Here is a 56,072-nt window from a genome sequence, read left to right as displayed (position 1 = left end):
GGCTGGCGCAGCCGGCGGTTGCGAGCGACAGGAGGGCGGCGGCGGCCGCGAGGGAAGTGGTCTTGTTCATGGTCAGCCCCATCATAAACGTGATAACGTTTATCTGATATCCTTCTTAGACCGACCTGTGAAGTGCTGTGGAGCACACGTCCATAGTGGGATTTTGGGGTTCGCACGGCTGTGCTAAGCGGAGGATCATTCCCCCGGAACAGGGACCTGCCATGAAAGATATCCTCGAACGGCTCGAAGAGCGGCGCGCCCAGGCCCGCCTCGGCGGCGGCGAAAAGCGCATCGAGGCGCAGCACGGCCGCGGCAAGCTGACGGCTCGCGAGCGCATCGAACTCCTGCTCGACAAGGGCTCCTTCGAGGAGTTCGACATGTTCGTCGAGCACCGCTCGAGCGATTTCGGCATGGAGAAGGTCAAGATCCCGGGCGACGGCGTCGTCACGGGCTGGGGCACGGTCAACGGCCGCACGGTCTTCGTCTTCGCCAAGGACTTCACCGTCTTCGGCGGTTCGCTGTCCGAGGCGCACGCCCAGAAGATCATCAAGATCCAGGACATGGCGCTCAAGATGCGCGCGCCCATCGTCGGCCTGTTCGATGCCGGCGGCGCGCGTATCCAGGAAGGCGTCGCGGCGCTCGGCGGTTACGGCGAGGTGTTCAAGCGGAATGTCATCGCCTCCGGCGTCATCCCGCAGATCTCGGTGATCATGGGGCCCTGCGCCGGTGGCGACGTCTATTCGCCGGCCATGACCGATTTCATCTTCATGGTGCGCGACCGCTCCTACATGTTCGTCACCGGGCCCGAGGTGGTGAAGACCGTCACCAACGAGACGGTGACTTCGGAGGAGCTCGGCGGGGCGAAGGTCCACACCAGCAAATCCTCGGTGGCCGATGGCGCCTATGACAACGATGTCGAGGCGCTGCTGCAGGTGCGCCGCCTGATCGACTTCCTGCCGGCGAACAACATGGACGGCGTGCCGGAGATCCCGAGCTTCGACGATCCCAACCGCACCGACGACAGCCTCGACACCTTGATTCCGGACAATCCGAACAAGCCCTACGACATGAAGGAGCTGATTCTGAAGGTCGTGGACGAGGGCGATTTCTTCGAGATCCAGGAAGCTTACGCCAGGAACATCATCACCGGCTTCGGACGCATCGAGGGCCACACGGTGGGCTTCGTCGCCAACCAGCCGATGGTGCTCGCCGGCGTGCTCGACTCGGATGCCTCGCGCAAGGCGGCGCGCTTCGTGCGCTTCTGCGATGCCTTCAACATCCCGATCGTCACCTTCGAGGATGTACCGGGCTTCCTGCCGGGCACGGCGCAGGAATATGGCGGTCTGATCAAGCACGGCGCCAAGCTGCTCTTCGCCTATTCGGAAGCGACCGTACCTCTCGTGACGGTGATCACGCGAAAGGCCTTCGGCGGCGCCTATGACGTGATGGCGTCAAAGCATATCGGCGGCGACATCAATTATGCGTGGCCGACCGCGCAGATCGCGGTGATGGGCGCCAAGGGCGCGGTGGAGATCATCTTCCGGCAAGATATCGGCGATGCGGAGAAAATCGCTGCGCGCACAAAGGAATACGAGGACCGCTTCATGTCGCCCTTCGTGGCGGCCGAGCGCGGATATATCGATGAAGTGATCATGCCGCATTCGACACGCCGGCGGATCGCGCGGGCACTCGCGATGCTGCGGCACAAGGAAACCGAGCGTCCGTGGAAGAAGCACGACAACATTCCGTTGTAACTGATTGAAGAACGGCGAATTACGCCGCCTTAACACCTCCGGAATTCTCGTCGACCGACATGACCGCAGCGTGTGCCCATTCGGGCACGCGCTGCTCTGTCACGCTTGCCTCAGCTTGGCCGATCTGAAATACCGAGCTTAAGCGCCGAATCCGTCTCGAAGAGTTGATGACGATTCTCGGATCTGCCGCCGCTTTCAGGCGTTCTGCCGTCATCCAAAAAACTGCGAGGGTTGGGAATGCACGCCTCGGAAGGCCGCAACACCGTGATCGATTTTTGGCGAGGGCTGGTCCTCGTCATCATTTTCGTGAATCACGTTCCGGGCAACATTCTCGAACATCTGACGCCGCGCAATTACGGCTTTTCCGATGCGGCGGAAGCCTTCGTCTTCATCTCCGGCCTCTCGGTTGCGCTCGTCTATTATCCGAAGCTGCATCAGCGCGGCATCCTCGATATCATCAGGCGGTGCTTCCGGCGTTCGCTCGAACTCTATCGCATGCACCTGATCATGACCGGCGCGGCCGTGGCGCTGTTCTCCGTGGGCTACGTGCTCAGCGACGACATCATGATGATCGAGGCCCATGGCCGCAGCGCGGTGTTCGAGGATACGGCACGCGGCGTGACGGGCGTTCTTCTGCTCGGGCATCAGCTCGGCTATTTCAACATCCTGCCCCTCTACATCGCTCTCATGCTCTGGGCGCCCCTGGCCTTGATCCTGCTGCGCATTCATGTGGCACTGGCGGCTGTGGTCTCCGTAGCGGTTTATCTGCTCGCCCGAGCCGATGTGCTGGCCCTGCCAAGCTGGCCCGAGCCGGGACGGTGGTTCTTCAACCCCTTCGCCTGGCAGCTTCTGTTCACGCTCGGCATTTTTACCGGCGCATTGTTCTCGCAGATGAAGAGCGTCCCTTACTGGCGCCCGGCCTTCATCGGTTCCTTGGCCCTTCTGTTCGCTTCCTTCGTCACGATGATGAACGGGTTCGGCCTGGCGCCGAACCTGCTCTGGGGCGCCTTCAATAATGTCGACCTCGTGAAGAGCGATCTCGGCCTCGGCCGCCTGATCCACTTCCTGGCACTCGCCTATGTGGTGACGCAGATCCGCCTGGGGCATGTCCTGCAGGGGACCACCCTCGGCGCCGAGATGATGCGCCTGGGGCGCTATTCCCTGCCGGTCTTTGCCGCCGGATCCATCCTGAGCGCGCTCGGGGAGGTCACAATGACGCTCGCCGCGGTGAAGTCCTCCGCTAGTCCGCATATCGTCGGTATGGTATTCACGGTGTTCGGTATCCTCGGACTCCTCCTGCTGGCGCGATATCTCGAATGGAAAAAGAAAGGCTCGACCGCTCCCCGATCGGAGCGAGTCGGAAAATCTGGCCTCGTGTCGGTATCGTCCGGGCAACTGCCGCAATAGCATCCATTTTCCTCGTGGGCATTGGCGGGTCTGCGAACGCGCAGGACGCCGTCTGCCACGGGTCCAAGCCGATCTTCTCGTCTCCCGTGAAGCTGGAGGCCATCGCGTCCAAGCTCCGGCGCCATGAACCGGTGCGGATTCTCGCCATCGGTTCCTCTTCGACGGAAGGGATCGGCGCGTCTTCCCCGGCCTTTTCCTATCCGGCCCAGCTCCAGGCCAACCTCATCCAGGCGTGGAAAGGGCCCGTCACAGTCGAGAATGCGGGCAAGGGCGGCGAGACGATCATCGAGACCATCGGGCGCCTCGAAGCGGCCCTGAAGGCCAAGAAGCCGGACCTCGTCATCTGGCAGGTCGGCACGAACGATGCGGTGAAGGGCGGCGACGAAGCCGGTTTCTCGACCCTTCTGCGGCAGGGCATCGATGCGGCGCAGGCGCTCGGCGTCGAGGTCATTCTCGTCGACCAGCAATATTATCCGGCAATCAAGGATTTGGGCCGCTACGAGCGGTTCGTAAGCCTCGTCGGCGCGACCGCCGCTACGGAGCAGGTGCCGGTGTTCTCTCGCTACAAGCTGATGAAAGCCTGGAGCGAGCGCTCGGCGGACATCCTGGGCTCCATGCTGTCGAGCGACGGGTTCCATATGGGCGATCGCGGCTACGATTGCCTGGCGCAGCTCATCGCCGACGGCCTGCACTACCCGATGGCGGTGTCCGAGATCGCACCCGGCATGGCCGCCACGGTTGCCGCACAGCCGTAAGATCGGCCCTTTTCGCACGGACGATAGACAGCCCGGCACGCCATTGCGTTGCGCGGCCTACCCCGATAAGGCGTTGCTCCGAATATTTCTCGGCCTGAAAGCGTCTCTATGACTAGCGTTCAGATGCCTGATCGAGGCCCGCCATGACCATCCCATGCGATCGCTCCTGGGTTGCCGCCGCCATCCAGACCATCGAGGCGGATTTCAACCGTTCCTCGGATACGCATCTTCTGCGGGTGCCGCTCCCGGCGGCGCCCGGCGTCGAGCTCTACCTCAAGGATGAATCGACCCATCCCTCGGGCAGCCTCAAGCACCGGCTGGCGCGGTCGCTCTTTCTCTATGGGCTCTGCAACGGCTGGATCGGATCGGAGACCACCATCGTCGAGGCCTCGAGCGGCTCGACGGCCGTGTCGGAGGCCTATTTCGCCCGGATGCTGGGCTTGCGCTTCATCGCCGTGATGCCGCGCTCGACCTCCGCCGAGAAGATCGCGCAGATCGCCTTCTATGGCGGCGAGAATCATTTCGTGGACAGTCCGGCCGAGATGTATGCCGAGAGCGCTCGGCTCGCCGATGAGTTGGGTGGCCATTACATGGACCAGTTCACCTATGCCGAGAGGGCGACCGACTGGCGCGGCAACAACAACATCGCCGAATCCATCTTCAGCCAGATGACCCGCGAGGAGCATCCGGTGCCGAGCTGGATCGTGGTGGGGGCGGGGACCGGCGGCACTTCGGCGACCCTCGGCCGCTATATCCGCTATCGCCGCCTGCCGACGCGGCTGTGCCTCGCCGACCCGGAGGCCTCGATCTTCCACCGTTATCTGGCGGACCGGAGCGTCTGCAGCGTCTCAGGGCCGCCTTCGGTGGTCGAGGGGATCGGCCGCCCCCGCTGCGAGCCGTCCTTCGTGCCGGAGCTGATCGATCGTGCCTATGCGGTGCCGGACGCGGCGAGCATCGCCGCCGCAAGGGTTCTCTCCCGGCGCATCGGGCGCTCCTGTGGCGGCTCCACGGGCACCAATCTCTGGGCCGTCGCCCAGATCGTCGGCGAGATGGTGAAGAACGGCGAGCAGGGCTCCGTCGTGACGCTGCTCTGCGATTCCGGCGAGCGCTACCGCAGCACGCATTTCGATGATGCGTGGCTTGGCGCGCGCGGCATCGACATCAAGCCGGCGGAAGAGGCGATGGAGCGGTTTTTCGAGACGGGTGTTTTTAAACCCGAGCTGTCGCAAACTTTGCCCTCATCCTGAGGAGCAGACAAAGTCTGCGTCTCGAAGGAGGATCCAGAGCGCACTGGAACCTCCTTCGAGACGGCCGCTCTGCGGCCTCCTCAGGATGAGGTTTGTGTTAGTTGAAGCCGCTTATTTGCGAGACTGCTCAAACCATTTTACGAGAAGCTGCAGATCCGTCTGCGACAGGTTGTGGCCTGTCGGGAGCGTCTCGTGCTGGACCTCGGCACCGGCGGCCGACAGCGATGCTGCGAGACGCTTCGCGTTGTCGGACGGGATGATCGGGTCCATTGCACCCGAAGTCATCAGCACCCGCTTGCCCGTGAGATCCGCCCGCGGCGCGTTCGACAGGGGCACCATCGCCCGGAGCAGCGCGGCGCCGGACAGCGCCTCGGGACGCAGCATCAGCATCGCGGCGGCGATGTTGGCACCGTTGGAGAAGCCGACCGCGACAGGCGCCTCGAGCCCGTAGGCCTTGCGCGCCTCGGCGACGAAGTCGGCAAGCTCGTTCGCGCGGAACTTCACGTCCTCCTCGTCGAACACGCCCTCGGCCAGACGGCGGAAGAAGCGCGGCATGCCGTTCTCCAGGATCTTGCCGCGCGGGGAGAGCAGGGCAGAGCCGGGGGAGATGGTGCGGCCGAGACCCAAGAGATCGTTCTCGTCGCCGCCGGTGCCGTGGAGCAGCAGAAGCGGCGGACGCTTCGGATCCGTGGCAGGCTCAAAGCGGTGGATGAAGGACAGTTCGGTCATGACTTTCTCTTTCTCCCTCTCCCCGGAGCGGGAGAGGGTGGCGAACGGAGTGAGCCGGGAGAGGGGAAGTGATCGAGCGAAGCCCGCCCCTCTCCCGACCTGCTTCGCAGGTCACCCTCTCCGATGGATCTCGGCTGTTGCCGAGATCCACTTCAATAGCGCAAGTCGGGAACACCCGACTTGCGTGGGGAGAGGGTTTTCGGCTAGGCCAACTCAGGCAGGTGCGCCTCGATCTCGCTGCGCCGAGCCTCCAGGAAGGCCGGGAGCTTCAGCGCGGCGCCCAGGCTGTCCTGAGGCTCGTCCGCGGCAAAGCCCGGCTCGTCCGTGGCGATCTCGAAGAGGATGCCGCCCGGCTCCCGGAAATAGACGGACCGGAAGTAGTTGCGGTCCTTCTGCTCCGTGGTCTCGATGCCGTGCTTCTCCGCGAGCTTCTTCACCATCTCGGCCTGATCGGCATCGTCCTTGGCGCGGAAGGCCACGTGATGGACGGAGCCGCCGCCCATGCGTCCTGGCAGGAAGCCGCCGGCGCTGCGGATGTCGACCGTGCCGCCGATGAGAGCATCCGTCTTGTAGCGGATCAAGGATCCCTCGCGAGCCGTCTCACGGAAGCCGAAGACGTCGGTCAGGATCTTAGCCGTGCGCTCGCCGTTCTCGACCAGCAGCGTGACACCCTCCAGGCCGCGGATGGCATGCTCCGACGGGATGTCACCGGCCGTCCAGGCAGGCTCGCTCTCCGCATTCGGCGTGCCCACGAGCGCGAGGGTGGTGCCGTGCGGATCCTTGAAGGTCAGCACGCTCTGCCCGAAGCGCTTCTCCACGTTGCCATGCTCGACGCCCTGCTCGATGAACCGGTGCGTCCAGTAGCCGAGAGAGGCCTCAGGCACCCGGAACGACGTCTCCTGCGTCGAGCCGATGCCGTTTCTTCCGGGTGCGACATGCTCCCACGGGAAGAAGGTCAGGATCGAGCCGGGCTGGCCGAGGCTGTCGCCGAAATAGAGGTGATAGGTGCCGGGATCGTCGAAATTGACGGTCTTCTTGACCAGTCGCAGGCCGAGCACGCGGGTGTAGAAATCAAGGTTGCGGCGGGCGGGGCCTGCGATGGCGGTGACGTGATGGATACCGTGGTGCCGCATGGGAGTGTTCCTTAACGGGCTGACGCGGATTTGCGTCGCTTGGCAGGGAGATATGTACCATTGATGGTCGGTGAAGTGCGGAAAGGGCGACCTTGCGTGATTGCAAAGCCGGCCGCGTCCGCGTCGGCAAAGGCTCGTGATTGCTGAAGAATCTGGAACGGCAAGAATCCAGCAACCAAAGTCTCTCAGCAAGGCTTAACCTCAACGGCGATTCAGCATTTCGCGTTAACGGTTTAGCCCTGGCATCCATGTGAAAGTTCCTTCCAGACAAGCGGACAACCGGCAGTAAGCCAAAGAAAAGCCGGCGGGAGTCAAACGGATGATGAAGGAACAGCTTCGCGATTTCATCGACAGGATCACCGATACGCAGCACGTGTCGGATGATGACGTGGAAACACTTCAGCAGATCATGGATTGCGGCATTACCAGCCGCCTCGAGGTCGAATCCCTCCTGGCGCTCGACCGCGTTGCGAGCGGTACTGAGAGCTGGGGCTGCGTTCTGACGAAGCTCGTCGTCGAATTCGTCGTCTGGAAGCGGCTGCCCCACGGGGTCGTCAGCAACGACGATGCGTTCTGGCTCGCCACCGTTCTGGACGTCAGCGGCCCGTCGCCGAACGCCATGAGCATCGCCTACGCGATCCTCGACGAGGCCGGCCATGTGGACGTGGCGCTGCTCGATTTCATCATGCGCGGCCGTCAGCAGGCGCGGCTGTCCCAGATGGCTGCATAACAACCTGCATATCCCTGAACCCTCATCCTGAGAGGCTGGCTCATCAATCTCTCACCTCATCCTGAGGAGCAGCGAAGCTGCGTCTCGAAGGAGGATCCAGTGATCTCTGGAGACGCCCTCGTCCTTCGAGACGCCGCCTGCGGCGGCCCTCAGGATGAGGGCTTAGGAGCAGGAACCCTTTTCGAGCCAGACTCTCAGGATGAGGGCTGTATGGTGAAGTCCCGACGGACTTAGACGCGCCTAACGCTAATTGCTGAAACAAGCCCCGCTTCCCCAAGGCACCGATGTGCAGTAACGGAGGTGGGGCTTAATTTGTTTGGGTGGAGCGTTCGAGGTTCATGTTCGACAAGATCCTGATTGCGAACCGGGGCGAGATCGCGTGCCGGGTCATCAAGACCGCCCGGCGCATGGGCATCAAGACGGTGGCCGTCTATTCCGATGCCGACCGGGATGCCCTTCACGTGGAGATGGCCGACGAGGCCGTCCATATCGGCCCGGCGGCGGCCGCCCAATCCTATCTCGTGATCGAGAAGATCATCGAGGCCTGCAAGGCCACCGGCGCCCAGGCCGTCCATCCCGGCTACGGCTTCCTGTCCGAGCGCGAGGCCTTCCCGAAGGCGCTGGCCGAGGCCGGCATCGTCTTCATCGGCCCCAATCCTGGCGCCATCGCCGCCATGGGCGACAAGATCGAGTCGAAGAAGGCGGCCGCCGCGGCAAAAGTCTCGACCGTGCCGGGCTATCTCGGCGTGATCGAGGGGCCGGAGCAGGCGGTGACCATTGCCGACGAGATCGGCTATCCGGTGATGATCAAGGCCTCCGCCGGCGGCGGCGGCAAGGGCATGCGCGTCGCGTACTCCGCCGACGAGGTCGCCGAGGGTTTCGCCCGCGCCAAGTCGGAGGCGGCTTCCTCCTTCGGCGACGACCGGGTCTTCGTGGAAAAATTCATCACCGACCCGCGCCACATCGAGATCCAGGTGCTCGGCGACAAGCACGGCAACGTGATCTATCTCGGCGAGCGCGAATGCTCGATCCAGCGCCGCAATCAGAAGGTCATCGAGGAGGCGCCGTCGCCGTTGCTCGACGAGGCCACCCGCAAGCTGATGGGCGAGCAGGCGGTCGCGCTCGCCAAGGCCGTTGCTTACGATTCCGCCGGGACGGTGGAGTTCGTGGCCGGCCAGGACAAGTCGTTCTACTTCCTCGAGATGAACACCCGCCTGCAGGTGGAGCATCCGGTGACCGAGATGATCACCGGTATCGACCTCGTCGAGGAGATGATCCGCGTGGCCGCCGGCGAGAAGCTGCGGATGTCTCAGTCGGATGTGATATTGAACGGCTGGTCGGTGGAAAGCCGCATCTATGCCGAGGATCCGGTACGCAACTTCCTGCCGTCCACGGGGCGCCTCGTCACCTACCGCCCGCCGCAGGAAGGCGCGCAGGACGGCGTCACGGTGCGCAACGACACCGGCGTCTACGAGGGCGGCGAGATCTCGATCTATTACGATCCGATGATCGCCAAGCTGGTCACCCACGCCCCGACCCGCCTGCAGGCCATTCAAGCCCAGGCGACGGCGCTCGACGCCTTCGCCATCGACGGCATCCGGCACAACATCCCGTTCCTCTCCGCCCTGATGCAGCATCCCCGCTGGCAGTCGGGCAAGCTCTCCACCGGCTTCATCGCCGAGGAGTTCCCGCACGGCTTCCATGCGCCGGCACCAGAAGGCGAGGTTGCCCTTCTCATGGCAGCGGTGGGCGCCGCCATCGACCACCTGCTCAACGAGCGCAAGCGCCACATTTCCGGCCAGATGCGCCAGGCTTCGAGCCTGCGCTTCGAGCGCGAGCGCGTGGTGCTGCTGGGCAAGGAGCGTCATGAGGTCGTGATCGAGGACATCGAGGGCGGCTTTGCCGTCGTGATCGGCGGCCAGTCCTGGCCCATCGTCTCGGATTGGCGGCCGGGCGAGCCGGTCTGGACCGGAAGCGTGGGCGGCGAGGAGGTCGCGGTCCAGGTGCGGCCGATCCTCAATGGCGTCGTGCTCGCCCATGCCGGCGCCGCGGCCGAGGTGCGGGTCTATACCCGGCGCGAGGCGGAACTCGCCGCCCTGATGCCGGAGCGGCTTGAGGCGGATACGGGCAAGCAGTTGCTCTGCCCGATGCCGGGACTGGTGAAGGCGATCAGCGTCTCGGTCGGGCAGGACATCAAGGCCGGCGAGCCGCTCTGCATCGTCGAGGCGATGAAGATGGAGAACGTGCTGCGCGCCGAGCGCGACGGCACCATCTCCAAGATCCACGCCAAGGAGGGCGACAGCCTCGCCGTCGATGCGGTGATCATGGAGTTTGCATAAGGCGGTCACATTCGGCGGGCATTCTACTAGATATGAACCTATTGCACGGCGGGTGTTCTTCGATACCAGTCCCACGCCAGGGGGATGACACCTTCCGCCGTCATCCCCAGGCTTGTCCCGGGGACCCACGTCTTCTGCAGCGTGGCGGATCCTCAAGGCGTGGGTGGCCGCAACAAGTGCGGCCATGACGTAGGTGGGTCCGTCTCCGGACGGAGCACAGCGGAGGGGGTGGGAAACTATCAGCGCCTCGCGTGCGGGTGGATCCCCTTCCCGGCCTTACGGCCGCCGGGGATGACACGCTCTCACGTCATGGCCGGTCTTGTGCCGGCCATCCCGATACGGTGAAGCGCCGTGCTTTTCGGGTCGAGATCACCGGCACGAGGCCGGTGATGACGTGGGAGGGAGGCTTGTCCGGCCTTCCCGAATGTAGCCGACCGGCAACGAAGGAAGCACCCAAACCCATGCCTCTCTACTTCGCCTACGGGTCCAACATGGACCAGGCCGCCATGCTCCAGCGCTGTCCTGCCTCGAAGCCGGTCGGCATCGGGCGGCTCATGCGCCACCGTTTCATCATCTTCGAGGAAGGCTACGCCTCCGTTGTGCGCGATCCACAGCGCGTGGTCTGGGGCATGGTCTGGGACCTGGCGCTCGCCGACGTCCCGGCCCTCGACCGCTATGAGAGCCTCTCGACGGGTCTCTACACCAAGGTCGTGCAGCCCGTGGTGACGGAGCAGGGTCCGCGCCGGGCGGTGGTCTATATCGGCCGCAGCGCCAAGCCCGGCACGCCGCTTCCCGGCTACATGGAGGGGGTGGTGGAAGCGGCCGAGCATGCCGGGCTCCCTGCGGACTACATCAAGAGCCTCGGTATCTGGCTGCCCCGGACGCAGGCCTCGGCTCCGGCCGCGCAGACCCCCAAGGTGCGCCCGCTCTGGAACGCGCCTTCGGGAACGTTCCGAAAAAACCGCTGAAAGCTGTCCGGCCTGCCGAGAACCCCCGCCATGCGCGCGCGTTGAGTGAGGACAGATGACCGAGAATCGAACGCTCCACATTCTGATCCATGGCCGCGTCCAGGGGGTGAGCTTCCGCGCCTGGACGCAGCATCAGGCGCAGCTTCATGGGCTGAGCGGCTGGGTCCGCAACCGACGCGATGGCACGGTCGAAGCCGTGCTTTCGGGGCCCGCCAATCTCGTCGATGTCATGCTGAAGGCCTGCCACGAGGGGCCGTCGGGATCGCGCGTCGAACGGGTCGAGGTGATCGCGGGAGTTCGGCCCGAAGACGAGCTTTCGAGCCGGTTTGAGATCCGCGGTACGGCTTAGTCCTTGCCGGGCTCATCGCCATCGATGGGACCGCCTGCCTTCTTCCAGGCGGTGAATCCGCCTTCCATATGGGCGACCGGCTTCAGCCCCATATCCTGCGCCGTTGCGGCGGAGAGCGCGGAACGCCATCCGCCGGCGCAGAAGAACACGAAGGTCTTGTCCTGGGCGAAGACCGGCTTGTGATAGGGGCTTTCCGGATCGATCCAGAATTCCAGCATGCCGCGCGGGCAATGGACGGCACCCGGCAGGCGACCCTCGCGCTCGAGTTCCCGCGGATCGCGCAGATCGACGAACACCACGTCCTCCCGGCCTTGCAGGGCGATGGCATCGGCGACGGGCAGCGTCTCGATCTTGGCATTCGCCTCGTCGAGCAATGTCTTGTAGCCGCGTGTGATCGTCTGAGGCATGAGTGGCCGCTCCGGGTTGAGGCTTTCCACAAACTGGGCATGATGGCTGCGGAGTCAACGGGAGTTCACGGGTGCTCGGCTTCACCAATCTCGATTATGTGGCGCTGGCCTTCTTCCTGATCGCCTGGTTCGGCTACCACGCCGTGCTCGAACTCACGCCTGCTGGCCAGAGAAGCCTGAACAAGATGATGAACAGCTACCGCTATCGCTGGATGGAGCAGATGGTGGTGCGCGAGAACCGGATCGTCGACACCACGATCATGGCCTCGCTCATGAACGGCACCGCCTTCTTCGCCTCGACCTCGCTGATCGCCATCGGCGGCGTGCTGGCGCTGCTGCAATCCACCGACTCGGTGCTTCCCGTCTTTGCCGATCTGCCCTTCGGCGAGCCGCCGACGCGGCTTGCCTGGGACGTGAAGGTCATCGGTCTCGCGGTAATCTTCGTCTATGCCTTCTTCAAGTTCGCCTGGGCTTACAGGCTGTTCAACTACATGGTGATCATCGTCGGCGCGGTTCCCGTCCTGAAGGAGAGCAACCGGGCCGAGGCCCTCGCGGTGGCACGTCAGGCAGGCACCATGAACGCGGTGGCCGGCAAGCATTTCAATCGCGGGCAGCGGGCCTTCTTCTTCTCTTTGGCCTATCTCGGCTGGTTCGTGAGCGCCTATCTCTTCATCGGAGCCACCGCCGGCGTTCTGATCGTCATGTGGAGACGCCAGTTTTTATCCGATGCCCACGATGCAGCTTTGAGTGGAACCGATGTCTAGGAACGCGAATCCCGAGGAACTGGAAACCGCCATGCTCTCGCTTCTGGCGGAGCGCGGACCCGGCAAGACCATCGGCCCGGCGGATGTCGCCCAGGCCATCGGCGGCAACCAGCCGGACGGGTGGGGACCGCTCATGCAGCCGGTCCGCAAGGTCGCCGTGCGCCTGATGAAAGAGGGGCGCATCGCCATTCTGCGAAAAGGCCGCCCGGTCGATCCCGACGATTTTCGCGGCACGTATCGGCTGGCGCTGCCGCCGGAGGCTCCTGAGCCCTCATCCTGAGGGCCGCCGCAGGCGGCGTCTCGAAGGACGAGGGCGTCTCCAGTGCTCTCTGGAACCTCCTTCGAGACGCCTGCTCCGCAGGCTCCTCAGGATGAGGTAAGAGATTTATGAGCCTGGCTTAAGGACCGGGGAAAATCCGCCCCGTGCGGCCCGTCGCGTAATAGCCGATCAGGCCCGCCCATTCCTTCGAGCCGAGATCGAGCCGTCGCAGGCCCTCCGAGATGAAGGCGAACGGGCGATGCGTGTTGCGGCCTCCGCCGGTGCGGAAATCGACCGGGTAGGGCGTGATCGGAAACTCCGCCTTCTCGAAAACGCCGACGGCGCGCGGCATGTGCCAGGCCGAGGTGACGAGAAGCCAGCGCTCCCCTTCGCGTGGCTTTGCCAGTTCTCGCGAATAGGTGGCGTTCTCCGCAGTCGTGCGCGAACGGTCCTCGATCAGGATACGCGCGGAATCGATGCCGACGCTCTTCAGATAGGCCGCGATGATGGGAGCCTCCGCCGCTCCGTCGCCGAAGACCGTGCCGCCGCCACCGGAGATGAGGATGCGGGCGTTCGGGTAGCGGTGCGCGAGCTGGATCGTGTCGAGCACGCGTTCCGCCGATTCATTGGAGACGATCATTCCGCGGGCAGCGGAATCCGCCGCCTCGACGGAGCCGCCGAGCAGGATGATGCCGTCGACGGGCCGGCCGTCGTCACGGAAGGGTGCAAACCGCTCCTCCAGCGGTGTGAGTACATAGCTGGCGATGGGCGACAGGCCGAGGACCATGGTCGTGAGCGTCATGGCGAGGCTCAGGCCGATGCCGAACGGCCTTACGCGCTTGAACAGCGAGATCACGAGGCCGAGCAGGATAAGGCTGACCAGAAGGTTGGAAGGCGTGGCGAAGAACCATGCGACTTTCGAGAGGGTGTAGAACACGGGCCATCCTCATTCATGGCGATTTACGCTTGGACACACCTTCTCACGTCATCACCTCCCCGGACTTGATCCGGGGGTCGGTGCCGGTGATCCCGATCCGATTGGCGCGGCGCTTTTCCTAGTCGAGAACGCCGGCCATGACGTGCCAGGGTGTCATCCCCGGCGGCCGTCGGCCGGGAAGGGGATCCACTCACACGCTCGCTACTGTGGATTCCCTTCCCGTCCGCTACGCTCCGGCCGGGAATGACATTGCGGCTCTCGCGAGGCGCCGCCTCAAACCTTGTTCACCTCCGCCTCGTAGCGGGCCTTGGTCTCGGCGTTGGGCGGGTAGAGGCCGGGGAGAGGGACGCCCTTCTCGACCTCGCGCATGACCCAGAGCTCATAGCGCTCCTGCTCAACGGCGGCCTTGGCGACCTCTTCCACCATGGCGGCGGGGATCACCACGACGCCGTCGCGGTCGGCGACGATCACGTCATCCGGGAAGATCGCGACGCCGCCGCAGCCGATGGGCTCCTGCCAGCCGACGAAGGTGAGGCCGGCGACGGAGGGAGGCGCGGCCACGCCCGCGCACCAGACCGGCAGGTTCGTGCCCTCGACGCCGACCGCATCGCGGATGACGCCGTCGGTGATGAGCGCCGCGACGCCGCGCTTCTTCATGCGGGCCGTGAGGATGTCGCCGAAGATGCCGGCGTCCACGACGCCCATGGAATCGACGACCGCAATGCAGCCTTCCGGCATGTCCTCGATGGCGGCGCGGGTGGAGGTGGGAGAGGCCCAGGATTCCGGTGTCGCCAGATCCTCGCGCGCCGGCACGAAACGCAGGGTGAAGGCGCGGCCGACCATCTTGTCCGTGGCGTTGAAGGCCGGCATCGGCCCCTTCATCCAGCAGCGGCGGACGCCCTTCTTCAACAGCACGGTGGTGATCGTGGCGGTGGAGGCGGCGCGCAGGGCATCGGCGATGGTCTTATCGAGGGTCATGGCAGTTTCCTGATGGTGCGATGTGGCATTCATAACGGCCCGGCCGAATGTGCGCCACCTCGGAGTCCGGCTTGTGAGGAGGGATTACGGATGGGGATGTGAGCGATAGTGTTTGATGGTGAGGCGCGGGTTTACCTCTCCTTGAGGGAGAGGTGATGCCTGCGGCAGCCTCAATCGCGGTCGGGCGCTCCCGGCGGGAAGAAATGGCGGTAGGGCCGGGCCTCGTCCACGGCTCGCGCGAAGGACGGCCTGGCGAGGAGTTTTTGCCGATAACCCCGGACGCGCGCATAAGCTTCGCCGACGGGGTGAACCCAATCGGCATAGAACAGCGAAGGAGCCGCCGCGCAATCGGCGGCGCTGAACGTATCGCCCGCCGCCCATTCGCGCCCCGCGAGCGTCTTGTCGAGCCAAGCATAAGCCCTGTCGAGCATCGCGTTCGCGTCGGCGACGCCGCAAGGGTCGCGGTCCTTCTCCTGGCGGATGTGATCGAAGACGATCTTCTGCATCGGCGTCATGACGTAATTGTCGAAGAACCGATCCATCAGCCGCACCTCGAGTGCCTGTTTCGGATCTTCCGGGATCAGCCTAACAGGCCCCGGATGATAGAGCCCGAGATGCTCGATGATGACGATGGCTTCCATCACCGTGCGGCCGTTGTCGACGAGCACCGGGAAGCGCTTGATGGGCCAGAGCGCTTCCAGCTCGGCGTCGGTCTTCTCCTCGCCGAGCGTGCGATACTCGAACGGGTTGCCGTTCTCGTACAGCGCGGTCAGCACCTTCTGGCAATACGACGAGAAGGGATGGGCATAGAGCTTCAGCGTCATCGGGGCCTCACGGCTGGCAATGAATTCCTCACTGTAACCGCTTCGGCCCGAATGACCATCGTGGGAACGAACCTCCTCAACGTCTGACCCATTCATCAATGGATGGTTCTCTTTGGAATACAGGCGCTATTTCCCTCCCTCCTTGTGGGGGTGGGCTAGGGAGGAGGGTGTGAGCGCCAACCTCTCAGAACGATGCGCCAGCACCCCCCTCTCCAACTCTCCCCCACAAGGGGGAGAGGGCTTAGGGGCCAGCCTCGTTAGGCCGTCTTTGCGAACAGCTCGCGCCCGATCAGCATGCGGCGGATCTCGCTCGTGCCGGCGCCGATCTCGTAGAGCTTGGCATCGCGCAGCAGGCGGCCGGTCGGATAGTCGTTGATGTAGCCGTTGCCGCCCAAAAGCTGGATCGCGTCGAGGGCCATCTTGGTAGCGTTCTCGGCTGCATAGAGGATGGCGCCGGCGGCGTCCTCGCGGGTGGTCTCGCCCCGGTCGCAGGCCTTGGCGACCGCATAGACATAGGCCTTGGCCGCATTCATGGTCACGTACATGTCGGCGACCTTGCCCTGGACGAGCTGAAACTCGCCGATGGCCTGGCCGAACTGCTTGCGCTCGTGGATGTAGGGCAGCACCACGTCCATGCAGGCCTGCATGATGCCGGTGGAGCCGGCGGCCAGCACGGCGCGCTCGTAGTCGAGGCCCGACATGAGCACGTTCACGCCCTTGCCCACTTGGCCGAGCACGTTCTCCTCCGGCACCTCGCAATCGACGAAGACCAGTTCGCAGGTGTCGGAGCCGCGCATGCCGAGCTTGTCGAGCTTCTGGTGGGTCGAGAAACCCTTGAAATCCTTCTCGATCAGGAAGGCGGTCATGCCGCGCGGCCCCGCCTCCGGATCGGTCTTGGCATAGACCACCAGGGTGTCGGCGGTAGGGCCGTTGGTGATCCACATCTTATTGCCGTTGAGCACGTAGCGGTCGCCGCGCTTCTCGGCGCGGGTGCGCATGGAGACCACGTCTGAGCCCGAGCCCGGTTCGGACATGGCGAGTGCGCCGAGATGCTCGCCGGAGATCAGCTTGGGCAGGTAGCGGCGCTTCTGCTCCTCATTGCCGTTGCGGCGGATCTGGTTGACGCAGAGATTCGAATGGGCGCCGTAGGACAGGCCGACAGAGGCGGAGGCGCGGGAGACCTCCTCCATCGCGATCACGTGCTCGAGATAGCCCAGGCCCGTGCCGCCGTATTCCTCCTCGACCGTGATGCCGTGCAGACCGAGCTCGCCCATCTGGGGCCAGAGATCGCGCGGAAACTGGTTGGTGCGGTCGATCTCCTCCGCCCGCGGCGCGATCTTCGCCTGCGCGAAGTCGCGCACGGTCTCGCGGATGGCGTCGGCGGTCTCGCCGAGATCGAAGTTGAAGCCCTTGGCGGCATTCGGCAGCATTGTCGTTGTCCTCCCGACCCCATTCGGCATCCCGCAATCGGGCAGCACGATGGAGCATCTCTATCCGGCTATTTTGGTCAGCATTGCTGTCCTTATCAAGACCGGATCTTTCGGGAAAGAAAATGGGCCGTTTTCCCGAACCAGCAATTGGTCGGAGCGATCAAAAGAAAAGGCTCCCTCACGGCGGGCAAGGGAGCCTGAAATCTCAAAGCCGGCTGACCGGACTTACTCGTCGATGCTCGCGGTCTGCACGGCATCCATGTCGCGGCACACGCCCTGTGCCCTGAGGCGGCCGTGGTCGCGGGGATCGCAGGCGCTCTGGACGAACATGCGCCACTGGTTCTCCGTGCCGTAGAAGGTGTTACGGTCAACGTCGCCCTTCACGCCGGGCACCCGGCCGGTGGTCGTGAACTGCCAGAAGGTCCAGCGCCGGTCGTTGTAGCGCACCTGAGGCTCGGCGGCGGTGCTGCGGATCCAGTAGGGATAGTCGTTGAACTCGCCTTCCAGGATTTCCTTGTGGAAGGTGATGTCGGTGTAGATGATCGGCCGCTTGCCGGTATGGGCCTGCATCTCGCGCAGCATCACGTCGATCATGGCGAGCGCCTGCTCGCGCGGAACCTTTTTGGGGCAGTTCACCGACTGGCCGTTCCACTCCACGTCGAGGACCGGGGGGAGGGCATCGGGATCCTGGGGCACGTTGCGCTTGAACCAGGCGGCCTGCTCATGGGCCGGACGGCACCAGAACACGAAATGGTAGGCGCCGCGCGGAACGCCGGCCTTCTTGGCCTCCCACCAGTTCTCGTGGAACTTGCTGTCGATATGGTCGCCGCCCTCGGTCGCCTTGATGAAGGCGAACTTGGTGCCGGCCTGGCGCATGGCGGCCCAGTCCACATCCCCCTGCCATTTGGAGATGTCCACGCCGTGGATCGGCAGACGGTGGGCGGTCGCGACACCGTCGTGGGGGCGGGCGTCGCCCTTGGTCGGGTAGCGGCTGGCCGAAGGCATGACGGCGCAGGAGGCGAGCCCGAGCGCGATTACGGCGAGCGCACCGAACCGGGCAGCCTGGACGAATGTCTTCAGGCCCGAGCTCTTGGAGCGGCTGGGGGAGCGGCGGCGAGTCTTCATCGGTTCAACTGTATTGGACGCAAAGCGAGACCGCACCAGAGATGCCGGAAGAGCGTTAACAGGCCCTTACGGCCAAGGCGCGGGGCAAGCCTACAGGTGAAACCAGGCCGTTGCGATACCCAAAAAGGTGAAGAAGCCGACGATGTCCGTGATGCTGGTGACGAAGGGGCCGGACGAAACGGCCGGGTCGACTCCGAAGCGGTTGAGGGTGAGGGGCACGAAGATCCCCCCGAGGGCCGCGAAGAAAAGGACTCCGATCAGCGCGAGCCCGATCACGAACCCAAGCTCGATCGACTGGAACCACACGCCCGCGATGGAGCCCATGATGCAGGCGAAGATCAGGCCGTTGAGCAGGCCGACCCCGGCCTCGCGGCGAATGATCCGCCAGGCATTCGTGCGGCCGAGCTCGCGGGTCGCAAGCGCCCGGACGGAGACGGTCATGGTCTGGGTGCCGGCATTGCCGCCCATGGAGGCCACGATGGGCATGAGGATGGCGAGCGCCACCATCTTCTCCAGGGATTCCTCGAACAGGTTGATGACGTTGGCCGCGATGAGCGCCGTGCACATGTTCACGAAGAGCCAGGGGAAGCGACTTCTCTGGGTGTAGAAGACCGTGTCCGACAGCTCTTCGTCGGATTTCACGCCGCCGAGCTGCTTGATGTCGGCATCGGCCTCCTCTTCGAGCACGTCCACGATGTCGTCGACGAGGATGACGCCGACAAGGCGGCCGGCATTGTCCACGACGGCTGCCGAGACGAGATTGTAGCGCTCGAACAGGCGCGCAACCTCGTCCTGCTGCTCGGTCGCCTCCACCCGGTCGGGCTCGGCGTTCATGATGTCCTGGATCGTCACCGGGCGCTTGGAGCGCAGGAGCCGGTCGAGCGGCACCGAACCGAGCAGGTGGGCACCGGGATCGATGACGAAGATCTCGTAGAAAGTCTCCGGCAGGTCCTCGGTCTCGCGCATGAAGTCGATCGTCTGCCCGACCGTCCAGAACGGCGGCACGGCGATGAACTCGGTCTGCATGCGCCGGCCGGCGCTGTCTTCCGGGTAGTCGAGGGAGCGCTGGAGTGCGACGCGCTCGATCGCCGGCAGCTGGTCGAGAACCTCCGCCTTCTCTTCCTCGGGCAAGCTTTCGAGAATGGTGATCGCGTCGTCGGAATCGAGATCGCGCACGCCCTCGGCGACGGTGGCCGTCTCGAGCTCCTCGAGAATCTCCTCGCGGACCGCCTCGTCGACCTCGGTGAGGGCGGCGAAGTCGAAGGATGCGCCGAGAAGCTCGATCAGGCGGGGGCGCTGATCGGGTTCGAGCGCCTCGAGAAGATCGCCGAGTTCGGATTCGTGGAAGTCTTCGACGAGCTTCTGCAGGCGCTCGACCTCCGAGGCCTCGATGGCATCGGCGGCGGCGGCCAGGAATTCCGGATTGAGCTCACCTTCCTCGTCCCGGAACGCCGGGGTCTCGGTTTCAGGCCCATCGGGCGTCGGGAGCGGCGTCTTGTCTTCGACTTCCAGCATCAGCCGTCCTCTGAAGGTGGGGTGCCCGCCTTTTAGGTGCGCATGCGAATGCGCGCAATGCGCCCAAAAGACTTTCCCGGGGAATTGGTTGCGGCCTTTCCGGCGAGGCTGTTTCAGGGGTTTGAGACAGGCACTCGAGTTGCCGGCGACGAGGTCGGATATGGGCAACAAAAAAGGCCCCGTGAAGGGGCCTTTTTCGTCAACTTGTTCAGCACCGCAAGGTGCCGAAAGTTGGTGCGGTCAAGAGGACTCGAACCTCCACGGGTCTCCCCGCTACCACCTCAAGGTAGTGCGTCTACCAATTCCGCCATGACCGCGAACTCGGTTTCAGGACTGGTTTTCCTGAAGAGGTCGCCGCTCTAGCAGATCGATTTGAGCACTGCAACCCCCCGGATGGCGCTTGCAGCGATTGAACGGAGCGAATGCCTCGCTTGCCGCAGAGGGGATAGGCGATAAGCCTCTGTGACGACTATATAAGCCGGACATTCCCGAGGAGCGCGACAATTGTCCGGTGCTTCCCAGACGGGGCAGGGCGTCACCGTCCTGCATTCCGCAAACGCAAGGTGAATCAGTGTCGAACCTGCGAGACAGCTTGGCGGTTCATTTCCAGCCTGAGACCGCATCCGAACCGGTCGAGTGGGCCGTCACGGACGAGCCTGTCGGTTACGAGGAGGCGGTCGCCTTCATGGAGGCCCGCGCCGAGGCCATCGCTGCCGGAGAGGCGCGGGAGCTGGTCTGGCTCGTGGAGCATCCGCCGCTCTACACGGCAGGAACCTCGGCCAAGGAGGCCGATCTCGTCGAGCCCGACCGCTTCCCGGTCCACCGGACGGGCCGGGGAGGGCAATACACCTATCACGGGCCCGGCCAGAGGGTGGCCTATGTGATGCTGGACCTGCACCGTCGCGCACCGGACCTGCGCCGCTACGTGACCGCCCTGGAGGCCTGGATCATCGCCACCCTCGACGGCTTCAACATCCGCGGAGAGCGCCGGGAGGACCGGGTCGGCGTGTGGGTGCGCCGGCCCGACAAAGGCGAGACGACGGAGGACAAGATCGCCGCCATCGGCATCCGGGTCCGGCGCTGGGTGACCTTCCACGGCATCAGCCTGAACGTGGAGCCCGACCTCTCGCACTTCACAGGCATTGTTCCATGCGGCGTGACCGAGCATGGGGTGACGAGCCTGGTCGATCTCGGCATCCCGGTCACCATGCCGGAGGTCGACGCCGTCATGCGACGGAGCTTCGAGGAGATCTTCGGGCCGACGGAGCAGGCAGAGAGACCGTTGCTCTTCAGCCACGGCCCCTAGGTTTTTCACAGCGGATACGGCAAGGCTTCTCCCCAAGCGCGCTTCATGCTCTAAGCTGGGTCAAACGGCTGATTTGTTGGCGGAACCTTCATGCAACGCGTCCTTCTTGCCTCCCTCGTCGCTCTTGCCGCCTCGGCCTGCGCCTACCGGCCAGATCCGGTGGAGCTCGTGAAGATCGTCGATTCGCCGGCGGATGTCCGCGTCTGCACGCGCCTCGGGGAGGTGAGCCCCGTGACGCCGACGACGGCGGGGGCCAACACGCCGGTCAATATCGGCTTCGGCGTCACCCTCGGCCGGTCCACCTTCGGCTACGCCACGCAGGACATGCTGCAGGCGACCGTCGCTCTCGGCGGTACGCATCTCTATCTCCAGCAGGTGTCTCACGACTGGTCGCTCGTGCGCGGCATCGCCTATCGCTGTGGTCCGGGCGTCGTCGATGAAGCGGTCATTCGTGCGAAAGGCTGACACGGCCGCCTGCTGAACCAGTTGCGCGACTTCCCTACTTCTAGGTACTGACGTTCAGGCTATTCCTGCAACTGGCAGGAAGGAGTCCAAACCAGAACCAAGGGAGACCCGCGCCGTGCCCGTCATCGCCACTTCTGCCGATCTGACTTCGGACGCCGCGCGGGGGAACCGCGCCGCCTGGGCCGAGCTTGCTCAGGATCTCCAGGCCAAGCGGCAGGCGGTGGCGGAAGGCGGCCCCGCCAAGGCGCGCGAACGGCATCTTTCCCGCGGCAAGCTTCTGCCGCGCGAGCGCGTGACGCGCCTCCTCGATCCCGGCGCGGCCTTCCTCGAACTTGGCAGCCTCGCCGCCCACGGCATGTACGACGACGCGATCCACGGCGCCGGCATCATCACCGGCATCGGCCGAGTCGAAGGCCGCGAGGTGATGATCGTCTGCAACGATTCGACCATCAAGGGCGGCACCTATTACCCGATGACGGTGAAGAAGCACCTGCGCGCCCAGGAAGTGGCGCGAGAGAACCGTCTGCCGTGCATCTATCTGGTCGATTCCGGCGGCGCGAACCTGCCGCACCAGACCGAGGTGTTTCCAGACCGGGAGCATTTCGGCCGCATCTTCTACAACCAGGCGACCCTCTCCTCGCTCGGCATTCCCCAGATCGCCTGCGTCATGGGCTCGTGCACGGCGGGCGGCGCCTATGTGCCGGCCATGTCCGACGAGACCATCATCGTGCGCCGCCAGGGCACCATCTTCCTCGGCGGCCCGCCCCTGGTGAAGGCGGCGACCGGCGAGGTGGTCTCGGCCGAGGATCTCGGCGGCGCCGACGTGCATGCCCGCCTCTCCGGCGTGGCCGACCACTACGCCACCGACGACGTGCATGCGCTCGCCATCGCGCGCCGCATCGTCGGCACGCTCAACACGCGCAAGCACATCGACATCGACATTTCCGACCCGGTCGAGCCGAAATACGCCATCGACGATCTCGACGCGATCGTCCCGACCGACCTGAAGAAGCAGTACGACATCCGCGAGGTGATCGCGCGCCTCGTCGACGGCTCGGAATTCGACGAGTTCAAGCGGCTCTACGGCACGACGCTGGTAACCGGCTTCGCGCGCATCTGGGGCATGCCGGTCGGCATCATCGGCAATAACGGCATCCTGTTTTCGGAAAGCGCCGTGAAGGGCGCGCATTTCATCGAGCTGTGCTGCCAGCGGCGCATTCCGCTGCTCTTCCTGCAAAACATCTCGGGCTTCATGGTCGGCCGGCAATACGAGGCCGGCGGCATCGCCAAGGACGGCGCGAAGCTCGTCACCGCGGTCGCCTGTGCGCAGGTGCCGAAGATCACGCTGCTCGTCGGCGGCTCCTTCGGCGCTGGCAATTACGGCATGTGCGGCCGCGCCTATTCCCCGCGCTTCCTGTTCACCTGGCCGAACTCGCGCATCTCGGTGATGGGCGGCGAGCAGGCGGCGAGCGTTCTCGCGACCGTGAGGCGCGACAACATCGAGGCCGAGGGCAAGGCCTGGAGCGCGGAGGAAGAGGAGGCGTTCAAGGCGCCGATCCGCGACCGCTACGAGGCGGAGGGCTCGCCCTATCACGCCACCGCGCGCCTGTGGGACGACGGCATCATCCTGCCCTCGGAGACCCGCCGCGTGCTGGCGCTCGCCTTCTCCGCGGCGCTCAACGCGCCCGTGCCGGAGACCAAGTTCGGCGTGTTCAGGATGTAGGGGTGCCCGACCCGTTTAGGGCGTCGTCTTGCGGCGCGACCCCGCGGCGCCGCTCGCCTTCTGCCGCTCCATGCTTTCGTTGAGCTCTCCCAGCGCCTCGGCTTCCTGGACGAGCTTGTTCACCTCGCTCATCATGCGCTGCACCTTCTGCCCCTGGATGCGCGCCTGCTCCTCGTACATCGCCTTGGTCGCGTACATCGCCGAGCCGCTGCGGTCGAGCGAGGCGGCATGATTGGCCATCGTCGCCGTCAGGCTGTGCTGCGCCTGGGTCTGCTGCACATCGAGAATGGCCGCCATGGCGCCCGATCCGGGCAGGGCCTGAGAAGCGGGAGCTTCGGGCGCTGCCGTCTGGTTGCAGGCGGCAAGGAAAGGCATGATGAGGAAGGGGAGAAGGCGCTGAAATGCCATTGGCGGATTCCTGAAAAGCCCCATTTACCATAGCCTCTTCCCCTAGGATCCTCTCTGAACAGAGGGGTTTTGGTCGTGCTGTCGATGGATGAAACCGAGATCGAGGCCGCGCGGCGCGCCTATGCTGCCGACATCGCGCGCATGGCCGAGGTCGAGGACCCACGAATCGGGCAGGCATTCGCCGCGGTTCCGCGCGAGGCCTTTCTGCCGCCGCCGCCCTGGACGGTGATCCGCATGGGGGCCGGGACGCGGACAAGCGACGTTGCGAGCCTCTACGACAACGTGCTTGTCGCCATCGCGCCCGAGCGCGGCATCAACAACGGCGAGCCGTCCCTTCACGCCATGTGGATGGATGCGGTCCACCCGCAGCCGGGCGAGACCGTGATCCATGTGGGGGCGGGGACCGGCTATTACACGGCGATCCTCGCGCGCCTCGTCGGGCCGGGCGGCCGCATCGAAGCGTTCGAGTACGAATCCGATCTCGCCGCGCAGGCGGTCGCCAACCTGCAGGATTATCCGAACGTGACGGTCCATTCCGCCTCCGCCTTCGGGCGGGTGCTGCCGAAGGCGGATGTGGTCTACGTGAATGCGGGCGTGCTCGCGCCGGATGTGGAATGGCTCCGCGCGCTCAATCCCGGCGGGAGGCTGATCTTCCCCTGGCAGCCGCACAAGGGCTGGGGACCGGCGACGCTGGTGACTCGTGAAACACAGGGCTTCAGCGCCCGCCCGCTGATGACGGTCGGCTTCATCTCGTGCAGCGGCACGAGCGAAAGGATCTCGGTGAGACACCTGCCGACCGAGGCGGATCTCGCGGCGGTGCGATCCATCTGGATCCGCAGCGAGCGTGCGCCCGGTGCGAGCGCCGTCGCGGTTTATAAAGATGTCTGGTTCTCGTCGGAGGAGTTGGATTGAGACGACTGAGGCCGACTGGTCGCCGGTCATGTTTCTTCGCTCAAATGGTGGGTTCCTATCGCCGCCCCGAACAGGAATCCCGTCCCAAAAATGTTGCACCAGAGCAACACCCTCAAAGCTTCAACATCCTGCCGTGTTCGGCCCAAGCTCCGCCGCGATCCCGCCATAAACCAAGCGCTAAACCTTAAGCAGGCTAAAGTGCTTCTAAACCAAGACGTTACGGCATGGTGCCGGGGCTGGAATCCCGGTTAAGGCTGTTCGCCGATCCTCCCTAAGGATCGTTGCATCGGTGGTGTAGCACGTGGCAGATCACGGGAGTTCCAAAGGGCTTGGATTCCCCGTGAGAACCGGGTGGATAAAGAGTGCGGACCATGGATGCGCGGGTGATCGACAAGTCGAGGCTGCCGAGCCGTCACGTGACGGTGGGGCCGGCTCGCGCGCCGCATCGCTCCTACCTCTACGCCATGGGTCTGACCAAGGAGCAGATCGCCCAGCCGCTGGTGGGCGTCGCCACCTGCTGGAACGAGGCCGCTCCCTGCAATATCTCCCTCATGCGGCAAGCCCAGGCCGTGAAGAAGGGCGTCGCGGCGGCCAGCGGCACGCCGCGCGAATTCTGCACCATCACGGTGACCGACGGCATCGCCATGGGCCATCAGGGCATGAAGGCGTCGCTCCCGTCGCGCGAGGTGATCGCCGATTCGGTCGAGCTGACCATGCGCGGCCATTCCTACGACGCGCTCGTCGGCATGGCCGGCTGTGACAAGTCCCTGCCTGGCATGATGATGGCGATGGTGCGCCTCAACGTGCCGTCGATCTTCATCTATGGCGGCTCGATCCTGCCCGGCTCCTTCCGCGGCCGGCAGGTGACGGTTCAGGATCTCTTCGAGGCGGTCGGCAAGTATTCCGTCGGCGAGATGTCGGACGAGGATCTGACCGAGCTCGAGCAGGTGGCCTGCCCCTCCGCCGGCGCCTGCGGCGCGCAGTTCACAGCCAACACCATGGCGACCGTCTCCGAGGCCATGGGTCTTGCGCTGCCGTATTCGGCCGGCGCGCCCGCACCGTATGAGATCCGCGACAGGTTCTGCGCCGCCGCCGGCGAGCAGATCATGGACCTGATCGCCAAGAACATCCGCCCGCGCGATATCGTGACCCGTAAGGCCCTCGAGAATGCGGCGACCGTCGTCGCGGCCTCCGGCGGCTCGACCAATGCGGCCCTGCATCTTCCGGCCATCGCCCATGAGGCGGGCATCAAGTTCGACCTGTTCGATGTCGCCGAAATCTTCAAGCGCACGCCCTATATCGCGGATCTCAAGCCTGGCGGACGCTATGTCGCCAAGGATCTGTTCGAGGTCGGCGGCATTCCGCTGCTCATGAAGACCCTGCTCGATCACGGTTTCATGCACGGTGATTGCATGACCGTGACCGGCCGCACCATGGCCGAGAACCTCGCTTCCGTGAAATGGAACGACGACCAGGACGTGGTCTATCCGGCGAATGCGCCGATCACGCCCACCGGCGGCGTTGTGGGGCTCAAAGGCAATCTCGCGCCCGAGGGCGCCATCGTGAAGGTCGCCGGCATGGCAGCCGACAAGCAGATCTTCCGTGGTCCCGCGCGCTGCTTCGACGGCGAGGAGGCCTGCTTCGAGGCGGTCTCGACGCGCCAGTACAAGGAAGGCGAGGTTCTCGTGATCCGCTACGAGGGGCCGCGCGGCGGTCCCGGCATGCGCGAGATGCTCTCCACCACGGCGGCGCTCTACGGCCAGGGGATGGGCGACAAGGTCGCGCTCATCACCGACGGCCGTTTCTCGGGCGCGACCCGCGGCTTCTGCATCGGCCATGTGGGGCCGGAGGCGGCGGTGGGCGGGCCCATCGGCCTTCTCAAGGACGGCGACATCATCGCGATCGATGCGATCAAGGGCAGCATCGACGTGGAACTCTCGGACGAGGAACTGGCGAAGCGCCGCGCGGAGTGGAAGCCGCGCGAGACGAGCGCCACCTCGGGCTATCTCTGGAAATACGCGCAAACAGTGGGTCCGGCGCGGGACGGGGCAATCACCCATCCCGGCGGAGCCGCAGAAAAAGAAACCTATGCGGACGTTTAATCTCCTTGCAGCCACATTGTGGGTGGCTACCCTCGGTGCCGGCGCGGCCTATGCGCTCGATGCTGCGCCGCGTCCGCAGCCGCTCACGCCCGCTCTGTCGCCGGCGCTCGCGCCGGCCACCAAGTATGGTTCGGTGCGCGATGCGCTGCGCAGCGGCATGCGCGACTACAATGCCGGCGACAAGGTCGGTGCCGTGCAGGCGCTGGAATATGCGGCAGGGCAGGGGCACCAGCTCGCCCTGTGGAAGCTCGGGCGCATGTATGCCGACGGCGACGGGGTCGAGCATGACGACCTGAAGGCGTTCGAGTATTTCTCGAGGCTCGCCGACCAGCATGCGGACGAGAGCCCGGATTCGCCGAACGCAGCCGTCGTCTCCAGCGCCTTCGTGGCGCTCGGCGGCTATTTCCTGGATGGCATCAAGGACACTTATGTCATGGCCAATCCGGAACGCGCCGTGGAGATGTTCAGCTACGCGGCGAGCTATTTCAGCGACTCGAATGCGCAGTACAACCTCGCCCGTCTCTATCTCGAAGGCACCGGCGTGCGGAAGGATCCGCGCCATGCGGCCCGCTGGTTCAACCTTGCGGCGGAGAAGGGGCATACGGCCTCGCAGGCGCTCCTCGGCCATCTGCTCATGACCGGGCAGGGCGTTCCGCGGCAGCGCGCCAAGGGTCTCATGTGGCTGACGCTCGCCCGCGAGGCCTCGACCGACGGCGCCAAGGACCGGTGGATCGTGTCGCTCTACGACGACGCTTTCGCTGCAGCCGACGAGGGCGACCGCAAGCTCGCTCTTGCCCTGCTCGAGCAGTACATCCAGTCGCGCCGGTAAAGCTGGCGGCTGACGCCATCACCGTCATGGCCGGGCTCGTCCCGGCCATTTTGCGTTTTGGATTCCCGCCCACGTCATCACCGGCCTTGTGCCGGTGATCCCGATTAAGAAAAGCGCGGCGCTTCACAGGATCGAGATGGCCGGGACAAGCCCGGCCATGACGTTCAGCGTTTAGCCAAGGCAGCGTGTAGGGTCAGAGAGCAATCAATCGATATCCAGATCCACCATCACCGGCACGTGGTCGGACGGCTTGTCCCAGCCGCGCACGTCCTTCCTGATCGACGTCGTCCGCAGCTTGTCCTGCGCCTGGGGCGAGAGCAGCAGGTGGTCGATGCGGATGCCGTTGTTGCGCTGGAAGGCGCCGGCCTGATAATCCCAGAACGAATAGAGGCCGGGCTGGTCGTTGCAGGCGCGCACCGCGTCGACAAAGCCGAGATTGAGCAGTTCCCGGAACCTGCCGCGGCTCTGCGGCTGGAACAGGGCGTCGTTCACCCAGGCGGCCGGGTCCATGGCGTCCATGGGCTCGGGGATGACGTTGTAGTCGCCGCAGAGAACGAGCGGTTCCTCCAGCAGGAGCAGGCCGCGCGCATGGGCGCGCAGACGGTCCATCCAGGCGAGCTTGTAGTCGAATTTCGGGGTCGCGATGGGGTTGCCGTTCGGCAGGTAGATCGAGGCGACCCGCACGGCGCCGGTCTCGGTCGAGATGACACCCTCGAGATAGCGGGCCTGCTCGTCGCCGTCGTCGCCCGGCAGGCCGCGACGCACATCCTCCAGCGGACGCTTGGACAGGATGGCGACGCCGTTATAGGCCTTCTGGCCATGGGTCACGACGTTGTAGCCGAGAGCCTCCACCTCCGCGCGCGGAAAGGCCTCGTCGATGCATTTGAGTTCCTGCAGGCAGACCACGTCCGGATCGGCGCTCTTCACGAAGGTGGCGAGGTGGTCCAGCCTCTGCTTGATGGAATTTACGTTCCAAGTCACGATCCGCATGGGGATAGTCTCGCTTTTTCAGTCCCGTTGTTTCATCGGATTTTCGTCTTCGGCTGGCAAGCTGGAACTCGTCATCATCCCCATGGTCGCCCACGATGCCCGAATCCTGGCTCATCCATTTCTTGAAGAAGAGGCCGTTGCATGCCCATCATTGATATCCACGGCTATGCCATCGTCTCCGACAATGATTGCATCGCCGACGAGGCCGGGCGGACGCCGGACGTTCTGCGCAACGATGCCGACTGGGCCTACTTTCAGAGCGAGCTCAACAGGTCGGCCCTAACTGTTCTCGGGCGCCTGGGGCATGAGGCCCATCCGAACCCGAAAGGGCGTCTGCGGATGATCCTGTCCTCGTCCGCAACAGGGCTCGAGCGTCGCGCTGATGGCTGGTGGTGGAACCCCGAGGCGTTGCCCTGGGGCGAGGCCATTGCCGCAGTGCTGCCGGAGGGCGGGCGGGTTGCCGTACCGGGCGGAAGGCGCGTCTTCGATCTCTTCCTCGGTATCGGATACGACGCGTTTCACCTAACCCGCGCAGAGGGAGTCGTTGTTCCCAATGGCGTAACCGTCTTCTCAGCCTGCCGGGAAGGATTGAGCGCCGAAGCCATGCTGTCGGAGCGTGGCCTTACGCCTGGCGACCGACGGATCCTCGATCCCGCCGGCCCCGTGAGCCTGGCAATTTGGCGGCAGGGAGGTCGAAACTCTTGAGTTTGCTTGACGTTGACGTTCGACAGCGATCCGAAAGGAGGAGCCCATGCGTCATCTCACCATTCCCACTGCGCTGCTCGCCGGCTGTCTGATCGCCGGCGCCGCCTGGGCGCAGGGATCCTCCGGGGGATCCAGTGGCGGCTCATCCAGTTCTGCAAGCCCGTCCAGCAGCACGACGGCCGCGCCCAGCGGCAGTTCTCAGTCCGGCAGCTCGACGTTCCGGCCGCCCATGCAGGGAAGTACTGATCCGGGCAACCGGGCGAGCCGCGTCGGCGGAACCGCAGGCAATACGCCGGCCGGGAATGCCGGCACGGCGGGCACGATTCCGCCGCCCGGCACGGAAGGCAGCAGCGGCGGCCCCACGACCACGGGGACCACGGCCGATGGACGCTTACAGCGGGGCGAGCGCTCGACGGTCAACCCCAGCTCTCGCGAGGAGAAACTCCTCGAAGAGGCCGACAAGAGAGTTCGGCGTGGAATCTGTCAGGGCTGCTGAGACTAAAGCATCGGACCCAAAAGTGGACTTGCACTTTTGGGATCAATCCGATGCTTTCTCCTTGAATGAGAGCATCGGTCGAGACGGACCCTCCGGGTCCGTCCGATGCTCTAGGCCGCCTCTTCGAGGCCCGGATAATCCGTATAGCCCTCGGTGCCGCCGCCATAGAAGGTGGCGCGGTCCGGTTCGTTGAGCGGCGCGTTGAGGCGGAAGCGCTCCACAAGGTCCGGATTGGCGAGGAAGAGGCGTCCGAAGGCCACGAGATCTGCACGCCCGCTCGCCACGGCCTCGGCCGCCATCTCGCGGCTGTAGCCGTTATTGGCGATGTAGGCGCCGCGGAAGGATTTGCGCAGGCCGTCATAATCGACGCTCACCGCATTGCGGTCGCCCTGGGTCGCGCCCTCGATCATGTGGATATAGCCGAGGCCCAGATTGTCGAGTTTTTCGACGACGTAGGAGAACAGGGCCTGCGGATCCGAATCCGCGGCATCGTTGACCTTTGCCGGCGACAGGCGGATGCCGACCCGGCCCTTGTCCCAGACCTTCAGCACGGCCTCGGCCGCTTCGATGGTCAGGCGGGCGCGGTTCTCGATGGAGCCGCCATAGGCGTCGGTGCGGTGGTTCGAGCCGTCCTTCATGAACTGGTCGAGCAGGTAGCCGTTGGCCGCATGGATCTCGACGCCGTCGAAGCCGGCTTCCTTGGCGTTGCGGGCTGCATTCTCGTAGTCGCGCAGGATGCCGGGAATTTCCGAGATATCGAGGGCGCGAGGCTCCGACACCTCTGCGAAGCCTTCCTCGAGGAAGGTCTTGGTCTGGGCGCGAAGCGGCGAGGGGCCGACAGGCGAACCGCCGTCGGGCTGCAGCGAGGTATGGGATACGCGACCCACGTGCCAGAGCTGAATGAAGATCCGCCCGCCGGCCTTGTGAACCGCATCGGTCACCTTGCGCCAATGCGCCACCTGCTCCGGCGTGTAGATGCCGGGTGTGCGCAGGTAGCCCTGGCCCTGGTGGGAGATTTGCGAACCTTCCGAGATCAGCAGGCCGGCGCTGGCGCGCTGGGAATAATAGGTTGCGGTGATGTCGCGAGCCACGTCGCCCTTGGCAGCCCGGTTGCGGGTTAGGGGAGCCATGACCAGGCGGTTCGGCAGGGTCAGATCACCCAGAGTGAAGGGCTGGAACAATGCATTGGCATCGGCGCTCATGATAAAACCTCGTTTTCCTGTGAAATCTTATAAAGCACAGGTTGGTACGAGATAATAAGCGGGCCCTCCGATGCAACGGAGGGCTGCCATGCAAAATTTCGATGCCTCAGGAATAGGCGCTGGCCTTGTCGAGCTCGGCGATATCGGCGGCGTCGAGATGCACTGCCGTCGCTTTCACGAGTTCGCGCACCTGATCCACCGATGTGGCGCTGGCAATCGGAGCCGTGAGTCCCGGGCGTGCCATCAGCCAGGCCAGGGCAACCTGCGCCGGCGTGGCGCCTTTCCTCCCGGCGACGGAGTCCAGAGCGGCAAGAATTCGCCGGCCCCTGTCGTCGAGATAGGCGGCCATGCGCCCGCCGCGAACGCTCTTGCCGAAATCGGCTTCCGAGCGGTACTTGCCGGTGAGAAAGCCGCTGGCGAGGCCATAATAGGGAATGACGCCGACTTCTTCCTGCCGGCAGAGCGGCTCGAGTTCCGCTTCGTATTCGGCCCTGTCGTGGAGATTGTATTTCGGCTGCAGGCTTTCATAGCGCGGCAGGCCGAGTTCGGTGCTGATCTCCAACGCCTCCTTCAGGCGCGCGGCGGTGAAGTTCGATGCGCCGATCGCCCGCACCTTGCCGTCCCGGATCAGTTCTTCATAGGCACCGAGCGTCTCCTGCTGCGGCGTTTCGAGATCGTCCCGGTGGGATTGATAGAGATCGATGTGATCCGTCTGCAGGCGCTGCAGCGAAGCCTCGACGGCGGAGCGGATGTAGCTCTTCGCCAGACCCTTCCGATCCGGCGCCATCTCGGATCCGACCTTGGTGGCGATGACGAGCTTGTCGCGATTGCCGCGAGCCTTCATCCACTTGCCGATGATCGTTTCCGACTCGCCGCCTTTGTGACCGGGCACCCAGGTGGAATAGACATCCGCCGTATCGATGAAATTGAGGCCCGCGTCCACATAGGCATCGAGCACCTTGAACGAGGTTGCCTCGTCTGCCGTCCAGCCGAACACATTGCCGCCGAGGCATAGTGGGGAAACCATCAGGTCGGAGCGACCAAGTCTGCGCTTTTCCATCATCATATCCCTGTTCACCGGCGGATTTGCGGACAGGGAAACTAGCGCATTGTTCGCAAAAGTGGACTCGGTTCCTTCACGGCAATCGTTCACGTATGCGACGTCCGGTCCAAGCCGTTGGACCGGACGTCGTGTCGTTGCTTACGCCGCAGCGCTCAATGTGATGCCGCGCGCCTCCGCGAAGGCGAACAATTCGGATTCGCTGTCGAGGCGATGGCGCTGGTCGATGGTCCAGCCTGTCTCGTCGCGCACGACGATGTAGCCCCGCGCCTGAAGGCGGGAGACCACGGACTGAAGGCCGTTGGTCTCGGTCCGGGTCACGCCGCGCTCGGCGATGAAGCGCTCGATGGCGCTTTGTGCAGCCTGCGCGAGGTCGATCGCATCCGCCCGGTTCGCCGGCTTGGCCTTCGCCTTTGCCTGAGCCATGATACGCGCGGGATCCCGCCGGACCGACTTCCAGCCGCCGCGACCCGAGGTCTGGCCGGAAGCGGCTTCCGGTTCCGTCGGACGTGCGGGAGCAGGGGCGTTGGTGACGACGATCTTCGGGGCTGCCGGCGCCGCAGGTGCTGGAGCGGGACGCGCAGGCGCGGCCTGCGAAACGCCCTGAACCGCCGGTAGCACGGCCTTTTTCTCGACGAGCCTGGGCTTCTCGGCAACGATGCGCGGCTCCGCGGCTTTCGGTCTCTCGATCGGTCTCTCGATCGGCTTGGCGACGATCCGCGCTTTGTCTTCGCGAGCCTTCTCTTCGCGCGCCAGGCGCGCCGCCTCTGCGGCTTTCCGCTTCGCCTCGGCCTCGGCTTTCCTCGCCTCCGCTTCCTGGCGTTTCGTCTCCGCTTCCGCAGCCTTTGCCTCTGACTCACGCCGCGCAGCCGCTTCGGCCGCGCGTTTGACGCGGACGACGAGGCGCTGATCGATACGCGCCTTCTCAGCAATGGCCGCACGGGCCGCGCGGATCATGCCCGCTTCCGATTCGGCGACGAGATTCTTCAGCTGTTCGGTAAAGAGCGCCTCCAGAGCCTTAAGCGCGTCGTCGAGGGTCGCGTGAGGATTGATCGGCTGTGCCGGAGCGGCCTTCGGAACTGCTGGCACAGCGTGACTTGTCGAGGGCCGAGGTGTCGGCGGCACGCGGGTTGCGGACATCGCCTGCAGGGGCTTGTCGGATTGCGGCCTCACCGTCTTGGGGCGGCTCGTCTCCGCTGCGGTGATCTTCGCCAGCTTGGAGAGATCACGCACGCCGATCAGGCCGAGATCCTGCATCTTCCAGCGGATCTGGGTGACGGTTCTTCCGAGTTCCGCGGCAATGCGCTTGTCCGTCATCGGCGGATCGGCCGAGACGAGTTCGCGCAGGCGCGCAACGCTGGTCTCATCCCAGGACTGATGCGGCTGGACAAGGGTGCCGATCAACCGCGCCCTGGCATAGGTGGCGGGCACCGGGCGGCCCAGCTTCGCGGCCGTTACCGGAACTGGAACCTTGGCTTCCCGGTCGCGGCGCAGGATCTCGAGTTCTTCTTCAGTCCAGACCCTGTTCATCGCAGGGCTTCTCCTTTTCTCAGCGAGGCTGGGATCCGGCGAACCTGCATTGCAGACGAAGAGCGTATGCAAACGGAGAGGAAAATCGCCGGTCCCTGCCGGCGACGGGTGAACCCTAGGCCGGCATGGAACTGTTAGGCACCCGAGGGTGGGCGCCGGTTCTGACGGGGCTTGCCGCCGGAGCCCAGAGGGTTGGTCTGGGATCGGGCTGCAACTCATGGTCATGCATGAGACGAGCCTCCCTCGCGAAGCGGGCGCTTCGCAAGACGGGTCGTTGCGGTCGCTTGATGTCGAGCGGCAGGGGCATGACGAAGGGTTCAAAACGGTGACGAAGCGGAGATGTAGTCGGCTTCGGAGCAAATCTCAATCCGGGAAACGTGTCGCAGGGGAAGTTTCCTCAGCGATGGCGGGACCCTTGAAAAACAACACTTTCAGCGGCGGGTTCGGGCGGCCCGTAATGATTGATTAACCATGAAAGCGCATGCTCGATCCTGTGAGTCCAGGCAGGTCACGCGCACGGCCGACAGGGGGAGGTTCATGACCGACAGCACCATTGCACAGAAGATCAACGACAGAATCGAAGCGGTCAAAAAGGTCGTGAATCTCATCGCTCAGGCGGGCAGGGGGGACGACCTGCACGATCTGCGCGTGCTCCTCATCAACACCATGAGTCTGCTCAAGCGCGATCCTGGCATCGAGGCGGCGGTCGACGACCTCTACGCATCCGCAGCGGCGCTGGTTCAGGATGCCTCGACCGGCATTCCGCCATCCGCCCGTTCCCTCCGCCTTCTCCTCTCGGCCTCGGACCGCTTCTCCGCACGCCTTTCGACCGCAGCGGACCGGATCACCCCGGAGCCCGAGATGCGCCTCAAAGGATTGGAAGCGGCCTATGCGGTTCAGCTGGAGCGCTTTTCCATGAAGGCGGACCTGGATCCCGTCGGTCAGGTTGCCTGAGCCGCACGACCGGCCTCTTCATTCGCTCCCTCCCTCGTCGACAAGCTCTCGCTGCAAATGGCATCGGGAGCTTTTTCTTTTGGGGAGTCCGGATTCCCGCAATCTTGGCTTGGACAGGCGGGCTCCCGGCGATCGCGGGGCCATGAACGCCGAGTGATCTTGCCGGCGGCGTAAAACGGGAGCCGTGATTGTTCACCCAGCTGCCCCGCGCACTATTCACATTCGTCTGGACGCCCAAGGCAACGCAGTTGACCAGGACGGCAAAGCCAATTATCGATATTGATAATCTATCAGGTGCGCCATGAATATCGTTCCGATCAAGCGCCCACGCGAGTTGGTCTATGAGACCGTCAAGCGGCGCATCATGATGAATGAGCTGAAGCCGGGCAGCTCTCTGACCGAGCTCGGGCTCGCCCGCGAGATCGGATGCAGCCAGGGCACGATCCGGGAAGCTCTCCTTCGCCTCCAGGAGGACGGCCTCGTGACGCGAGCCGGACATCGGGGCACCACGGTCACGCGCCTCGATCAGGAGGAGGCCGAGGAGACTCTGGCGATCCGACGCCGCATCGAGGTTCGCGGCGCGCTCAAATCGACCAGGAACGTCACCGACGAAGTGCTCGCGGAGCTTCGCCGCCTCATCGCTCAGATGGAGGAGGCTGCCCATCAGGATGACGCCTTCGCGTTGATCGAGTTCGACATGGCCTTCCACCTGACCATGTTCAAACTCTCCGGTCTCGAGGCGCTCGAGCAGATCCTCACCCGCTGCACGATTCACACCCACCGGTCGAAGATTTGGGCGCCAAGCCACAAACGGCCGCTTCTCGAGACGGCCCGCAGGCATAACGTTCTGCTCGAACGCCTCGAAGCGGGCGACGCCAAGGGGCTGGCCCAGGCCATCGGCCTGCATATCGATACGATCGTCACGGAGGATTCATGACCCCGTTCGTGGACCCGCAAATGCAGGCCATCCTGGATCGGATTCGGGCAGGGCCGCAGACCGACTTCAAGACGATGCCGATCGCGGAGGCGCGCCGGCAATCGGATGCGGCAACCATTCCATGGAGCGAGGGCGCGCCTGCGATGATGGTGCGGAACCTGACCGTCGATGCAGGTTCGCATGAGATGAGAGCGCGTCTCTACCTGCCTGTCGAAGGGCCCATCGTATCTCCGATCCTCTACGTTCATGGCGGCGGCTGGACCTTCGGATCAATCGATACGCACGATGGCACGATGCGCAATCTCGCCGAGGCCGCGCAGCGTCCCGTGCTCGGCATCGACTACCGCCTGGCGCCGGAGCATCCCTTTCCGGCGCCTCTCGATGATGTTCTGGCGTCCATCGCATTCGTCGAGTCGGGAGGCCTCGGCACTCCAATCCCCGCGCACAGCATCGCCATCGCGGGCGATTCCGCAGGAGCCAACCTCGCTCTCGCGGCGTTGCTGGCGCGCCGCGACCGGGGATTGCCCCAACTGGCATCGGCCGCTCTCTTCTATGGCTGCTACGCGCCGGATTTCACGACCGCGAGCCACGCGGAGTTCGGCGGCGGAGCCTATCTCCTCACCAGCGTGAACATGCGCTGGTACTGGAGCAACTTCCTCGGGCGAGAGGGCGACGGCACAACGTCTCTCGCCGTGCCCGTGAGAAGCGACTTGAGCGGATTGCCGCCGCTCTACCTGTCGGCAGCCGGCCTCGATCCGCTTCGCGACGACACGCTTCAGCTTGCCGAAAAGCTTGCCGCCGCCGGCGTTTCCTTCCGCTGCGATCACGTTCCCGGCGTGGTCCACGGCTGTCTGCGCATGACCCGGGAACTCGATGCCGCCCGCGCAATGATCGTGGCGGGAGCCGACTTCATCGTCTCACAACCGAATGAAAAAAACCTGGGAGGAACACAATCATGGAGCGCCGCGAATTCCTGAAGCTTTCCGCTGCCGCCGCCCTGGCGGCGCCGCTTGCACGCCCTGCCATCGCACAGACGCCGACCACCGTGCGCTGGTGGTACCATTTCGATAATCCGCAGAACTCGCCCGCGGCGCTCGTCGCGAAGTTCGAGCAGGAGAATCCCGGCATCAAGATCCAGGCAGAGGCCATTCCGTGGGGTGGCGGCAACGACTATCAGACCCGCCTGTTCGCCGCACTGGTCGCGGGCAACGGCCCCGATGCCGCGATGGTGCGCCTGTCCTGGGCTGCGCGCTTCGCAGCGATGAAGGCCCTCGAACCGCTCGATGCGATGATCAACGGATGGGCCGGGCGCAGCGACATTTCGGACAACGTCTGGAAGATCAACAAGGGCGCCGACGGCAAGCAGTACTACCTGCCGCTGCAATATGTCGTGATCTATCTCTATTACCGTCAGGATCTGTTCCAGCAGGCAGGACTTCAGCCGCCGAAGACCTTCGATGAGTTTCTGGCCGCCGCCAAGGCATTGACGAAGGGCGATGTGGCCGGTTTCGGCATGCGCGGCGGCGCCGGCGGCTTCGACAATTGGGGGCCATTCGTCCTTGGCGGCGGAGCGAGCTTCGAGAAGGGCGGCATGGTCAGCGAGAAGGCCCTTGCGGCGAACCGCTGGTATGTCGGCCTCGCGCGAGAGGCGAAGGTGACGCCGGCATCCGCACCGACCGACAGCTTCCGCCAGATCGTCGATGCCTTCAAGGCGGGCCGGACGGCGATGATCATGCACCACGTCGGTTCCTCCAACGAGATCGTCGGGGCGCTCGGCGACAAGGTATCGGCGGTTCCGGTTCCCCGCGCGGCGGATGGTCAGGGCTGGACCTATTTCGGCGACGAATCCAACGCGGTGTTCTCCGCCAGCAAGGCGAAGGAGGCGGCGTTCAAATGGATCGCGTTCCTGTCGACGGCGGAGAACAACAATGAGCTGAACAAGCTCACGGGGCAATTGCCCATCACCACGTCGGGAGCGGCGCAGTGGACAGGGCATCCCAAGCGCTTCGTCGAGGCGAGTTCCGCTTCGCTGCCGATCGCCCGGTCGCTGCCGGATCACCCCAAGACCCCGGACTTCATCGCGCGCATCTGGCCGACCAACATGCAGAGAGCTCTGAACGGAGAAATCTCGCCGGACGACATGATGAAGGCCATCGAGCAGCACTTCAACGGCTGAACCACATCGGGATCCGCAGATGCGGTCGCAATCGGGCGGTGGCACGCCACCGCCCCCAAACCGGAAGCTCTTCTTGACCACGGCAGCCTATCATCGCCCGTCCCGATGGACCCCGTTCTGGTTCCTGGCTCCCGCGCTGGCGATCAAGGCGGCGGTTGTCGTCGTGCCGGCAGCCCAGACGATCTGGCTCAGCCTGCAGGATTACCTGCTCTACGAACCGGATGCAGCGACCTTCGTCGGCCTGGGAAACTTTCGGGCGATCCTCCGGGACGAGGTGTTCTGGATCTCCCTCGGGCACTCGGCCGTCTGGATCATCGGCGTCGTCGGGCTGCAGTTCCTGCTCGGCCTCGTCGCCGCTCTCCTGCTCAATCAGAGCTTCTGGTGGCGCGGCGCGGCACGCGCCCTTGTCGTGGTGCCCTGGGCCCTGCCGAGCGTCATCATCGGATTGATGTGGACATGGATGTACGACTTCAATGTCGGCGTCCTGAACGACATGCTCGTCCGTATCGGCATCATCGACGCGCCGATCGCCTGGCTCGCACGCCCCGACCTCGCGCTCGCGGCCATCATGGCGGCCCTGATCTGGCAGGGCTTTCCTTTCTTCGCCATCACGATTCTGGCAGGGCTGCAGACGATTCCCTCCGAGCTCTACGAAGCCGCGGAGATCGACGGCGCCAATCGGCGCCAGATGCTCTGGCACATCACGCTCCCGAGCATTGCCGACGTGATCGCGACGGCGCTGCTGCTGCGGACCATCTGGGTGGCGAATTCCCTCGACGTCATTCTGGTCATGACGGGCGGCGGTCCGGGCTATGCCACGCATACCCTCCCGCTCTACGCTTTCGTGCGCGCCTATAACAGCATGGAATTCGGCTACGCTGCCGCGCTCGCGCTGGTCCTCACGCTCCTGCTGCTGACCGTCGTCTGGCTCTATGTCCGGCGCGCTTCACGGGATCTCGACCGATGAAGGACCGTCGATCCGCCACGAGACGATTCTTCGAAGTCGAGCTTCCGGTGCTCGCCATCCTGGCCTTCGCTCTCGCCCCCTATGTCTGGATGGTTCTGACCTCCATCAAGCCGCAGGCGGAGCTTTCGCTCTGGCCGGTCCGCTATCTTCCGGAGAATGCCACTCTCGACCATTACCGTGAGCTGATCAGCCGAACCACCTTCGCCGGAAATCTGCTCAACAGCCTGATCATCGCGACCGGCGCCGCCGCGCTCGGGCTCGGCGTATCGATCCCGGCAGCCTATGCGTTCTCGCGCTTCCGGTTTCGCGCACGGCGCATGTTGATGACCGGCTTTCTGGTCATCAACATGTTCCCGATCGTCCTCCTCATCATCCCGCTCTTCATTCTCATGAAGAATCTCGGCCTCCTCGACACGTTCCTCGGCGTGATCCTCGGCCATTCCACCTTCGCGATTCCCTTCGCGATCTGGATGCTGACGAGCTATTTCAACGCGATCCCGAAGGACCTCGACGAAGCGGCGATGATCGACGGGGCGTCGCGTCAGGAGGCGATCCGCCTGATCGTTCTGCCTCTCGTCATGCCGGGCGTGGTCACGGCGGGCATCTACATCTTCATCACATCCTGGAACGAGTATCTGTTCGCGATGATGCTGTCCGGGCAGGCCGTGCGCACCGTGACGGTCGCGCTGCAGCTGTTCATCGGTGAGTTCACGATCCAGTGGGGCCTGCTGACGGCCGGCGGAACCCTGATCGCGCTTCCCGTGACGATCCTCTTCCTCCTTGTGCAACGAAGGCTCGTGAGCGGCCTCACGGCCGGTGCGGTGAAATCATGAAAAGCAAGAATCCGATCGGTGTCATCTCCATGTTCTACGCGCGCCCCTTCACGCGCGAGCATTTCTCGACATTCGCGCGCATGAAGGCAGCCGGCGCGGATGTGGTGGAGCTCCTCGTTCCGGAGCCCGGAGAGCTGGACCTTGGAGAGACGCGACGCGCTGCGGAGGATGCCGGCCTCGCCATCGTGCTTGCCGCGCGCGTGAACCTGACACGGGATCTCGCGAGCGCGAGCCCGGAGGCTCATCGTGCCGGCATCGCCTATCTGGAGAGCTGCGTCGACATTGCTTCGGCGCTGGGAGCCCGCATCGTCGGCGGGCCGCTCTATGGCGCACCGCTCGTCTTCGCGGGACGCGCGCCGTCACCGGTGGATCCCGACGAACGCAGACGCCGGATCGACGCCGTGGTCTCCGGCCTGGAGAAAGCGGCCGCGCGAGCCGTGGAATCAGGCGTCGTTCTCGGCCTGGAAGCGTTGAACCGGTTCGAGACCGACATCGCCAACACCGCCGCACACGCGATCGAGATCGTCGATCGCGTCGGGTCGGAGGGCCTCGGCGTCATGCTCGATACCTTCCACATGAACATGGAGGAGTTCGATCTTCCCGGCGCGATCCGCAAGACGGGAAAGCGGCTCGTTCATTTCCAGGCCAACGAGAACAACCGCGGTTTCGTCGGCTCCGGGCATATCGACTGGCCCGGTATCGCCCGCGCGCTTCATGACGTGGGATACGAGGGACCGATCGTCCTGGAGCCCTTCCGGCGCGATGATGAGGCGGCGGGCGTCACCCTGGCCCAGTGGCGGGCTCCGACGCGCGACGAGGATCCGGAACTGGCGGCGAGCATCGCCTACCTCAAGGCCGCCCTCGCTTTCGCTGGGAGCGTCCAATGACAACAGTGAGAATCGCCTGGATCGGCTGCGGAACGCATGCCAACGAAATGCTGTTGCCGCAGCTCATGCGGCACGATGTGACGCTGGCCGCTCTCTGCGACTCGGACGCGGACCGGCTTGCCCGCACGGCGGCGCGGTTCGGCATCCCTCCGGAGAGGACGACCCGCGACTGGCGCGAGATCCTCAACCGGAATGACATCGACGCGCTCGGACTGGCGATCGGCCCGCAGGGGCATTTCGAAATCGGAATGGCCGCCATCGAACGGCGCCTTCCCGTCTTCATGGAAAAGCCACCCGCTCCGACTGCGCTTCAGGCCCGGCAACTCGCTGAAGCATCGAAGCGCAAGGGCGTGCCCGTGGTGGTCGGGTTCATGAAACGCTATTCGACGGCCAACCGGATCGCGTCGAACATCGTTTTGTCGCCCGAGTTCGGCGAACGCGCCAGCTTCCTCGGGCAGTACATGACGGCGCCGACCTACTTCACGAAGGATCCGGATTATAGCGGCTTCTATCTGCACCACTGCGTCCATTATTTCGATCTCGTTCCCTACCTGATGGGCGATGTCGAGTCGGTGGCGGCCCGACGCCATGAGTTGGCACCGGGCAAACTCCTTCTCCATGTTGATTTCCGCTTCGTCGGCGGCGCCATCGGAACCCTCGTCGTGGGCACGCATCAGTCCCGCGGCACACCCATGGAATGGTGGCAGGTCATGGGCGATCATCGCCGGGTCGAGGTCAGGAACGTCCACGAGGTCCGCTATTACCGCGCGCCGCCGTTCAAGGTCTCCGACCGCAACGCGACGCTGGCAGATGGCGTCGACACCTTGGTTTGGGAACCGAACCTGACTGCGGCGGCGAACGAAGATCACAAAGGTTACCATGCTCTGCTGGGCGATTTCGTTCGCGCGACCCGTGAGCCGCTCGAGGTTCCCACGATTGCCGAGGGAGCCCGCGCCATGGAACTGCTCGAGCAGGCCATCGGCGGGACGGCGGCTGACGTCCGCTAGCACGATGCGCTAGCGGCCGAGCACGAGATTCGGCAGCCATGTGGTCAGCGGGGGCCAGAGCGTGATTGCGATCAGCACGGCCAGCAGCGGCAGGAGCCAGGGGACGATGGCCCGCGACATCGCCTCGAAGCTGATATTCGCGACTTTCGAGGTCACGAAGAGCACAACTCCCACCGGCGGCGTGATCGTGCCGATCATCAGGTTGAGCACGAAGATCAGCCCGAACTGGATCGGATCGATCCCGAACTGTGCCGCCGCCGGCGTCAGGATCGGAATCAGGATCAGCATTGCCGCCAGCGCCTCCATGAAGCAGCCGACGAAGAGCAGCAGCAGGTTGACGATCAGGAGGTAGATCATCGGCGAGCCGGCAATGTCGACGAGCCAGGGACCGACAAGCTGCGGGATGCGCGAGATCGACAGGCACCAGCCCAAAGCGGCGGCCGTCATCACCAGCGCAAGAACCACACCAGTCGTTTCCACCGTCTGCACGACGAGTTCGGGGAGGTCGTTGAGCGAGAAGCTGCGATAGACGAATAGGCCCAGTACCAGCGCATAGGCGGTCGCGACGGCCGCGGCCTCGGTGGGAGTGAAGATCCCGCCCATCATGCCGCCGAACAGAATGACCGGGGTCATGAGCGCCCAATGCGCTTCCTTGTAGGCTACCCAGAGCTGCGCGAATCCGGGGAAGGGATGGCGCGGGAGATCCCTTTTCTTTGAGATGTAGACCACCATTGCCATCAGCGCGCCGGCCATCAGCAGACCGGGAATGACGCCGGCGAGAAACAGCCCGCCGATCGAGACGTCGGCCGAGACGCCGTAGATCACCATCGGCAGGGATGGGGGGATGATAGGACCGATCGTCGCCGATGCGGCGGTGATGGCGGCAGCCGTCTCCGCGTCGTAGCCTTCGTCCCGCATCGCCTTGATCTCAAGCGTGCCGACACCTCCGGCATCGGCCACCGCGGAACCGGACATGCCGGCGAAGATCACACTGGCGAGAATGTTGGCGTGGCATAGTCCGCCGCGCAGGAAACCGACGCAGGCCGTGGCGAAGGCAAAGATCCGGTCGGTAATGCCCGCCGAGTTCATGATGTTGCCCATCAAGATGAACAGCGGCGCTGCCAGCAAGGGGAAGGAATAAGCGGATTGCGCGATCTTTTGCGGAACGATGCCCAGAGGAAAGCCGCCGAAATAGGCGAAGGCGATGGCTGCCAGTCCCATCGAGACGAAGAGCGGCACACCGAGCAGCAGCGCAGCGAACCAAACCGGCAGGATCTGCAGCATCAGCGTGCTCATAGGGGCTGTGCTCCCGGTTCAGGCGCGGCGACGCGCCGTCCGGCTAGCGCCAGCGCGGCATCGCCAATCGCCTGCAGGATCAGGGCGAGCGCTGCCAGCGGCATGACGACATAGAGCGCGGCGGTCGTGATCGGCAGCGCGATCGATTCGACATCCCATGTCCGGTCGATCAGCCCGAAGGAATAGCGCAGCAGGACTATGGCGAAGAGCACGACCAGGCCCTGCGTCAGCAATTCGAGCGCGAGGCCGAGCGGCGCGGGCAGCTTGTCGGCAAAGACGGTGATGCGGATATGCGAGCGCCGCCGGCTTGCGATGATCCAGCCGACGAACGCAGTCCAGACGAGCAGGTATTGCGCCAGCTCGTCGCTCCAGGCGACCGGCGCGTTGAGCTGGCGCGAGACCACTCCGACGAGCACGGTCGCGAGCAGCGTCAGCAGCAGCACGACAGCGCTCCAGCGCAGAAGTCTGTCGGCAGTGGAGAGGAAGTAACTCATCGACCAGGGGTCCTTTGCGATGGCGGTGCTTGCTCGTCACGCCGCCCCAGGCGAAGCCGAATGCCGGAATCCATCGAGGGACATTTTTGACAATGGATTCCGGCGCTTCGTCGCTTGGACGATCGGCGGCGGAGACTTAAAGGGCGGCCAGCGCGTCCCAGGTGCCCTTGCCCCACTTGCCCTCGAATTGCTTCGGCACGGTGTCGAGCACAGGCTTGCGGAAGGAATCCATGTCGGGCTCGGTCACGCTCATGCCGGCGGCCTTGAGCGTCGCGACGAGGCCCGCTTCCTGGTTCGCCAATTCCTGATCCTGCCAGGCGACGCCATCCGCGATCGCTGCCTCGACGATGGCGCGATCGGCATCGTTGAGGGTTTTCCAGAAGTCGGTATTTACGATGATCAGGCGGGGCGTAATGATGTGCCCGGTCAGGATCAGATGCTTCTGCACCTCTTGCAGCTTCGCGCTGTGGATGGTCGGCAGCGGGTTCTCCTGCCCGTCGACGGCGCCTTGGCTCAGGGCCAGGTAGAGTTCATTGAAGTTCACCGGCGTCGCCTTGGCACCCCAAGCCTCGACCATGGCGCGGAACGTGTCGACCGGAGGCACGCGCAGCTTGAGCCCGGTAACGTCGGCGGCGCTCTTCACTGCCTTGGTGCCGGTGGTGAGGTGGCGCTTGCCGTAATAGGTTACGGCGGCCATGCGCATGCCGCGTTTCTTCTCGAGTTCGGCGTTCATCTGCGCGAAGACCGGAGCTTTGGCGACCTTCGCCATGTGAGCGGCATCGCGCCAGAGATAGGGCGCCTCGACCACGGAAAGCTGCGGCAGGAAGGAGCTGAGCGCCGCGGCGCCGTCCGTCGTCATGGTCAGGGCGCCGGAGGCAACCGACTCCATCATGTCCTTGCCGGAACCGAGCTGGCCGGCCGGGAAAGATTGAATATCGATACGGCCGGAGGTCTTTTCCTTCACCTGCTTGGCGATGCGATCGACCATCTGCACCTGCGGGTGCGTGGTCGGCAGCATCTCGCCCCACCGCAGGACCGTCGCCTGCGCACGCAGGACGCTCGGCATGGATATCGCAGCGCCGGCGACGGCGGATCCCAGAACGAAGGCGCGTTTCGTCAGTGTGCTCATCTTCGCTTCCTCCCAATGCGGCCGATTTCGGCTCCTTCACACGGTTCGCGTGGGTAATTCCGGGCGCGATCTCGGCGCCACGGCCCGAAGGCGTGCACGGCCGATCCGCAAGTCCCACTTCTGTGACACCGTTCTCGCGATCGGCCTCGCAAGTCTGCGTGAGAGGCCGAAAGGGCAGGGCAGGGAAAATGGCGGAACTTACCTAGCTGATAACTGACATGTTAGCGATAGGTTGGGAAAACGGCAAGGCAGCCAGTTGCTCAAGTGCGAGTGCCGTTGGCAGGTGAGTCGAGAGGATTTTGCAGGCTTGAACAACAGAAAGCCCCCTGGCGATTAGCTTGGCATCCCCAGGAGTAAGGATACGCCCTCGCTGTTCATTATCCATGATCAAACGATTCAAGGCTGATCTTCTGTTTTTCAGCCTTGAATCAAAATTCGATCGGGGCGGCAATCTCTCAAGTCCCCTGAGCGACCAAGGGCCTCAGAGCATTTTTCGGCGAAATGGATCCATTTCGCCGTCAAAGTACTAAGCTCTAGGTTCCGGAGCCACCGATGCAGGTTGTCGCGTTCTGCGGAGTGCAGACATCGAGACCGGTATAAGTCGGATCCTTCGGCGCAGGTTTACCGTCCTTCATGTCCTTCAGGAACAGCATGGTCTTGTAGCCCATTTCGAATGGGCGCTGACCGACCTGCCCCTTGGAGAGTCCTGCCTTCATGAGGTCCATCTGAACCGGGAGCGTATCGGCGACGATCAGCGCGAGCGAGCCGTTGTCGATGCGGTCCTTGTACTTTTCGGCAACCCTGCGATAGGCCTGCGGAATGAATTGCGGGAAGCCGCCCGTCGGGATGAAGGCATCGAGTTGCGGGTTCTTGCCGAGGATGTCCTCCATCTGCTGCACGGCGCGCGGGAAGTCGTCATCCGTGTAGAGCGGACAGCCGTCGATCTCGCGCCAGCCGTTCTGACCCGTCAACTTCGTGCCGGGCGCCGCGCTCGACTTCGCTCCGGACAGCGTATCCCGGATCCCCTGCATGCGCTCGTTGTGGTTCGCCGCGGCTGCGCCGCCGGACTGGATGCAAATCGTTCCGCCCTGCGGCTTCATCTGCTGGGCGAGCTTCGCGAGGTTCACACCGATGTCGTAATTGTAGGTGCCGACATAGGCCGTGCGGAGGGCCTTGTCCTTGTCGAGAAGATCGGAGTCCCAGGTCAGCACCGGGATACCGGCCTTTTTCGCGCCTTCAAGGGCTCTTGCCATCGCCGCCGCATTCGACGGGGAGACCGCGATGCCGTCGACCTTCTTGGCAATCAGGTCGTTCACCACCTGAACCTGCTCATCGCCGCCGCCATGTTCGCCGGGCCCGATATACATGCACTCGATCGCGCCGTTCGATTCCTTCTCGGCCTTCTTGCAGCCGTCACGGGCCTGATCGAAGAACGGATTGTTCATGTTCTTGGGCACGAGCGCAAAGGTGTATTTCTTTCCCTGCGCCTGAGCACCGGCGCCCAGCGCAAGGAGAGCGGCGGCCGCCACGCCTAAGGTCAGAATCCTCATTGGTGTCCTCCTGTGGTTATGATCGCCCGGCTTTGTGCTCAAGCCGAACGTTTGCCGCGGATCCGCTGGAGCAGAACCGCCAACACGATGAAGAGGCCGACAAAAGCGCCCTGCCAATTGGCATCGACGCCTGCCATGAGAAGTGAATTGCGAATGACTTCGATCAGCGCCGCGCCAATGACGGCGCCGTAAGCGCCTCCCTGGCCGCCCATGAGATCGGCCCCACCGATCACGGTCGATGCGATGACGCGCAATTCATAGCCTTGTCCAAGGGCATTGATTGCCGAACCCTGCCAGCCGACGATCAGGACGGATGCGAGGGCCGCCGTGAGCCCGGACACGATGTAGGCCTGCAGCTTCACGCGCCGGACCGGAACGCCGGTCAGGCGGGCGGCATTCTCATTGCTGCCGATGGCGTAGAGATAGTTGCCCCAGGCGGTGAAGTTGAAGATGAATCCGAAGACGAGCGCCAGGATGGCCAACACCCAGACGGGATTGGCGATGCCCAGGGTCGAGTCGCCTCCGATGGCGTTGAACGTATCTCCCCATGGCCCGAAATTATAGATCATCTTGTTCTCGGACAGGACGATCGCGAAAGATCTCGCGGCCGAGAGCATGCCCAGCGTGACGACGAAGGCCGGAAGCCCGACATAGGCGACGAGAAATCCGTTCACCGCACCTGCGGCCGCGCCCGTGAGAAGTCCTGCCAGGATCGCAAGGGTCCAGTGATGCTCGGCCTGGAGGATCAGGCCGCAAACGACGCCCACGAGACCCATCAAGGAGCCGACGGACAGGTCGATGCCTCCAGTGAGGATCACGGCCGTCATGCCGACGGCCATGATGCCGATGAAGGCGAAATTGCGCGTGATGTTGTAGAAGTTGTCGGACGTGGCAAAAGCATGGGGCTGATCCCACGTCATGACGGCGCAGATGATGATGAGCGCGATCGTGACCCAGAAGGGCTGGCTTGCGAGCAGCCTTTGACCAAGGCTCCGTTCCTTGAGGCCCGTGATATCCTCGATCGCGACGCTGCTCTGGAGGGGGCGAGTGGGAACGGTCGTCATCTTTCCTCGGGGGTTATACGGCGTGAATGGCTCCCGTGATGAGGCCGGTGACCTCTTCAGGAGAGGTTTTGTCGACAGGCTTGTCCGCGACCTTTGTGCCTCTGCGCATGACGACGACACGGTCGCAGACGGAGAACACGTCAGGCATGCGATGGCTGATCAGCATCACGGCGATGCCTTTGTCCCTCAGCCGCCGAATGAGATCGAGCACCTCGGCGACCTGCCTTACGCTGATCGCCGCTGTCGGCTCGTCCATGAGCACGATGCGCGCGTCCGACAGGCGCGTGCGTGCGATGGCCACGGCCTGACGCTGTCCGCCCGACATCTGCTTGACCAGATCGCGGGGGCGCGTCTCCGATTTCAGCTCCTGGAAGAGTCCAGCGACGCGGGCATACATGGCCGGGTAGTCGAGGATCTTGAGCGGTCCGATCCGGCGTTTCAGTTCCCGACCGAGGAAAACGTTGGCGGCGGCTGTAAGATTGTCGCACAGGGCGAGGTCCTGATACACGACCTCGATGCCCTCGGCACGGGCATCGACCGGCTTGTGGAAGTGCTTGACCTGACCCTGTATCCGGATCTCGCCCTCGGAAGGGCGGAAGTTCCCGGCAATAACCCGCACGAGAGTGGATTTGCCGGCGCCGTTGTCGCCCATTAGGCCAACCACCTCGCCGGCTTCGACGGAGAGATCGATGCCTTTCAATGCCTCGATGGCACCGAAATGCTTGGCAATACCCTGAAGCTCGAGGAGCGCCATGCATCCTCCCTCGATCGGTTCTCAACGCGAACCGGGCTGCCTTCTCGGCATCTCTTCGGCGGAGGATTACAGTTCTGTTGGGAACGGTAAAGCCCTTTCGTCAGCGGGCTAAGGCACGACAGGATATAGCTTAGTTCTCTAATACTTAATTCCCAGAAATTTCGGCCAAGACGCTTCCATTGCGACGGGCGCGGAGAGTGCTCCTAGCGTGCCTGCGGAACCGAGGGCCGCTCCGAACGGTGCATCAGCCCAGAGAAGGATCATCGGCCCGTCGGCACCGCCATGGGTGCCGACGGGCCGATGCGACGCGGCGTGGGAGGCTTTGCCGGATATCGGTCAGACCCAACCGCCATCGACGACATATTGCTGATTGGTGCAGGCCGAGGCCTCCTCGGAGGCAAGGAAGACCGTAAACCTTGCGATCTCGTCCGGGGCGAGCTTCCGCTTCAGGCACTGACGCTGCATCAATTCCCGCTCGCTTTCCGGCGTCATCCACTTTTCGATCTGGCGTGGCGTCATGATCCAGCCCGGCGCAATGGCGTTCACGCGAATATTGTGGGGACCGTAGTCGCGGGCAAGCGAGCGGGTGAGCCCAAGGACAGCGGATTTGGCCGCCGTGTAAACAGCCATGCCGCCCTGGCCCGCCATCCAGGAGACCGATCCAAAATTGATGATGGAGCCGCTGTTCGCGGCCTGCATGTCCGGGAGGACGGCCTGGGCAGCGAAGAACTGATGCTTAAGGTTTACGGCAATCCGGTCGTCCCAGTATTCGGGCGTAACCTCCGGCGTTGGGTGGCGATCATCGTGAGCGGCATTGTTGATGAGGATCTGAATAGGGCCCAGCCTGTTCCTGATCCGGCCGATCGCGGCGCGCAGGGCTTCGATATCGGTCAGGTCGGCATATTCGAAATGCGCGTCGAGGCCTCGACCCGTCAGTTCACGGACGAGCCGCTCCGATGCGTCACGGGCAATATCGATGAAGGCGACCCTGCATTTCTGCTCGGCGAAGCGGCGAACGATCGCTTCGCCGATGCCGGAGCCGCCGCCGGTGACAAGGACTACCTTTCCCTTCAAGTCGGTAAATATCGCAGCCATCCGATCCTCCCGCTTTTTCGGCCCACAGTGATGCGCCCCGCCATGCGCTTTGTCGAGACCAAGACCTATGAGCTGCAGAGCATGCTCATGCTGACCAACCTCATCCCGCGACCACCATAGGCAGGGACGTGCAACGCTGCCTCTTCACCCGCAGGTCCTACTGGCGATACCATCAGCACGCCTGTCTGGGTCACTTGAGGGCGGCGACGATGCCTCTGGAAGAGACAGCTATGTACTCGCACTTGAGGACGCCAAGAGCAGCTGCCGTTGCCGGCATCGCCTTTTCCGTCCTGCTGGTGATCATTTTCTGGGTCTTCCGGAGTGCGGTTCCGGCCGATCCGTTGGACTCCGGCGCTTGGCTGGCGGAAGAGTCCGGGCGCGTGGCGTTGGCGCTGAACCTTATTCCCTTTGCGGGGATCGCTTTCCTTTGGTTCATCGGCGTGCTGCGTGACCGTCTCGGTCCGAAGGAGGATCGCTTCTTTGCGACCGTGTTTCTGGGAAGCGGGCTTTTATTCCTGGCGACTCTGTTCGCTGCGGCGACAATCGTCGGCGCGTTGCTGCTCATTGCTCCCTCTACCGAGATGACGGGAACGAATGCCCCTCCGACGTTCCGCTTCGGACGCGCGGTCGCCTACATCCTGTTCAACGTCTACGCAATCAAGATGGCCGGCGTATTCATGGTCTCGACATCCACTGTCGTGATCTATACCGGGATCGCTCCCCGATGGATGGCCGGGATCGGCTATGCCCTGGCAGCGCTCGTGCTGCTCGGCAGCTTCTACATAAGCTGGAGTATCATGGTTCTGCCGACCTGGGTGTTGTTGATCAGCGTGCATATCCTGATCGATAACTTGCGCCGGCCGGACAGGAGTCTCCATCAGCCATAGAGCCTCCGTTGCAGCATCTTGAGGCGCGGAGGATCGGGACTGCGTTTCCATGCGGGCACGATGGAGCGTCCATTCACTCAACCTCCGAAAAGTGTTTCCCGCGCGGGTCCGATCCTGCTGCAACCCTGCAGATGGCTGCTTTGAGCGGGGGGCCCGACTGGCGATTCTCAGGCGCGGCGGCTAGGATGCTTGAGGTGCTGATCCGCTGTCTGCAACTGCAAAGCATGCGTCTCAAACAGTCAAGCAACTGGGAACAAGCATCCGTAATCTTGTCGCAAGCTGGTCAGGGCATGGGAGCATTTGTACCGGATGCAGTGCTCTGCTGCTTATGGCATGATCTGATCCTACGGACGCTCCCGCCGGAGCGTCCGCCGACATAACGTGGTCGTGAGGTCCGGGCAACGGTTTCGGGGAAACGTGATGTCCACCCATACTGTCTACGAGCGCACAGCGGACAGCAGAACCCTTCGGCTCCTCGCAAGCGAGAAGCGGGTCTTGGGCCTGGTCGCCGCCGGCGTACCGATCGCGAACGTTCTTGAGGAACTGGTGCTCGCGGTCGAGGCCGAGGCCAACGGCGAAATGCTTGGGTCCATCCTTCTGCTCGACGAGGGTGGACGGCACCTGCTGCATGGGGCGGCTCCGAACCTACCGGCCGCCTACAACACCGCGATCCACGGAGTGGAAGTTGGCGAGGCCGTCGGATCGTGCGGGACGGCAGCACACCGGGGAGAGCCGGTATTCGTGACCGACATCGCGACCGACCCGCTGTGGAACTCCGTTGTAGAACTGCCGCTGGCACACGGCTTGCGTGCTTGCTGGTCGATCCCGATCAGGGGAGCGGACGGACGGCTGCTCGGGACCTTCGGTAATTACTACCGCGAACCGCGGAGCCCAACGGTCGAAGATCTCGAGGTGATCGCCCAGGTCACCCATACGGCCGCTCTCGTCATCGAGCGCCATTTGTCCGATCAGGCCTTGCGCGAGAGCGAGAACCGGTTCCGCACGCTCATCGAGCTCAGCCCGCAGGTGGTCTGGTTCTGTGGCGCCGACGGTCAAGTGACCTACTGCAATCCGTTCTGGCATGAATTCTCCGGCCTTACGCTCGAGGAGACGCAGGGCGGTGGCTGGGCGAGTATCATTCATCCGGATCACCGGAACGGCATCGTCGCCCGGTGGCAGCGCGCGCTCGGCTCGCTGACGGCTTTCGAGGTCGAGATTCCCTTCCGGAGGGCCGGCGGTGGAGACTACCGGTGGTTCGTCGTCCGCACGAGCCCTGTCCATAACGCGAACGGCGAGGTCGGCCAGTGGATTGGCATCGCCTTCGACATCCACGAACGCAAGCGGGCCGAGGAAGCGCGCGAGCTGCTGGCCCGCGAGCTATTCCACCGTATCAAGAATGTCTTCACGGTCGTCGGTGGCCTGGCATCATTGACGGCTCGCCGACACCCGGCGGCCGCACCATACGCCAGGGAACTCCAGCAGCGCATCGGCGCTCTTGCCAGCGCTCACGATCATGCCAGTCCGCAAGGCCCCGCAGGACCGGGCCATCATACCTTCCACGACCTCGTGAACAAGCTGCTGGCCCCCTACGCGGGGGGGATCCGTGACCGCTTTGACATCTCCGGGGATGATGCGCTGATCGGCAGCAATGCCGCTACGGCGCTTGCTCTCATCATCCATGAGCAGGCCACCAATGCCGTGAAATATGGTGCCCTCTCGACTGACATCGGCCGTATTCGCATCCAGGGCCGGCGCTCCGACGGCAGCTATTGGATCACCTGGAGCGAGAGTGGCGGGCCGACCGTTTCAGGGCCACCGCAGCGGCTGGGATTCGGCAGCGTGATGGCGATGCGCAGCTCGAACGATCAGCTCGGTGGCGGAATCGAACACGAATGGGCGCCTGAGGGGCTTGTCATTCGATTGACGGTTCCGCTCGCGAACCTCGCACGCTGAACAAGCAATTCGTGGCAATATGCAAGGCGCTGGACCAACCTTTGACTATCTCGCGCTTCGCCGCACAGGTGTCCCGATTTGCCAAGCACGCGTCCTGAAGTGTCAAGCAGGTCAGTTAGGGTTGAGGTTTCTTACTCATGTAGGATTCGGACATGGCGGCTGCACCTGCACGGCCGGCTGGTCCGAGCGGGAGGCGGTACCAGGAACCTGCTAAAGTATACGCGTTAGTAAATTCCGTTGCTTTCCAAGTGAGCACGAATGATGCGATCAGAACCACTGGAAGCGGGTCGGAAAAAACGTGAGGCGCTCACGTTCTTCATCCTTGCCGTCCTGATCTGGCCCTTCATCGCGGTTGGCGTTGTCGCGGGCTGGGGATTTGTCGTCTGGATGTACTACATGTTCACCGGACCGCCCGGTCCGGTTTGAGGGATCGCCGATGGACGAGGCCCCGGATCTCAAGCGGCGCAGCTTCCTGCTCGGCAGATTCAGGGACGCAACCCCGCCAGCCGGACCTCCGGTGGCCGCGATAGGCCCCTCCTGTTTCGCCCTCCGTGGCATCGCCTGCATGAGTTGCCGGGACACCTGTTCGACCGGTGCAGTGCGCTTTGAACTCGCCCTCGGCGGCGCGCGTCCACGGATCGCGACCGATGCCTGCACCGGCTGCGGTGATTGCATCCAGGGCTGTCCCGCCGGCGCCATCCGAATCTCCGCGCCGGAGGCCGTGGCATGACCGCCGAATGTCATATCTCCAGCCTGGTCGTGCATAGCCGCCCGGAACGCGTTGCGTCGATTATCGAAGGCCTCGGACTGATCGACGGGGCCGAGGTTCACGGTGGCGCGGACACCGGCAAGCTGATCGTCACCCTCGAGACCGCCACCGAGAGTCAGGTCATCGAGAGGATCAACGCCATACAGCTTTTGGACGGCGTCCTCGCGGCGACCCTCGTCTTCCACCATTTCGAGCCTGTTCAAGAGCGGGAGTAGATCCATGGACCTTACGCGCCGCACCCTTCTCAAGACACAGGCAGCCGCGGCCGCAGCCGCCGCCGCGAACGTGACACTCCCGGCCGGCGCCCAGAACATCCTGACCGGGGAGGACCTTCATCTCCAGTGGTCAAAGGCGCCATGCCGCTTCTGCGGCACCGGCTGCGGCGTCATGGTCGGGGTCAAGGACGGAAAGGTTGTCGCCACCCACGGCGACATGCAGGCGGAGGTCAATCGCGGCCTCAACTGCGTCAAGGGCTATTTCCTGTCGAAGATCATGTACGGCAATGACCGGCTCACGCAGCCGCTCATGCGCATGAAGAACGGCCAGTTCGCGAAGGACGGTGATTTTCAGCCGGTCTCGTGGGACCAGGCCTTCGACGAGATGGCCCGTCAGTTCAAGCGCGTGCTGAAGGAGAAGGGACCGGAAGCCGTGGGCATGTTCGGCTCAGGGCAATGGACGATCTGGGAGGGCTATGCGGCGTCCAAGCTGATGCGCGCCGGATTCCGCACCAACAACCTCGACCCCAATGCCCGCCACTGCATGGCATCGGCCGCCGTCACCTTCATCCGCACCTTCGGCATGGACGAGCCGATGGGATGCTATGACGATTTCGAAAATGCCGATGCCTTCGTGCTGTGGGGCTCGAACATGGCCGAGATGCATCCGATCTTGTGGACTCGGGTGACCGACCGCCGCCTCAGTCATCCCCATGTGAGGATCGCGACGCTCTCCACTTACGAGCACCGTACGACCGATCTGTCCGACATGGCCTTGATTTTCAAGCCGAACTCGGATCTCGCGATCATGAACTACATCGCGAACTACATCATCCAGATCGGTGCGGTGAACCGGGAGTTCGTCGAAAAGCATTGCAACTTCCGGCTGGCGAATACCGACATCGGCTACGGCCTGCGGCCGGAGAACGTGCTGGAGCAGCGGGCGCAGCATGCCAACGATGCCCAGGTGTCGAGCCCATCGAGCTTCGAGGACTATGCGAAGCTCATGAGCCAGTACACAGTGGAGAAGGCCTCTGAGCTGTCGGGCATACCCAAGGAAAGGCTGGAGACACTCGCGAGGCTTTATGCCGACCCGAAGGTCAAGGTGATGTCGCTCTGGACCATGGGTTTCAACCAGCACGTCCGGGGCGTCTGGGCCAACCACATGGTCTATAATCTGCACCTGCTCACGGGAAAGATCGCCGAGCCGGGCAACTCTCCCTTCTCGTTGACCGGACAACCATCGGCCTGTGGCACGGCGCGGGAGGTCGGCACCTTCAGCCACCGCCTGCCCGCCGACATGGTGGTCAACAATCCCGAGCACCGCAAGCACGCGGAGGAGATCTGGAAGCTGCCGCATGGCGTGCTGCCGGAAAAGATCGGCTATCACGCCGTACAGCAGGACAGGATGCTCAAGGACGGTAAGCTCAACGCCTACTGGATCATGTGCAACAACAATCTCCAGACGGCACCGAACACCAACAACGAGACCTATCCCGGCTATCGCAACCCGGCGAATTTCGTGGTGGTGTCGGACGCCTACCCGACGGTGACCGCCATGGCGGCGGACCTGATCCTGCCGGCGGCGATGTGGGTGGAAAAGGAGGGCGCCTACGGCAATGCGGAGCGGCGCACTCATTTCTGGCATCAACTCGTCAATGCCCCGGGCGATGCTCGTTCCGATCTCTGGCAGTTGATGGAGTTCTCGAAGCGCTTCACCACCGACGAGGTCTGGCCCGCGGCGATACTCGATGCCAATCAGGGCCATAAGGGCAAGACCCTCTTCGAGGTCCTCTTCGGCAACGGTGAAGTCAACAAGTTCCCCCTGACCGGGATCGATCCGGCCTACGAGAACCGTGAGGCAACGGCCTTCGGCTTCTACGTCCAGAAGGGCCTCTTCGAGGAGTATGCCAGCTTCGGCCGCGGCCATGGGCACGATCTCGCACCCTTCGACACCTATCACGAGGTGAGGGGGTTGCGGTGGCCGGTCGTCAATGGCCAGGAGACCCGCTGGCGTTATCGCGAGGGTTACGATCCCTACGTCGAGAAGGGGGCTGGCCTCCAGTTCTACGGTAACCCGGACAAGAAGGCCAACATCATGGGGGCTCCTTACGAGCCGCCGGCCGAGTCCCCGGACGCCGAATACGATCTCTGGCTCGTGACGGGCCGCGTCCTCGAGCATTGGCATTCCGGATCCATGACCCTGCGCGTTCCGGAACTCTACAAGGCTTTTCCGGGTGCCGTCCTGTTCATGCACCCGGACGACGCCGCCAGGCGTCATCTCCGTCGGGGGCAGGAGGTCAGGGTGGTTTCGCGTCGCGGCGAGATCCGCAGCCGGGTCGAGACGCGCGGCCGGAACCGCGTGCCGCAGGGCCTGGTCTTCGTTCCCTTCTTCGATGCCAGCCAGCTCATCAACAAGGTCACGCTGGACGCGACCGATCCGATCTCGAAGCAGACGGATTTCAAGAAATGCGCTGTCAAGGTCTTCGCGGCCTCTGTTGCGGATGCGGGGGACGTGCAATGAGGCGGAGCATATTCGCGGCCTTGATCAGCCTCGGCCCGTGCCTGGCAGCCGGAGTCATATTCGCGCAGGATGCCCCGCGTCTTCGCGGGCCTGAGCCGTTCACGAAGGAAACCCCGGCTCCGCCGATGTCGCGGCCGGTCACGGACGACGTGCGCGTGATGCGCAATTACCCGGATCAGCCGCCCGTGATCCCGCACGCGATCGACGGCTATGCGATGGACCTGAATGCGAACAAGTGCATGTCGTGCCATGCACGCAAGTTCACTGAGCAGAGCCAGGCCCCGATGATCAGCGTGACGCACTATCAGGACCGGGCCGGCAACACCCTCGGCGGCCTGTCCCCGCGGCGCTATGTCTGCGTCTCCTGCCACGTATCGCAGACGAACGCGAAGCCCCTGGTCGAGAACGTGTTCACCGACATGGATGCCATGACCGAGCCGGAGCGGCAGCCCGAGCGAGGGAGGCGCTGATGGCGGCCGGGATCTCACGCGCCTGGGGCTGGTTCCGGGGAAACCCTTGGGTCAGGACGGCTCTGAGCCCGCCGACCTATCTCAGCCTCGCCTTCCTCACGCTCGGCGGCTTCCTGGCCGGTGTCATCTTCTGGGGTGGGTTCAACACCGCCCTCGAATATACCAATACGGAGAAGTTCTGCACCGGTTGCCACGAGATGCAGGCCAACGTCTTCGAGGAGCTGAAGGGAACCATCCACTACACGAACAGGTCAGGCGTGCGCGCCCACTGTCCCGACTGCCATGTTCCCCATGAATGGACCAACAAGATTGCCCGCAAGATGCAGGCGTCGAAGGAGGTCTGGGGCCACATCTTCGGCTCCATCGACACGCGCGACAAGTTCCTGGCCATGCGCAAGCATCTGGCGGAGCGGGAGTGGGAGCGCATGAAGGCGAACGACTCGCTCGAATGCCGCAACTGCCACAGCTCGGAGTCGATGGACCTGACGAAGCAGAACCCCCGTGCCGCATCCGCGCACGAGCGCTTCCTGTTCTCGGGCGAGAGAACCTGCATCGATTGTCACAAGGGCATCGCACACCGCCTGCCCGACATGTCGGGCGTTCCGGGATGGCAGTAAGGTGATGAACCTCCAGGACAGCAGGCGTGCAGACAGCAGAAAGCCCTCCGTGGTTTTCACCGTCGGAGGGCTTTTGTGTTTTGTGTTGGTTGCGGGGACAGGATTTGAACCTGTGA

General features: G+C 64.0%; 55 protein-coding genes, 1 tRNA gene and 1 pseudogene (1 of these 57 running past the window's edge). 34 read left to right on the top strand and 23 right to left on the bottom strand.

What is annotated here, in order from left to right; genetic code table 11:
• On the bottom strand, positions 1-70 hold the start of the coding sequence (locus tag JKL46_RS07655) for a hypothetical protein (RefSeq protein ID WP_201831519.1). It extends 308 nt beyond the left edge of the window; the window shows 70 of its 378 coding nt (coding positions 1-70); it begins with the start codon at positions 68-70; its stop codon lies off the left edge, out of view.
• A 151-nt stretch (positions 71-221) separates the two neighbouring features.
• On the opposite strand from JKL46_RS07655, the gene JKL46_RS07650 reads away from it, so the two are divergent.
• The 4 genes from JKL46_RS07650 (at position 222) to JKL46_RS07635 (ending at position 5,163) form a co-directional block, all read left to right on the top strand.
• Complete coding sequence (locus JKL46_RS07650) at positions 222-1,754, top strand: acyl-CoA carboxylase subunit beta (RefSeq protein WP_201831517.1); 1,533 nt, start codon at positions 222-224, stop codon at positions 1,752-1,754.
• Positions 1,755-1,991: 237 nt separating this feature from the next.
• Positions 1,992-3,161 carry an OpgC family protein gene (locus JKL46_RS07645; protein WP_201831515.1) on the top strand — a complete coding sequence of 390 codons (1,170 nt, stop codon included), beginning with the start codon at positions 1,992-1,994 and terminating at the stop codon, positions 3,159-3,161.
• A 14-nt stretch (positions 3,162-3,175) separates the two neighbouring features.
• Positions 3,176-3,916: a GDSL-type esterase/lipase family protein gene (locus JKL46_RS07640; RefSeq protein WP_201831513.1), complete on the top strand. Its 741-nt coding sequence runs from the start codon at positions 3,176-3,178 to the stop codon at positions 3,914-3,916.
• A gap of 143 nt (positions 3,917-4,059) precedes the next feature.
• On the top strand, positions 4,060-5,163 hold the full coding sequence (locus JKL46_RS07635; protein WP_201831511.1) for a PLP-dependent cysteine synthase family protein: 1,104 nt from the start codon (positions 4,060-4,062) through the stop codon (positions 5,161-5,163).
• A 111-nt stretch (positions 5,164-5,274) separates the two neighbouring features.
• Here JKL46_RS07635 and JKL46_RS07630 read toward each other — a convergent pair whose 3' ends face one another.
• A complete protein-coding gene (locus tag JKL46_RS07630) occupies positions 5,275-5,892 on the bottom strand; it encodes an alpha/beta hydrolase (RefSeq protein ID WP_201831507.1) in 618 nt (205 codons plus the stop codon).
• A 203-nt stretch (positions 5,893-6,095) separates the two neighbouring features.
• A complete protein-coding gene (locus JKL46_RS07625; protein ID WP_201831505.1) occupies positions 6,096-7,025 on the bottom strand; it encodes a ring-cleaving dioxygenase in 930 nt (309 codons plus the stop codon).
• Between the two features lie 319 nt (positions 7,026-7,344).
• Here JKL46_RS07625 and JKL46_RS07620 point away from each other — a divergent pair, with 319 nt between their 5' ends.
• The 4 genes and pseudogenes from JKL46_RS07620 (at position 7,345) to JKL46_RS07605 (ending at position 11,411) form a co-directional block, all read left to right on the top strand.
• Complete coding sequence (locus JKL46_RS07620) at positions 7,345-7,755, top strand: hypothetical protein (protein ID WP_201831503.1); 411 nt, start codon at positions 7,345-7,347, stop codon at positions 7,753-7,755.
• A gap of 338 nt (positions 7,756-8,093) precedes the next feature.
• On the top strand, positions 8,094-10,094 hold the full coding sequence (locus JKL46_RS07615; RefSeq protein ID WP_201831501.1) for an acetyl-CoA carboxylase biotin carboxylase subunit: 2,001 nt from the start codon (positions 8,094-8,096) through the stop codon (positions 10,092-10,094).
• A 461-nt stretch (positions 10,095-10,555) separates the two neighbouring features.
• A pseudogene (locus tag JKL46_RS07610) lies at positions 10,556-10,969 on the top strand (gamma-glutamylcyclotransferase family protein); the annotation flags it as partial.
• A 148-nt stretch (positions 10,970-11,117) separates the two neighbouring features.
• Positions 11,118-11,411 (top strand): acylphosphatase, encoded by a 294-nt coding sequence (locus JKL46_RS07605; RefSeq protein WP_201831497.1) that lies wholly within the window; start codon positions 11,118-11,120, stop codon positions 11,409-11,411.
• Here JKL46_RS07605 and JKL46_RS07600 read toward each other — a convergent pair.
• Positions 11,408-11,818: a rhodanese-like domain-containing protein gene (locus tag JKL46_RS07600; protein WP_201831495.1), complete on the bottom strand. Its 411-nt coding sequence runs from the start codon at positions 11,816-11,818 to the stop codon at positions 11,408-11,410. The two genes, JKL46_RS07605 and JKL46_RS07600, sit on opposite strands and share 4 nt — an antisense overlap.
• A 71-nt stretch (positions 11,819-11,889) precedes the next feature.
• Between JKL46_RS07600 and JKL46_RS07595 the strand changes: the two genes are divergently transcribed.
• On the top strand, positions 11,890-12,582 hold the full coding sequence (locus JKL46_RS07595) for a DUF599 family protein (RefSeq protein ID WP_201831494.1): 693 nt from the start codon (positions 11,890-11,892) through the stop codon (positions 12,580-12,582).
• Positions 12,575-12,862 carry a DUF3253 domain-containing protein gene (locus tag JKL46_RS07590; protein WP_201831493.1) on the top strand — a complete coding sequence of 96 codons (288 nt, stop codon included), beginning with the start codon at positions 12,575-12,577 and terminating at the stop codon, positions 12,860-12,862. Before JKL46_RS07595 ends, JKL46_RS07590 begins: the two co-directional genes overlap by 8 nt.
• Positions 12,863-12,980: 118 nt before the next feature.
• Here the strand turns inward: JKL46_RS07590 and JKL46_RS07585 are convergent, their stop codons facing one another.
• From JKL46_RS07585 to JKL46_RS07555, 7 genes are all read right to left on the bottom strand, one after another.
• Entirely contained in the window at positions 12,981-13,778 is a 798-nt protein-coding gene (locus JKL46_RS07585) for an ElyC/SanA/YdcF family protein (protein ID WP_201831492.1), read from the bottom strand.
• Between the two features lie 273 nt (positions 13,779-14,051).
• On the bottom strand, positions 14,052-14,756 hold the full coding sequence (locus JKL46_RS07580; protein WP_201831491.1) for a ribonuclease activity regulator RraA: 705 nt from the start codon (positions 14,754-14,756) through the stop codon (positions 14,052-14,054).
• A 170-nt stretch (positions 14,757-14,926) separates the two neighbouring features.
• Positions 14,927-15,580, bottom strand: a complete 654-nt coding sequence (locus JKL46_RS07575) for a glutathione S-transferase family protein (RefSeq protein WP_201831490.1) — start codon at positions 15,578-15,580, stop codon at positions 14,927-14,929.
• A gap of 257 nt (positions 15,581-15,837) precedes the next feature.
• Positions 15,838-17,010 carry an isovaleryl-CoA dehydrogenase gene (locus tag JKL46_RS07570; protein WP_201831489.1) on the bottom strand — a complete coding sequence of 391 codons (1,173 nt, stop codon included), beginning with the start codon at positions 17,008-17,010 and terminating at the stop codon, positions 15,838-15,840.
• A 225-nt stretch (positions 17,011-17,235) separates the two neighbouring features.
• The gene (locus tag JKL46_RS07565; protein ID WP_201831486.1) at positions 17,236-18,135 is read right to left on the bottom strand and encodes a glycoside hydrolase family 25 protein; all 900 of its coding nucleotides are present in this window, start codon (positions 18,133-18,135) and stop codon (positions 17,236-17,238) included.
• Between the two features lie 90 nt (positions 18,136-18,225).
• Complete coding sequence (mgtE, locus tag JKL46_RS07560) at positions 18,226-19,650, bottom strand: magnesium transporter (RefSeq protein WP_201831484.1); 1,425 nt, start codon at positions 19,648-19,650, stop codon at positions 18,226-18,228.
• 232 nt (positions 19,651-19,882) lie between these two features.
• A tRNA-Leu gene (locus JKL46_RS07555) sits at positions 19,883-19,967 on the bottom strand.
• A 263-nt stretch (positions 19,968-20,230) separates the two neighbouring features.
• On the opposite strand from JKL46_RS07555, the gene lipB reads away from it, so the two are divergent.
• From lipB to JKL46_RS07540, 3 genes are all read left to right on the top strand, one after another.
• Positions 20,231-20,956: a lipoyl(octanoyl) transferase LipB gene (gene lipB, locus JKL46_RS07550; RefSeq protein ID WP_210381303.1), complete on the top strand. Its 726-nt coding sequence runs from the start codon at positions 20,231-20,233 to the stop codon at positions 20,954-20,956.
• 90 nt (positions 20,957-21,046) lie between these two features.
• Positions 21,047-21,421, top strand: coding sequence for a hypothetical protein (locus JKL46_RS07545; protein ID WP_201831480.1), 375 nt, complete (start codon positions 21,047-21,049; stop codon positions 21,419-21,421).
• Between the two features lie 115 nt (positions 21,422-21,536).
• Positions 21,537-23,144, top strand: coding sequence for a carboxyl transferase domain-containing protein (locus tag JKL46_RS07540; protein ID WP_201831478.1), 1,608 nt, complete (start codon positions 21,537-21,539; stop codon positions 23,142-23,144).
• Between the two features lie 15 nt (positions 23,145-23,159).
• Here the strand turns inward: JKL46_RS07540 and JKL46_RS07535 are convergent, their stop codons facing one another.
• Entirely contained in the window at positions 23,160-23,552 is a 393-nt protein-coding gene (locus JKL46_RS07535; protein ID WP_201831476.1) for a hypothetical protein, read from the bottom strand.
• An 84-nt stretch (positions 23,553-23,636) separates the two neighbouring features.
• On the opposite strand from JKL46_RS07535, the gene JKL46_RS07530 reads away from it, so the two are divergent.
• The 3 genes from JKL46_RS07530 to JKL46_RS07520 all read left to right on the top strand — a co-directional run bounded on the left by JKL46_RS07530 (position 23,637) and on the right by JKL46_RS07520 (position 27,395).
• On the top strand, positions 23,637-24,464 hold the full coding sequence (locus JKL46_RS07530) for a protein-L-isoaspartate O-methyltransferase family protein (protein WP_201831790.1): 828 nt from the start codon (positions 23,637-23,639) through the stop codon (positions 24,462-24,464).
• A gap of 371 nt (positions 24,465-24,835) precedes the next feature.
• Positions 24,836-26,566 carry a dihydroxy-acid dehydratase gene (gene ilvD, locus JKL46_RS07525; RefSeq protein ID WP_201831474.1) on the top strand — a complete coding sequence of 577 codons (1,731 nt, stop codon included), beginning with the start codon at positions 24,836-24,838 and terminating at the stop codon, positions 26,564-26,566.
• The gene (locus tag JKL46_RS07520) at positions 26,553-27,395 is read left to right on the top strand and encodes a tetratricopeptide repeat protein (RefSeq protein ID WP_201831472.1); all 843 of its coding nucleotides are present in this window, start codon (positions 26,553-26,555) and stop codon (positions 27,393-27,395) included. The genes ilvD and JKL46_RS07520 overlap by 14 nt, the downstream gene beginning before the upstream one ends.
• 204 nt (positions 27,396-27,599) lie before the next feature.
• On the opposite strand, the gene xth is transcribed toward JKL46_RS07520, so the two are convergent.
• Complete coding sequence (xth, locus tag JKL46_RS07515; RefSeq protein WP_201831470.1) at positions 27,600-28,385, bottom strand: exodeoxyribonuclease III; 786 nt, start codon at positions 28,383-28,385, stop codon at positions 27,600-27,602.
• A 141-nt stretch (positions 28,386-28,526) separates the two neighbouring features.
• On the opposite strand from xth, the gene JKL46_RS07510 reads away from it, so the two are divergent.
• A complete protein-coding gene (locus JKL46_RS07510; protein ID WP_201831468.1) occupies positions 28,527-29,090 on the top strand; it encodes a dihydrofolate reductase family protein in 564 nt (187 codons plus the stop codon).
• Between the two features lie 46 nt (positions 29,091-29,136).
• Positions 29,137-29,586 carry a hypothetical protein gene (locus tag JKL46_RS07505; protein ID WP_201831466.1) on the top strand — a complete coding sequence of 150 codons (450 nt, stop codon included), beginning with the start codon at positions 29,137-29,139 and terminating at the stop codon, positions 29,584-29,586.
• A 110-nt stretch (positions 29,587-29,696) separates the two neighbouring features.
• On the opposite strand, the gene JKL46_RS07500 is transcribed toward JKL46_RS07505, so the two are convergent.
• The 3 genes from JKL46_RS07500 to JKL46_RS07490 form a co-directional block, all read right to left on the bottom strand.
• Positions 29,697-30,788 carry an alkene reductase gene (locus tag JKL46_RS07500; RefSeq protein ID WP_201831465.1) on the bottom strand — a complete coding sequence of 364 codons (1,092 nt, stop codon included), beginning with the start codon at positions 30,786-30,788 and terminating at the stop codon, positions 29,697-29,699.
• A gap of 106 nt (positions 30,789-30,894) precedes the next feature.
• A complete protein-coding gene (locus tag JKL46_RS07495) occupies positions 30,895-31,848 on the bottom strand; it encodes an aldo/keto reductase (RefSeq protein ID WP_201831464.1) in 954 nt (317 codons plus the stop codon).
• Positions 31,849-31,989: 141 nt separating this feature from the next.
• A complete protein-coding gene (locus JKL46_RS07490; protein ID WP_201831463.1) occupies positions 31,990-33,378 on the bottom strand; it encodes a hypothetical protein in 1,389 nt (462 codons plus the stop codon).
• 537 nt (positions 33,379-33,915) lie between these two features.
• Between JKL46_RS07490 and JKL46_RS07485 the strand changes: the two genes are divergently transcribed.
• From JKL46_RS07485 to JKL46_RS07450, 8 genes are all read left to right on the top strand, one after another.
• Positions 33,916-34,332, top strand: coding sequence for a hypothetical protein (locus JKL46_RS07485; RefSeq protein ID WP_201831462.1), 417 nt, complete (start codon positions 33,916-33,918; stop codon positions 34,330-34,332).
• A 301-nt stretch (positions 34,333-34,633) separates the two neighbouring features.
• Complete coding sequence (locus JKL46_RS07480) at positions 34,634-35,269, top strand: GntR family transcriptional regulator (RefSeq protein ID WP_201831461.1); 636 nt, start codon at positions 34,634-34,636, stop codon at positions 35,267-35,269.
• On the top strand, positions 35,266-36,246 hold the full coding sequence (locus JKL46_RS07475) for an alpha/beta hydrolase (protein WP_201831460.1): 981 nt from the start codon (positions 35,266-35,268) through the stop codon (positions 36,244-36,246). The genes JKL46_RS07480 and JKL46_RS07475 overlap by 4 nt, the downstream gene beginning before the upstream one ends.
• On the top strand, positions 36,225-37,445 hold the full coding sequence (locus JKL46_RS07470; protein ID WP_201831458.1) for an ABC transporter substrate-binding protein: 1,221 nt from the start codon (positions 36,225-36,227) through the stop codon (positions 37,443-37,445). The genes JKL46_RS07475 and JKL46_RS07470 overlap by 22 nt, the downstream gene beginning before the upstream one ends.
• Positions 37,446-37,518: 73 nt before the next feature.
• A complete protein-coding gene (locus JKL46_RS07465; RefSeq protein WP_246529199.1) occupies positions 37,519-38,412 on the top strand; it encodes a carbohydrate ABC transporter permease in 894 nt (297 codons plus the stop codon).
• Complete coding sequence (locus JKL46_RS07460; protein WP_201831456.1) at positions 38,409-39,245, top strand: carbohydrate ABC transporter permease; 837 nt, start codon at positions 38,409-38,411, stop codon at positions 39,243-39,245. The genes JKL46_RS07465 and JKL46_RS07460 overlap by 4 nt, the downstream gene beginning before the upstream one ends.
• Positions 39,242-40,132 (top strand): sugar phosphate isomerase/epimerase family protein, encoded by an 891-nt coding sequence (locus JKL46_RS07455; RefSeq protein WP_201831455.1) that lies wholly within the window; start codon positions 39,242-39,244, stop codon positions 40,130-40,132. The genes JKL46_RS07460 and JKL46_RS07455 overlap by 4 nt, the downstream gene beginning before the upstream one ends.
• Positions 40,129-41,139: a Gfo/Idh/MocA family protein gene (locus JKL46_RS07450; RefSeq protein WP_201831454.1), complete on the top strand. Its 1,011-nt coding sequence runs from the start codon at positions 40,129-40,131 to the stop codon at positions 41,137-41,139. The genes JKL46_RS07455 and JKL46_RS07450 overlap by 4 nt, the downstream gene beginning before the upstream one ends.
• 9 nt (positions 41,140-41,148) lie before the next feature.
• Here JKL46_RS07450 and JKL46_RS07445 read toward each other — a convergent pair whose 3' ends face one another.
• The 7 genes from JKL46_RS07445 to JKL46_RS07410 form a co-directional block, all read right to left on the bottom strand.
• Entirely contained in the window at positions 41,149-42,435 is a 1,287-nt protein-coding gene (locus JKL46_RS07445) for a TRAP transporter large permease (RefSeq protein WP_201831453.1), read from the bottom strand.
• A complete protein-coding gene (locus JKL46_RS07440) occupies positions 42,432-42,929 on the bottom strand; it encodes a TRAP transporter small permease (protein ID WP_201831452.1) in 498 nt (165 codons plus the stop codon). The genes JKL46_RS07445 and JKL46_RS07440 overlap by 4 nt, the downstream gene beginning before the upstream one ends.
• Before the next feature lie 136 nt (positions 42,930-43,065).
• Complete coding sequence (locus JKL46_RS07435; RefSeq protein WP_201831448.1) at positions 43,066-44,058, bottom strand: sialic acid TRAP transporter substrate-binding protein SiaP; 993 nt, start codon at positions 44,056-44,058, stop codon at positions 43,066-43,068.
• 533 nt (positions 44,059-44,591) lie between these two features.
• Positions 44,592-45,608, bottom strand: coding sequence for a sugar-binding protein (locus JKL46_RS07425; RefSeq protein ID WP_201831446.1), 1,017 nt, complete (start codon positions 45,606-45,608; stop codon positions 44,592-44,594).
• Between the two features lie 38 nt (positions 45,609-45,646).
• A complete protein-coding gene (locus JKL46_RS07420) occupies positions 45,647-46,672 on the bottom strand; it encodes an ABC transporter permease (RefSeq protein ID WP_201831444.1) in 1,026 nt (341 codons plus the stop codon).
• A 13-nt stretch (positions 46,673-46,685) separates the two neighbouring features.
• Positions 46,686-47,426, bottom strand: a complete 741-nt coding sequence (locus JKL46_RS07415) for an ATP-binding cassette domain-containing protein (RefSeq protein WP_201831442.1) — start codon at positions 47,424-47,426, stop codon at positions 46,686-46,688.
• Between the two features lie 336 nt (positions 47,427-47,762).
• On the bottom strand, positions 47,763-48,521 hold the full coding sequence (locus tag JKL46_RS07410) for an SDR family NAD(P)-dependent oxidoreductase (RefSeq protein WP_201831441.1): 759 nt from the start codon (positions 48,519-48,521) through the stop codon (positions 47,763-47,765).
• Positions 48,522-48,751: 230 nt separating this feature from the next.
• Here JKL46_RS07410 and JKL46_RS07405 point away from each other — a divergent pair, with 230 nt between their 5' ends.
• From JKL46_RS07405 to JKL46_RS07370, 8 genes are all read left to right on the top strand, one after another.
• A complete protein-coding gene (locus JKL46_RS07405) occupies positions 48,752-49,408 on the top strand; it encodes a hypothetical protein (RefSeq protein WP_246529198.1) in 657 nt (218 codons plus the stop codon).
• A 420-nt stretch (positions 49,409-49,828) separates the two neighbouring features.
• Positions 49,829-51,361, top strand: a complete 1,533-nt coding sequence (locus tag JKL46_RS07400; protein WP_201831439.1) for a sensor histidine kinase — start codon at positions 49,829-49,831, stop codon at positions 51,359-51,361.
• A gap of 258 nt (positions 51,362-51,619) precedes the next feature.
• A complete protein-coding gene (locus tag JKL46_RS07395; protein ID WP_425493240.1) occupies positions 51,620-51,787 on the top strand; it encodes a periplasmic nitrate reductase, NapE protein in 168 nt (55 codons plus the stop codon).
• 10 nt (positions 51,788-51,797) lie between these two features.
• The gene (locus tag JKL46_RS36555) at positions 51,798-52,091 is read left to right on the top strand and encodes a 4Fe-4S dicluster domain-containing protein (RefSeq protein ID WP_201831438.1); all 294 of its coding nucleotides are present in this window, start codon (positions 51,798-51,800) and stop codon (positions 52,089-52,091) included.
• Entirely contained in the window at positions 52,088-52,345 is a 258-nt protein-coding gene (locus JKL46_RS07385; RefSeq protein WP_201831437.1) for a chaperone NapD, read from the top strand. Before JKL46_RS36555 ends, JKL46_RS07385 begins: the two co-directional genes overlap by 4 nt.
• Positions 52,346-52,349: 4 nt before the next feature.
• Positions 52,350-54,869: a periplasmic nitrate reductase subunit alpha gene (napA, locus tag JKL46_RS07380; RefSeq protein WP_201831436.1), complete on the top strand. Its 2,520-nt coding sequence runs from the start codon at positions 52,350-52,352 to the stop codon at positions 54,867-54,869.
• Entirely contained in the window at positions 54,866-55,339 is a 474-nt protein-coding gene (locus JKL46_RS07375; RefSeq protein WP_201831428.1) for a nitrate reductase cytochrome c-type subunit, read from the top strand. The genes napA and JKL46_RS07375 overlap by 4 nt, the downstream gene beginning before the upstream one ends.
• Positions 55,339-55,956, top strand: coding sequence for a NapC/NirT family cytochrome c (locus tag JKL46_RS07370; RefSeq protein ID WP_201831425.1), 618 nt, complete (start codon positions 55,339-55,341; stop codon positions 55,954-55,956). Before JKL46_RS07375 ends, JKL46_RS07370 begins: the two co-directional genes overlap by 1 nt.
• Positions 55,957-56,072 lie beyond the last annotated feature (116 nt).

This window comes from Microvirga zambiensis WSM3693, from assembly GCF_016735695.1.
Taxonomy (GTDB): Bacteria; Pseudomonadota; Alphaproteobacteria; order Rhizobiales; family Beijerinckiaceae; genus Microvirga; species Microvirga zambiensis.
This window is presented reverse-complemented; position numbering and strand designations above follow the sequence as displayed.

Bases quoted from the DNA above. Each gene is read 5' to 3' on its own strand.
- JKL46_RS07405 (WP_246529198.1), top strand. From the start codon at position 48,752: ATGTACTCGCACTTGAGGACGCCAAGAGCAGCTGCCGTTGCCGGCATC.
- JKL46_RS07510 (WP_201831468.1), top strand. From the start codon at position 28,527: ATGCCCATCATTGATATCCACGGCTATGCCATCGTCTCCGACAATGAT.
- JKL46_RS07650 (WP_201831517.1), top strand. From the start codon at position 222: ATGAAAGATATCCTCGAACGGCTCGAAGAGCGGCGCGCCCAGGCCCGC.
- JKL46_RS07570 (WP_201831489.1), bottom strand. From the start codon at position 17,010: ATGCTGCCGAATGCCGCCAAGGGCTTCAACTTCGATCTCGGCGAGACC.
- JKL46_RS07535 (WP_201831476.1), bottom strand. From the start codon at position 23,552: ATGGCATTTCAGCGCCTTCTCCCCTTCCTCATCATGCCTTTCCTTGCC.
- JKL46_RS07505 (WP_201831466.1), top strand. From the start codon at position 29,137: ATGCGTCATCTCACCATTCCCACTGCGCTGCTCGCCGGCTGTCTGATC.
- JKL46_RS07500 (WP_201831465.1), bottom strand. From the start codon at position 30,788: ATGAGCGCCGATGCCAATGCATTGTTCCAGCCCTTCACTCTGGGTGAT.
- JKL46_RS07590 (WP_201831493.1), top strand. From the start codon at position 12,575: ATGTCTAGGAACGCGAATCCCGAGGAACTGGAAACCGCCATGCTCTCG.
- JKL46_RS07545 (WP_201831480.1), top strand. From the start codon at position 21,047: ATGCAACGCGTCCTTCTTGCCTCCCTCGTCGCTCTTGCCGCCTCGGCC.
- JKL46_RS07450 (WP_201831454.1), top strand. From the start codon at position 40,129: ATGACAACAGTGAGAATCGCCTGGATCGGCTGCGGAACGCATGCCAAC.
- JKL46_RS07455 (WP_201831455.1), top strand. From the start codon at position 39,242: ATGAAAAGCAAGAATCCGATCGGTGTCATCTCCATGTTCTACGCGCGC.
- JKL46_RS07580 (WP_201831491.1), bottom strand. From the start codon at position 14,756: ATGACCCTCGATAAGACCATCGCCGATGCCCTGCGCGCCGCCTCCACC.
- JKL46_RS07480 (WP_201831461.1), top strand. From the start codon at position 34,634: ATGAATATCGTTCCGATCAAGCGCCCACGCGAGTTGGTCTATGAGACC.
- JKL46_RS07385 (WP_201831437.1), top strand. From the start codon at position 52,088: ATGACCGCCGAATGTCATATCTCCAGCCTGGTCGTGCATAGCCGCCCG.
- JKL46_RS07370 (WP_201831425.1), top strand. From the start codon at position 55,339: ATGGCGGCCGGGATCTCACGCGCCTGGGGCTGGTTCCGGGGAAACCCT.
- JKL46_RS07490 (WP_201831463.1), bottom strand. From the start codon at position 33,378: ATGAACAGGGTCTGGACTGAAGAAGAACTCGAGATCCTGCGCCGCGAC.
- JKL46_RS07440 (WP_201831452.1), bottom strand. From the start codon at position 42,929: ATGAGTTACTTCCTCTCCACTGCCGACAGACTTCTGCGCTGGAGCGCT.
- JKL46_RS07625 (WP_201831505.1), bottom strand. From the start codon at position 7,025: ATGCGGCACCACGGTATCCATCACGTCACCGCCATCGCAGGCCCCGCC.
- JKL46_RS07620 (WP_201831503.1), top strand. From the start codon at position 7,345: ATGATGAAGGAACAGCTTCGCGATTTCATCGACAGGATCACCGATACG.
- JKL46_RS07630 (WP_201831507.1), bottom strand. From the start codon at position 5,892: ATGACCGAACTGTCCTTCATCCACCGCTTTGAGCCTGCCACGGATCCG.
- JKL46_RS07575 (WP_201831490.1), bottom strand. From the start codon at position 15,580: ATGACGCTGAAGCTCTATGCCCATCCCTTCTCGTCGTATTGCCAGAAG.
- JKL46_RS07565 (WP_201831486.1), bottom strand. From the start codon at position 18,135: ATGAAGACTCGCCGCCGCTCCCCCAGCCGCTCCAAGAGCTCGGGCCTG.
- JKL46_RS07470 (WP_201831458.1), top strand. From the start codon at position 36,225: ATGGAGCGCCGCGAATTCCTGAAGCTTTCCGCTGCCGCCGCCCTGGCG.
- JKL46_RS07395 (WP_425493240.1), top strand. From the start codon at position 51,620: ATGATGCGATCAGAACCACTGGAAGCGGGTCGGAAAAAACGTGAGGCG.
- JKL46_RS07435 (WP_201831448.1), bottom strand. From the start codon at position 44,058: ATGAGCACACTGACGAAACGCGCCTTCGTTCTGGGATCCGCCGTCGCC.
- napA (WP_201831436.1), top strand. From the start codon at position 52,350: ATGGACCTTACGCGCCGCACCCTTCTCAAGACACAGGCAGCCGCGGCC.
- JKL46_RS07375 (WP_201831428.1), top strand. From the start codon at position 54,866: ATGAGGCGGAGCATATTCGCGGCCTTGATCAGCCTCGGCCCGTGCCTG.
- JKL46_RS36555 (WP_201831438.1), top strand. From the start codon at position 51,798: ATGGACGAGGCCCCGGATCTCAAGCGGCGCAGCTTCCTGCTCGGCAGA.
- JKL46_RS07460 (WP_201831456.1), top strand. From the start codon at position 38,409: ATGAAGGACCGTCGATCCGCCACGAGACGATTCTTCGAAGTCGAGCTT.
- JKL46_RS07520 (WP_201831472.1), top strand. From the start codon at position 26,553: ATGCGGACGTTTAATCTCCTTGCAGCCACATTGTGGGTGGCTACCCTC.
- mgtE (WP_201831484.1), bottom strand. From the start codon at position 19,650: ATGCTGGAAGTCGAAGACAAGACGCCGCTCCCGACGCCCGATGGGCCT.
- JKL46_RS07635 (WP_201831511.1), top strand. From the start codon at position 4,060: ATGACCATCCCATGCGATCGCTCCTGGGTTGCCGCCGCCATCCAGACC.
- JKL46_RS07425 (WP_201831446.1), bottom strand. From the start codon at position 45,608: ATGAGGATTCTGACCTTAGGCGTGGCGGCCGCCGCTCTCCTTGCGCTG.
- JKL46_RS07645 (WP_201831515.1), top strand. From the start codon at position 1,992: ATGCACGCCTCGGAAGGCCGCAACACCGTGATCGATTTTTGGCGAGGG.
- JKL46_RS07445 (WP_201831453.1), bottom strand. From the start codon at position 42,435: ATGAGCACGCTGATGCTGCAGATCCTGCCGGTTTGGTTCGCTGCGCTG.
- JKL46_RS07410 (WP_201831441.1), bottom strand. From the start codon at position 48,521: ATGGCTGCGATATTTACCGACTTGAAGGGAAAGGTAGTCCTTGTCACC.
- JKL46_RS07615 (WP_201831501.1), top strand. From the start codon at position 8,094: ATGTTCGACAAGATCCTGATTGCGAACCGGGGCGAGATCGCGTGCCGG.
- JKL46_RS07400 (WP_201831439.1), top strand. From the start codon at position 49,829: ATGTCCACCCATACTGTCTACGAGCGCACAGCGGACAGCAGAACCCTT.
- JKL46_RS07600 (WP_201831495.1), bottom strand. From the start codon at position 11,818: ATGCCTCAGACGATCACACGCGGCTACAAGACATTGCTCGACGAGGCG.
- JKL46_RS07420 (WP_201831444.1), bottom strand. From the start codon at position 46,672: ATGACGACCGTTCCCACTCGCCCCCTCCAGAGCAGCGTCGCGATCGAG.
- JKL46_RS07475 (WP_201831460.1), top strand. From the start codon at position 35,266: ATGACCCCGTTCGTGGACCCGCAAATGCAGGCCATCCTGGATCGGATT.
- JKL46_RS07415 (WP_201831442.1), bottom strand. From the start codon at position 47,426: ATGGCGCTCCTCGAGCTTCAGGGTATTGCCAAGCATTTCGGTGCCATC.
- JKL46_RS07485 (WP_201831462.1), top strand. From the start codon at position 33,916: ATGACCGACAGCACCATTGCACAGAAGATCAACGACAGAATCGAAGCG.
- JKL46_RS07530 (WP_201831790.1), top strand. From the start codon at position 23,637: ATGGATGAAACCGAGATCGAGGCCGCGCGGCGCGCCTATGCTGCCGAC.
- xth (WP_201831470.1), bottom strand. From the start codon at position 28,385: ATGCGGATCGTGACTTGGAACGTAAATTCCATCAAGCAGAGGCTGGAC.
- ilvD (WP_201831474.1), top strand. From the start codon at position 24,836: ATGGATGCGCGGGTGATCGACAAGTCGAGGCTGCCGAGCCGTCACGTG.
- JKL46_RS07605 (WP_201831497.1), top strand. From the start codon at position 11,118: ATGACCGAGAATCGAACGCTCCACATTCTGATCCATGGCCGCGTCCAG.
- JKL46_RS07495 (WP_201831464.1), bottom strand. From the start codon at position 31,848: ATGGAAAAGCGCAGACTTGGTCGCTCCGACCTGATGGTTTCCCCACTA.